Source organism: Burkholderia sp. S171 (assembly GCF_009766085.1).
GTDB lineage: Bacteria > Pseudomonadota > Gammaproteobacteria > Burkholderiales > Burkholderiaceae > Caballeronia.
The window spans coordinates 143,331-189,021 of the sequence record NZ_LMUF01000052.1 but is presented as its reverse complement, the minus strand read 5'-3'; the positions used below and the strand labels follow the sequence as shown (position 1 = coordinate 189,021).

Below are 45,691 nucleotides of genomic sequence, written 5' to 3'. Positions count from 1 at the left end.
GCCCACGTTCCGCCACGATTGGGGCGGCGTCATCGGCCGCCGACCATCTGTGCATAGTTGCGACCTGAGCATAGGGGTCGTTCAGCGACATTCGAGCAAAGAACTAGTTTTGCTCAAGCTTCTCGCCCTTCCGGACCAATAGGCGATCGACTCTCCGTTTCAACAGTGCTGTAGTACCCGGACTCATTACAGCGGACAGGTGTTGGCGTTCGAGTCTTCCTTACCCTCTGCCGTTTTTCAGATGCCATCTCGGGCGCATTCATCGCTTGTAACCCCGTTTCCTGTAACTACTCATCGCGAACGCATCGCTCCTCGCGGATCAGGCCTGCCGCCAGCCCGTCGGTCCAAATTATCCGCTGAGGCGGCCCACACGAGCACGTACCAATTTAAAGCGTGGCAGAGCGAGCGGTACAACTTCTGATGCATGAAGCGCCGCGCGGGCAACCACTTGATCCTGCGCTGCTCAGGCATTTGGGAATAAGCCCTGCGCAGACCCATTACCTGGTGAACGCTGGGTGGCTGCAGCGACTGTCAAAGGGCGCCTATCTGCTCCGAGGAGACGTGCTAACGACGGAGGGGATCCTCGCGTACCTGACCCGACATAATGCAGGTCTACACGTCGGCGGAAAGACGGCTTTCGATTGGCAAGGGGTACGCCACAACATCGCCTTCCGTCCGCGAATCACGCTATGGGGCGTTAAGGCGTATCGCTTCCCGCTGTGGGTCGAACTGCATATGCCCTATACGTATCAGACGACGCGGCTGTTCGATGATCAATTCTCGCTTTCGGAATGCCTGAAACCGCTGCCTTTGAAGAATCCTTCTGTTCTGGTTTCAATTCCCGAGCTTGCGCTTCTCGAACTCGCCAGTGACATTGGCAAGCGAGGCAAGAAGGGGCAATCGCTGGAGGAGGCGCAACATCTGGCTGACTCGATGCGTAACTTGCGCGCCGATCGCCTCAGCGAACTCCTACGGCACTGTACGCGAGTCAAGGTGGTCAAGCTTGTACGCGACCTGGGCGAGAGCGCCGGATATGAGTGGGGCCGCGACTTACAGGGAATTGTTGATCGTTTGAGTGTAGGCAGGCGCTGGTCGAGTCTGGGGGCGGACGGGCGAAGGCTCACCCTAAAGCCTTAAGTTTGTTTCCGACATTCGTGGCTATGTGTACGAATGCCAGGAAAGCGACCCAGAAGGAGACACACACGCCACGCCGATACGTCAGCCGGGAATAGCAAAACCGACCGTCAATTTCCGTTAAGCATCTGCGAGAGCGTTGCGCAGTCGGAGAGAATAAAGTCCAAGCCGGCAGACTCAACTGTTACTTATCCAGCGGGCCGTATCGAGGACAGCGCCCAGTCGCTTGCCCGTCCATAGTAGCTCTGACGCGTATTGGCTCATTGCAGCTCACATCGTGAAAGCGCGCGACAGACTTTATTCTCGCATGACAGACTTTATTGTTTCGGATCACCAGTCCGGTGAGCGTGCGGCCGTCTTTTATAAATTTACTTGACACCTAAACTATCGAAGCCTAAATTAAACCCGACTCTTCAGCCTGGAGCGCACTATGCGCATCGTTTGTATTGGTGGCGGCCCCGCGGGTCTGTACTTTGGCTTGCTGATGAAGAAGCAAAATCCCGCTAACGACGTGACGGTAGTGGAGCGAAACCGCCCCTACGACACCTTCGGCTGGGGCGTGGTGTTCTCCGACCAGACGCTTGGTAACCTGCGTCGTGCGGACGAAGCGAGTGCGGCAGCCATTCTCGATGCGTTCAATCATTGGGACGACATCGACATCCATATCAACGGCCGCACGCAGCGCTCGTCCGGACACGGTTTCTGTGGCATTGGCCGCAAGCGCCTGTTGAACATTCTCCAGGAGCGGGCGGAGGAACTTGGTGTCAAGCTGGTGTTTGAAACGCAAGTCACCAGCGACGAAACGTACGACGCCGACCTCATCATTGCGTGCGACGGCGCTAACAGCGTCGTACGCACAAAGTACGCGGCCACTTACAAACCTGACATCGATCTGCGTGATTGCCGCTTCGTCTGGCTTGGCACGGAGAAGCTGTTCGATGCCTTCACATTCGCGTTCGAGAAGACCGAGTTCGGCTGGTTCCAGGCGCATGCGTATCGTTTCGACGACCACATGTCCACGTTTATCGTAGAGGCGCCTGAGCGGGTCTGGCGTGCAGCCGGCCTCGATGAAATGAGCAAGGAAGACGGCATCGCATTTTGTGAGCGGCTCTTTGCCAAGTATCTCGACGGTCATGCGCTCAAGTCCAACGCGCAACATTTGCGCGGCTCCTCGCAGTGGATCCGCTTTCCGCGCATCGTGAACGAAACGTGGGTGCATAACCGCGCGAATAGCGATGGCAGCGTGACGCCTGTGGTGCTGATGGGCGATGCCGCGCACACCGCGCACTTCTCGATTGGCTCTGGCACCAAGCTCGCGCTCGAAGACGCGATCGAACTGACGAACAGCATCGCGGCGCATCCGGACGATTTGCCGGCTGCCCTCGATCACTACACGGACGTACGCAGCGTCGATGTCCTGCGCATCCAGAACGCCGCGCGCAACTCCACGGAGTGGTTTGAAAACGTGGATCGGTACGCGTCGTTCGAGCCTGAGCAATTTGCTTATTCGCTGCTCACGCGCTCGCAACGCATCTCCCATGAAAACCTGCGTTCACGCGACGCCGCGTATCTTGCCGAGTTTGAAAACTGGATTGCGCAGCGTTCTGGGCTGGCTATAGACAGCGGTGGCAAGCGCTCCGTACCGCCGATGTTTACACCGTTCACCGTACGAGGCGTCACGCTGAAGAACCGCGTGGTGGTGTCTCCCATGGCCCAGTACTCGGCTGTCGATGGCATCGCGGGTGACTACCACCTGATGCATCTCGGCGCCCGTGCCATGGGTGGTGCTGCGCTCGTGATGACCGAGATGACCTGCGTCTCTCCTGAAGGGCGCATCACGCCCGGATGCCCCGGTCTATGCAACGACACGCAACGCGACGCATGGCAACGCATTGTCGACTTCGTGCATCGTGAGAGCGATGCAAAGATTGGCATCCAGCTGGGTCACGCAGGCGCGAAGGCATCGACGCGCGTGAGTTGGGAGGGGATAGACAAGCCGCTTGAAGAAGGCAACTGGCCGATCGTATCGGCGTCGCGGCAGCAGTATTTGAAGGGCATCAGTCAATGGTCGCGCGCAGCCACTTCCGACGATCTGCGCGAGATCAAAGCGCAGTTCGTGCGCTCGACCGAGCTCGCCGCAGACATCGGTTTTGATTGGCTTGAGCTGCACTGCGCGCATGGTTATCTGCTGTCCGGTTTTCTCTCTCCGCTCACGAATCAACGCGACGATGAATACGGCGGTTCATCCGCGAACCGTCTGCGTTTTCCGATCGAAGTGTTCAATGCGATCCGCGCGGCGTGGCCCAAGGACAAGCCCATTTCGGTGCGCATTTCGGCGCACGATTGGGTGGATGGCGGCATCACGCCCGACGACGCCGTGCTGATCGCGCGAGCGTTCAAGGACGCAGGCGCGGACATGATCGACGTATCGTCGGGACAGGTCAGCAAGGAAGAGAAGCCGGTCTATGGCCGCATGTTCCAGACGCCCTTCTCGGATCGCGTTCGCAATGAAGCAGGCATTGCGACCATCGCGGTCGGGGCGATCTCGGAAGCCGACCACGTGAACAGCATCATTGCAGCGGGCCGGGCCGACCTCTGCGCGGTGGCGCGTCCGCATCTTGCCAATCCGTCATGGACGCTTGATCAAGCAGCGAAGCTCGGTTACGTCGATATCACCTGGCCGAAGCAATACTACGCCGCGAAGTCGCAGCTCGAGCGCGGCTATGAACGTGAGCGCGCGCAGCGTGCGGAGGGCGAAGCATGAACACGACAACGTATTCGCTCGACGGACAGCACGCAGTGGTCACAGGCGGCGGCAGTGGTATTGGCGCTGCGATAGCGCACGCGCTGGTGACAGCCGGCGCGCAGGTCACGTTGATGGGCCGGGATGCGGCGCGGCTCGCCTATCAGGCTGAAGTCCTGAGCGAAGCTGGGACCGTGCATGTGCAGAGCGTCGATGTCACGTCCGCTGAATCCGTCGCCGCGGCGTTCGCTGCTACACGCGAGCATGGTTTCATCGACATCCTCATTAATAACGCGGGCCAGGCCGAAGCCGCGCCGTTCGCGAAGACCGATCTGGCGCTGTGGAAACGCATGCTCGACGTGAATCTGACCGGCGTATTCCTCTGCACGCAAGAGGTGCTGCCAGGAATGTTTGAGCGCCGCAGCGGGCGCATTGTCAACGTAGCGAGCACCGCAGGACAGGTAGGTTACGCCTACGTAGCCGCGTATTGCGCGGCGAAGCATGGCGTCATTGGCATGACACGTTCGCTCGCGCTCGAAGTCGCGACGCGTGGCATCACGGTCAACGCGGTTTGCCCCGGTTACACCGAAACCGGACTGCTCGAACAGTCGATCGAAAAGATCGTTGCGCAGACCGGACGTAGCGAGGATGAGGCGCGCGAAGCACTGCTGCGATCCAATCCGCAACGTCGCTTCGTGACGCCGGACGAAGTTGCCAGTTCTGCGTTATGGCTCTGCTTGCCGGAGTCGCGATCAGTCACCGGCCAGACCATTTCTATTTCAGGTGGAGAAGTAATGTGAACAAGCCCGCTGCCCGCACGGTTAAACCCGCCGCGACTGAAAAGGCCAAGGCCGCCAGCAACGTTGTCGACCTCGAAATGAGCACAGGTGTCGATAGTCACATGGGACTGCGTCTATGGCTGCGCATGCTGACCACGACGAATCTTGTGCAAGCCGAGTTGCGCCGCCGCTTGCGTGCCGAATTCGACACCACGCTGCCGCGCTTTGACCTGATGGCGCAACTTGAGCGCCATCCCGACGGCCTGAAGATGAACGAGCTGTCACGCCGTTTGATGGTTACCGGCGGCAACGTAACGGGTCTCACGGACCAGTTGGAGAAGGAAGGGTTTGTCGTGCGCGATACCGATCCGAACGACCGCCGTTCGTTTGCCGTGCGGCTCACGGCGCATGGCCGCGAATCGTTCGATCGCATGGCGCGTGCGCATGAACAATGGGTCGTTGAATTGTTCGGCGGTTTGCCGCTGGCGGATAAAGCGCGCATGCACCAGAAGCTGGGCAAGCTCAAGCAACATTTGCGCGAGCGTACGGATTCGTGAAGCCTGACAAAGCACACAGATACGGAGACAGTCGATGAACGAGAACACTGCCGCGCTTTTTGCCGGTAACCGCACAACCCTTGGCGACTATCACGCAAAGCATTTTGGCTGGGCGGTGGAGCTGGGAGTTGGCACGATCACCCTTGACCGGCCCGAGCGCAAGAATCCGCTGACGTTCGAATCGTATGCGGAGTTGCGCGACCTGTTCCGCCAGCTCGCTTACGCCACCGATGTAAAGACCATTGTGATCCACGGCGCCGGAGGCAACTTTTGCTCGGGTGGCGACGTGCACGACATCATTGCGCCGCTCGTCGATCTGCCCATGCCCGAGTTGCTGATGTTCACGCGCATGACGGGAGACCTCGTGAAAGCGATGCGTCATTGCCCGCAGCCGATTATTGCTGCTGTCGATGGCATCTGCGCCGGCGCTGGAGCGATCATGGCGATGGCTTCGGATATGCGTTTAGGGACCGCGCGCAGCAAGCTCGCGTTTCTCTTTACCCGTGTGGGACTGGCGGGCTGCGACATGGGTGCGTGTGCGATCCTGCCGCGCATTATCGGTCAGGGAAGAGCGGCCGAACTGCTTTTCACCGGTCGCTCGGCGAGCGGCGATGAGGGTTTCGCGTGGGGCTTTTATAACCGGCTATGCGAACCCGACGACGTTCTGCGCGAAGCGCAATCGCTTGCCTCCGCCCTTGCATCGGGGCCGACCTTCGCGCATGGCATCACGAAGAAAATGCTCCATCAGGAGTGGAGCATGAGCATCGACGAGGCCATTGAATCCGAAGCGCAGGCGCAGGCAATCTGCATGGCGACCAACGATTTCGGCCGCGCGTATCGCGCATTCGCTGCGAAGACGCGGCCTGTGTTCGAGGGAGATTGAATTGGCCCATCCCCAAACACGATCCGACGCTTTCCACGATGCCCTCGCGTGGCCGTTCTTCGAAGCAAGGCATCGCGAACTCGGCGTGAGTATCGACACGTGGGCAGCGGAACACCTGGGCGACACGCACGCCAATCATGCGAACGTTGATGCGATGTGCCGCCGTCTCGTACGTGAACTCGGTGAGGCAGGGTGGCTGCGTTATGGCATAGGCGGCACGGCTTACGGTGGACACGGTGACACCATCGACACGCGCGCCGTTTGCCTGCTGCGCGAAACGCTTGCTCGTCACAGCGGCCTTGCGGACTTCGTGCTCGCGATGCAGGGACTCGGATCGGGCGCAATTTCTCTTGGCGGCAACGAAGCGCAAAAGCAGCGTTATCTGCCGCGCGTGGCAAGCGGCGAGGCAATCGCGGCATTCGCACTGACCGAACCCGACGCTGGATCGGATGTCGCGGCACTCGCTCTCAGCGCTCGTGAGGATGGCGAATCATACGTGCTCGATGGCGAGAAGACCTGGATCTCGAACGGCGGCATCGCGGACTTTTACGTGGTGTTCGCCCGCACCGGTGAGGCGGCGGGGGCGCGTGGCATCAGCGCGTTTATCGTCGATGCGGATACGCCGGGACTGCGTATTGCCGAGCGGCTCGACGTGATCGCGCCGCATCCGCTAGCGCGCCTTTCTTTCGAGAAAGCCCGCGTGCCGCGTACCGCTTTACTCGGCAATCGCGGCGAAGGTTTCAAGCTTGCGATGCGCACACTCGATATCTTCCGCACGTCGGTTGCGGCGGCATCGCTTGGTTTCGCGCGGCGGGCGATGAGCGAAGGGATCGAACGCGCGGCGTCGCGCAAGATGTTCGGTCAGACGCTGGGCGACTTCCAACTGACGCAGGCGAAACTCGCGCAAATGACGCTCACTATCGACAGCTCCGCGTTGCTTGTATATCGGGCGGCTTGGTTGCGCGATCAGGGCAAGTCCGTCACGCGCGAGGCCGCACTGGCGAAGTGGCATGCGAGCGAGGGCGCTCAGCAGGTTATCGACGCGGCCGTGCAATTGTGGGGCGGTAGCGGTGTGCAAAGCGGTGCGGTGGTGGAGCAATTGTATCGGGAGATTCGCGCGCTGCGCATCTATGAAGGCGCAACCGAAGTGCAGCAGTTGATCGTCGGACGAGATCTGCTCAAGGCTCATGCCGCGAGGAATGCATGACGGAATCATCGACCCATTTCGAGCGGCCGGTGCGCATTCGTTTCTCGCATTGCGATCCTGCCGGCATCGTGTTTTTTCCACAGTATCTCGTGATGACTAACGCGCTGGTAGAGGACTGGTTCAACGAAGCACTCGACATTGACTATGCCGCGATGATCAGCAAGCGCCGCGTCGGCTTGCCGATCGTGAAGCTCGATTGCACATTTTCAAAGCCGAGCCAGATGGGCGACACGCTGGTGTTAGCGCTAACACTTGAACGTATAGGCGCTCGTTCGGTTGGCATCGCAATTGACGCACAGTCGCATGGCGAAACGCGCTTTCTCGCGCGCCAGGTACTCGTGACAACGTCCCTTGAATCCGGGGTGTCGATCGATATCCCCAATGACATCCGCGCTGCGCTGACACGCTTCAACCCGGCAGCGCTTACCGAAGTAAAGGTCGACTTCAAGGAGACACGGTCGTGAAAAAAGCATTGCTCCCAGCCGGCTGGGTCAAGCCGCGCGGATATGCGAACGGCGTTGCCGCGCGCGGCACGCAGGTCTTCATAGCAGGACAGATTGGCTGGGACGCGCAATGCCAGTTCCAGAGCAGCGACTTCGCCGCGCAGGCGCATCAGGCGCTGGCCAACATAGTCGCGGTTCTCGAAGCTGCGGGTGGGCGCCCTGAACATCTCGTGCGCTTGACCTGGTACGTAACCGACAAGCGGGAATACCTCGCTGCGTTGAGGGACGTGGGCAGCGCGTTTCGAGAACTGATCGGCAACTACGACATTGCGATGAGCGCCGTGCAGGTGGCCGCGCTCATTGAAGACGAAGCCAAGGTGGAGATCGAAGCCACCGCCGTTATTCCGGATTAACAACCGCCGTATATCCCCGCCGCTTGTCTCGTCGCTTATTTTCGTTGTTCTCGGAGCTCACCATGGAACCTTCGGCTCACGTCGAAACGTTTTCTCGCGACAACCTGCCGCCGCCCGGCGAGTGGCCGCAGTTTCTGCTCGACAACCCTGACGTCTCCTATCCGGCACGCCTGAATTGCGCGGTCGAATTGCTCGACCGGATAATCGATGACCATCAGGAACGTGAGCAGGGAGCACGACCCGCGATCTGGTCGGACGTCGATGGTGTTCCGCATGCGACCACGTACAGCGAATTGCGCACGCGCGTGAACCAGGCAGCGCATGTACTGACGGGGGTGATGGGGCTGGTGCCGGGCAACCGCATTCTGCTGCGCGGGCCGAACACGTTGCACATGGCGATCGCTTGGCTTGCGTCCTTGAAGGCAGGTCTCGTCGTGGTGCCTACCATGCCGCTTCTGCGGGCAAAGGAGCTGAAGCAGATCATCGACAAGGCACAAGTTTCAGCTGCCCTATGCGACGCACGTCTGGTCGATGAACTCGCGCAATGCAGCGATCCCGCCAACGCGTACTTTTGTGAAAACCTGCTGCAAACAAGGCTCTTTCATGACGATGGCCCTGATTCCGTCGATACGATCGCCTTGCTTCAACCTGTCGACTACACGGCGGTGGACACCGCTGCCGACGACGTCTGCCTGATCGCATTTACCAGCGGCACAACGGGAATGCCGAAGGGTTGCATGCATTTTCATCGCGACGTACTAGCGATGTGCGACCTGTTTCCGCGCCATATCCTAAAGCCCACCGCCGACGATATATTCTGTGGCACGCCTCCCCTGGCGTTCACCTTCGGGCTGGGTGGCTTGCTGTGTTTTCCGTTGCGCGCAGGGGCATCGACGGTATTGATCGAGAAGTTGACGCCCGAGACGCTGCTGCAGGTGGTTGAGCGCTTTCGCGCAACGATCATGTTCACGGCGCCGACGTTCTACCGGCAAATGGCGGGGCTCGCGGCGCGTTTTGATTTGTCGGGCCTTCGAAAAAGTGTCTCGGCGGGCGAAGCGTTGCCGGATGCCACGCGCAAGCTCTGGCGGCAGGCCACGGGTTTGCAAATGATCGATGGCATTGGCAGCACTGAAATGATCCACATCTTTGTATCGAGCGCCGATGGACAGACGCGCGACCGCGCGATCGGGCGCGCTGTGCCGGGCTACGTGGTGCAGGCAGTGGACAAGAACATGCAGCCCGTTCCCGTTGGCGAGATCGGCATGCTCGCGGTTAAGGGGCCGACCGGTTGCCGCTATCTAAGCGACTCGCGGCAGCGTAGTTTCGTTCGCGACGGATGGAACCTGCCGGGCGATTCGGTTTGTATCGATGCCGATGGTTACGTCTTTTATCAGTCCCGTGCCGACGACATGATTATCTCGGCCGGCTATAACATTTCCGGCCCTGAAGTAGAAAGCGCGTTGCTGTTGCATGAAGCGGTAGCGGAGTGCGGGGTGGTTAGCGTGGCCGACGACGAGCGCGGCCAGATTGCCAAGGCGTACATTGTTCTTAGCGCAGGATTTGTACCGAGCGACGCGCTGGTGGTGCAGTTGCAAATTTTCGTGAAGGAACAGATCGCGCCGTACAAGTATCCGCGTGCGATTGAGTTTATAGAAGCTTTACCTCGCACCGAGACGGGCAAGCTGAAGCGGTTTGCGTTGCGGACATTAGCGGCGTCTTGAAGCACGGCGGGTTGCTTTTGTTTGGCACCCGCATCATTTTTGTAATCTGTTTTGTAATCGTTGTGTAAAAGGAGCTGCTTCTATCGCCTGCCGGGCGTCCGGCAGGCGGCGTTTTGTATTTGCTTTTGCGCATTCGACCTATAATCAGCTTCGATTTAAACGTGGCCTGTTCGAGTCAATATGGACCCGCCCATATCAGAATAAAAATCGGAGAGAGAAAGTCGATGCGTAGTCTTGTTTGCAAGATCATGATCGTGTTCGCCGTAGGGGGTTACGCCGTGCATGCGGCAGCTGCGGATTATCAACCGAGCACTACAGTCCTAACCGACGACATCGTCTATAACGTCAATGCCGATGGCAGCTTCATGCTGGACCAGACCCGGTCGATACGCATCGAGACGGGCGAGGGAGTCAAGAACTTCGGGCAGATACCCCAGAGGTATAGCAATGCACTGCAGTCCTTTGATGTTGTCGAGGCTTATACAACCACGCGAGACGGCAAGCGGATTGACGTCCCGCCGGACGCAATCCTGACGCAACAAAGCCCTGAAAGTGTTAATGCGCCAACGTTTGACGACGGCCGGGTAAAAACCATTGTGTTCCCCGGCGTCCAGGTCGGTGCGACAATCACGATGCACACCCGAAAAATCCAATTAAAACCGTTGTTCCCGGGGCAGTTCTCCATAACCGACACGTTTTGGGATAACAAGGTATTCAAGTCAGCCACGGTTACGGTTATCGCACCGGCTTCAATCAAGCTCTACACGGAGGCTATCGATATGCAAGGTGGGCTTGTTGCTGCAGACGACAACGGTAAGCAGAAGTTGCAGTGGTCAATTAAAGATACCCAGGCGCATCAGCCGGAACTGGGAGCGCCGAGTATTGTCGATCACAGTCCGCGTCTAACGGTTACTACCTTTCCAAACTACGAAGCGGTGGGGCAAGCGTATGTTGCCCGGGCAAACCAGCAAGCGGCTGTCACACCGGGAATACAGGCACTCGCGGACGAAGTGACCGAGGGAATGACTGATCGACGTGATCAGGCGAGTGCGATTTATCGATGGGTAAGCAATAACATTCGCTATGTCGCGATCTACCTCGGCTTTGGCGGCGTTGTCCCGCACAACGCTCAGGCAGTGCTTGATGCGCGTTATGGCGACTGCAAAGACCACACGACGCTTCTCGAAGCATTGCTCGCGGCGAAGGGGATCAAGAGCAGTGTCGTGCTGGTGAACGCCGATAATCGTTACTGGCTGCCGAAGGTTGCTGATCCGCTGGCCGTCTTCAATCATGCAATTACCTATATTCCCGAGTTCGATATTTATGTGGACTCGACTGCGGGTATGGCCAGGTTCGGCGTACTGCCTGCCACCGAAGACGGAAAATCCGCGTTGGTCACGGATAACGGCAGCGGTGCCGCCACGCTGGTGACCCTTCCGTTGAGGAGCCCGGCTACCGACCGTGTAAGCGTGCAATCAGCGGTCGTGTTTGACAGAGAGGGAACGGCCAGAGGCTCGAGCCGGATCGATACCGTGGGCGAATCCGACTGGATCGCCCGATCCGTTTTCGCCACATTACCTTCAGGGATGGAACCTGCGTTCGCCGAGCGCATGCTGACAATGACCGGCACAGACGGATCAGGCCGATACATTCATGGCGATCTTCGTAATCTTGAATATAACTTTGGATACGAGACGCGGTTCAAGCTTCCCGACTACGCTCAGTTCCCTGGGCCGGGCGCGATACGGGTGCCGCAGGGCTTGAACAGCTTTACGAATATTGCCACCACATTCGAATTAGTCGGGCCGAACCGGCGTAGATTCCCGCTGCTGTTCAGCGGTCGCCATATTAGTGAAACGACCACGATAAACCTGCCTGAGATAGTCACGGTATCCAGCCTTCCCAAGCCGGCGAATATTGCGTCGACGTTCGGAACCTACACGTCGAGCTATACCGCCTCGGGTCGCATTATTACCGTGACGCGCACGCTCGATATAACCATGCACAGCCCGTATGTCGAACCTGATCAGTGGGGTGAACTCAGGAAAATGGCGTTAGCTATCAAACACGATCTGGCGGCGCAGATAGTTTACTGATTGGGGCAAAGTCGACAGCGCGCCGTGGACGCAAACGGCGCTGCTAACCGAGGAAGGTAATTCGGCCAGTTGCGGTTGATATCAATGGGGCGCAGCAAGCGGCCCCATTTTCTTGCACGCATAGCGCAACGCGTCCTATTGGTATCTCGAACGGCCGCGGCGCATTCATTCATTGCCGCCCACACCTCTACATTAAAGCGTCCATTTATTTTTGATTTTTTGTTGACGACTTTTCGACTATTTTCGATCTACGATTAGTTATCGCGGTATTTCTCCGCAGTGGGGTACAAAACTACTACCTGACATTTTTATAAGAATGAGCCCTTTGTAAAGCATAAAGGGAACGCGGCATATGCACTCCAGAACTGCATTACCTGCAATCTATAAACTCGTCTACTAGCCGCAAACGCCGGTTTTCTTTCTCCTATACGGGCGCTGTTTAACGCCCGTTTTCAACACAATCAAGCGCCGAGCCCGTGAGAAGCCCGGCATAGGGGATTTCATTGCCCGCGCCTCTCGCCTTCACGCTAGATCACCATTCGGAGACCATCGATCATGTTAAAGAAATTCATCCAAGCCATATTTTCTGCCATTGTGCTGATCGCGATAATTACGCCAGCGTGTCAGGCGCAATACACCACTGACTGGATCGCGAACACCTATGGAACCAATTCCACTTATGTGGGTAATGGCGCTCGTTCCATGTGGGTAGCGCCCGAAGGAATTATTTATACGGCTTCCCTCTGGGACGAAAACGAAGGCGGCGTCGCCATATACGGCAACCGCCAAAACATGGGGTCCATCGGGATTCACAACGAGTTCCAGGGCAGCGCCATTACTGGCAATGCCACTTCGATCTTTGCGGCCTTGCAATATGACAGGAGTAAAGGCAGCGGCCGGGTAGGGCGATATAACCGGATCAGCAAAACCCGCGATCTCTCCATCCCCGTCAGCGCGACAACCACCCAGACGCGTGGAGACGTCATTACCGGACTCGCTACTTCCGGCTCGCTGCTCTATGCGAGCGACTTCCCTGGAAATCGCGTCCGAATCTTCACTACCGACGGCGTCTGGCAGAGTGATATCAATGTGACAGCTCCCGGGGCGCTCGCTGTGGATAGCGCCGGCAATGTTTGGGTCGCGCAGGAGAGTGCGGGCACGGTTGTCGAATTCAGTCCGGCCGGCGCGGCTTTGAACACGATCCAGATGGCAGCCACGTCCCGCCCGAGCGCGCTGTATTTCGATGCAACGGCTGGACAGCTTTTGGTCGGCGACGAGGGGCCGGACATGAACATCAAGATCTACCAGACCGCGGGCGTTTCAACTCAGCCAACGCAGCAGCCAACCCAGGTCGGCACGTTCGGCATTCAGGGCGGATATCTAGACACAACGACTGGCATCAAAGGGCAGGTGGGTGACAAGCGCTTCACCCGCGTTGCGGGCATTGGCAAGGATGCCGGCGGTACCCTGTATGTCCTCAATAACCCGTGGGGTGGAACCTGGGACCTCGGCCGCAACGGCACTACGGACATCCACGCCTATAGCAGCGCGGGCACCCTGCAATGGACGCTTCAGGCATTGAACTTTGAAGGCAACGGCGCACCGGACCCCGCGACGGACGGCGAGACCTTCTACGGAGGTTTCAACGTCTACACAGGCACCGCCGGCGGCACGTTCGTGGCGAACACAGTCGATCCGATCGACTACCCGTCCGATCCACGAATCAGCATCAGCGACACCCAGCGCGGCCAGCACTTCGCGCAAATTGCCACCGTCGGCGCAAACCGGATCCTCGTGGCAGCCGGCCAGAATCCGGGGATATTTTATTTCTTTCATTTCAACGCGGCCAATGGCTATATCGCCATACCTGACGGGTCGCTGCCTGGCACGGCGTTCAATGCAACGGCGCTGATCACGGGAGGATTCTGTCTCGATAGCAATGGAAACGTCTGGGCCGGCCCGGACCGGACGAACCGCATTTATTACTACCCGTTGAGTGGTTTTGATGCCACCGGCAAGCCAAGCTGGGGTGCGGGCATTGCGTACGCCACGCCGAGGACCGTCCTGCCGTTAACGCGGATCATCTACCTGCCGGAGAGCGACACCATGATCCTGGCGCAAGGCATAGTCGGCAGCACAGACTGGACGTCGATAGGAACGAGGGTCGAGGTGTATCACGGCTGGCTCGCAGGCAACCAGAGCTCGCCGAATCCGGTGATTAACCTCACCAGCGCCAATCCGAAATCGATCACGGCAGCCGGCAATTATCTGTTCGTCGGATACGTCAGCACCGTGCCCAACATCGACGCGTTCAATCTTGCCACAGGCAGTCTGGACACTACATTCACCAACAGCAGCCCCGCCACAGTGGACGTGGGCAATAACGTTGATTCGATATACGGCCTGCGCTCATACCTGACATCGACCGGTCAGTACGTGGTCACGAAGGACAACTATAACGAGTCGAGCATCATTGTTTATCGATGGACCCCGGGGTCGTAGCGGCTGCGTCAGACTAGATGCCGTGTTTGCTGACGAACGTCGATAGTGAGTTAGCCTTGCGAATTTGCCTGGCTCGCATTGCGGCACAAGAACCAGCGCCGCAGGGTTCTGGGCGCTTTCACGCCCTCCGCCACCTCGCGCCACCACCGCTGACCGCGGTGCGGCGCGGCCAGGTCCAGCCGTTCGCCCATACGCGGTGTCGCGAGCGGAATGCTATGCGCGCCGGCGAGCCCCGTCACGCGCTCGAACGGTTCCTGCCAGCGATGCATCGCCAGATCGAACGTGCCGTTGTGAACCGGCATCAGCCAGTGGCCGCGCAGATCGAGGTGGGCCTGCACGGTTTCATCGGGCTGCATGTGCACGTAGGGCCAATGGGCGTCGTAGGCTCCCGTTTCGAGCAGCGTTATATTGAATGGGCCGAGTCGCTCGCCAATCGTCTTGAAACCGTCGAAGTAACCGGTGTCGCCGCTGAAGAACACACGCAAATCGTCGTCGACGATAACCCACGAGGCCCACAAGGTACTGTTGCCATCGAACAGGCTGCGGCCGGAGAAATGCTGCGAAGGTGTTGCCGTGAACGTGAGACCGTCGATCTCCACACCCTGCCACCAGTCGAACTGACGAATCTTCGACGCGTCGATACCCCATTCGATCAGCCGGTCGCCCACACCCAGCGGCGTCAGAAACACACCCGTGCTATGGGCGAGTGCGAGCACCGTCTCGCGGTCCAGATGGTCGTAGTGGTCGTGGGACAGAATCACGCCACGCAGCGGCGGCAAATCAGCCAGCGCGATGGGCGGCGCATGAAAGCGTTTTGGACCAAACCGCTTGAACGGTGACGCGCGTTCGGCGAAGACCGGGTCGGTCAGCCAGAACTGACCGCGCAGCTTGAGCAGCATGGTTGAATGCCCGAGGCGATACAAACTGCGGTCAGGCGCCGCGTCAAGCTGTTCACGCGTGAGCGCGTCGACGGGCAGGGGGCTGGCGGGCACCGTGCCGCTCGGTTTCTTGAACAGTAAACTCCACACGATGCTCAGGGTCTTGCCGATTCCTTCCACGGGACGAGGCTTGACGTTACGGAAGCGCTCGCCGTCGTGCTGGACTGACGAGTCGAACGCTTCGCGGCCGCGTCGCGCTGCTGTGAGCCCCAAAGCGCGGCGGATAGAACCGGTGAACGATGTCATGTATGGCGTCCCAATTGGGAAAAGGGGAAAGCAAGGGAAAGCAAGGAAAGTAGACTGTGCAGTGTAGTTTATCGTAGAAAAAAGTAAACTGCCTGGTGTAAAATTTATTGATGAATGCCACTTCCACCCTGCTACGTCTGACCGATCGAAAACGCGCCGCCGTGATCGCTGCGGCTATTGAAGAATTCCTTGCGGCGGGTTTCGAGGCAACCAGCATGGATCGCATCGCGGCCCGCGCGGGGGTATCGAAGCGGACCGTCTACAACCATTTCCCCAGCAAGGAAGTGCTGTTCGCAGCCATCCTGCGGCAGTTATGGGATTCGAGTGACACGGGAGAGGCGCCCGCTTATTCCAACGCTCAGCCGTTGCGCGCGCAGTTGCTCCAGTTGCTGGTGAAAAAGCTGAGTCTTCTAAACAATGAGGCATTCCTGTCGCTCGCGCGCGTGGCGATCGCGGCCGGCATTCATTCGCCGGAACGTGCGCGGGACATGGTGGCTCGCATGGGTGAGCGCGAAGAAGACCTGACGGTATGGATCCGCGCAGCCACTGCCGATGGCCGGCTGAAGACATCGGACCCCGTGTTCGCCTCGCAGCAGTTGCAGGGTCTCGTCAAGGCGTTTGCTTTCTGGCCGCAGGTGACAATGGGGCAGCCTCCCCTTAACAAGCAAGCACAAAAGCAAGTAGCAGAATCCGCCGCCGATATGTTTCTCGCGCGCTATGCATGACGGATGCGCGACGAGCGTAACGCCTGCCGATTTCGTGAAGCCTGCTAGCCTGAGCGTGTCAGGACCGGGTCGATCGCTAGTGGCTAGGCGCGGAACAACGATACCTCGCGTTTAGCGATGTACCCTTCAGATACGATATATCTGCCTAGGTAATCGGCTTGTATGAATTCCCCGCAAGCATTCTCTTTTGCGGGGAGTAGTAAGGCACGCAAAACCGCAACGCCTTCAGTTCGTCACTTGTAGCCAGCGTTCTGTCTTAACGTAGCGTGGCAGCGCGAACGCAGGATGACGGGTTCACCGCTTCCCAGCTCACCCAGCCGACGCTGATTCATTCGTCGAAGACTGGGGATCGCGATCCGCGAGCGCCTCAAGCATGGAAGCCGATGGAACAAAGAACAGGCCGCCGGTGACCGCGCGGCTGTAATCGAGAAGCCGGTCGTAGTTGCCGGGAGGGCGCCCGACAAACATGTTTTCGAGCATCTGCTCGATGGGCTCCGGCGAACTGGCATAGCCGATAAAGTAGGTCCCAAACTCGCCCGCGCCTGGGCGGCCGAATGCCATGTTATGACGCAGGATTTTCACTTCCTGACCGTCCTTTTCGATCGTCGTCAGCGAACTGTGCGACGACGAGGGTTTGACGCCTTCCGCAAGCTCGACATCGGATAGCTTCTTGCGGCCGATAATGCGTTCCTGTGCCTCGACTGAGAGCGCGTCCCAGCCAACCATGTCATGCAGGTATTTCTGCACCATCACATAACTGCCGCCTGCAAATGCCGGATCCTGATCGCTGATCAGGGTGAAATCGACCGCCTCACGGCCGCTCGGGTTTTCCGTGCCGTCGACAAAACCCACCATGTCGCGCAGGTCGAAATAGCGAAAGCCATGGACTTCATCGACTACCGAGACCGCATCGCGTAATCGCTCCATCAACAGGGCAGCGAGTTCAAAGCAGAGATCCATATGGTCCGCGCGGATGTGCAGCAGGATATCGCCCGGTGTGCCAATTGCGCGGCGATTGCCCTCGCCAAACTCGCGGAACGCATGGAGGTTTGCGGGGCGCGGCGCGCCGAACAGCGTATCCCAACCGTCAGAGCCGAAACCGCAGACGCACGAGAGGTTGGCCGTAGGGGCACGCGTGCCGACCGCGCGAACCAGACCGGCGACGTCTTCGCATAACGCGCGCACCGTGCTTGCGCTTTCGGGGCCGGCTTTAAGCGTGGCGACCATAAAAATCGCGCTGCGGCTAATAGGATCGCAAACGGCTTGAGGATCTGGAATGTCGGTGGGCATCGGATGGATATTCTCGATTGGTCAGGGAGTTCGGAAATCGCGGGCGGGCGCTTTGCAGCGATGCCAAGACTCCGTTGCGGGATGTTTTGACAAGGTTAGTCAATTCTGGGAATCGGCGCGAGCCTGAAGGCAGATTTTCTATTTGGTGTTTGACGCCAATGCCCGCACGACATTGAACGGCAAGCGCGCGTATGCGTGCCGCCGATCGACTGCAACCATCCCGGAGCCCCACATCCGCATTTACCAATGCTGCCCTGACAAGCCCGTCAGCCCAGCAAGCCGCCGCCGTCGACGGGCAGAATTTGTCCCGTCGCGTAGCCGTTGGTCATGAGGTACACATAGGCCTTCGCAGCCTCCGCCGGCGACGCGGCGCGCGGCACTGGCAGGGACGCTACCATCGACTGCAGCATGGCCTCTGGCATCTGCTTCACATGGTCGGTGAGGACGAGGCCCGGGCAAACGGCGTTGACCCGCACCGGGCTGAGATCCATCGCCAGGCCGCGGGCCAGGTATTCGACCGCGCCTCCCATAGTGGTCGGCAACGGCGCGCCTTTCCTCGGCCGATGCGTGAGCATGCCGCTCGTCAACGTGATCGAGCCATCCTGAGCGATCGTTCGGCAGCCGTGCTTGACGGCCGCTAACACGCCCCAGAAGCGTACCGCCATGAGCTCCCGCGCCTGCGTGAGGTCGAGGTCCCGGATTGAAACGAGCATCGATCCGCTCCAGTCACCTGCCGTGATCGCCAGATGATCGAATGCGCCGAGTGCTTCGAAGAAGCCGGCCACGCTGGCTTCGTCACGCAGATCAACTGTCCGGCCCGTCGCGCCCGGCAGGCGCTCAACCGCCGCATTGACGTTCGCTGCGGTGCTCGAAGCAATGACCACCGCGGCGCCCTGAGCGCGCGCGAGTTCGGCAACGGCGAAGCCGATTCCCGACGCGCCGCCAATGACAACCACGCGTTTTCCATCGAGTGACAGTGCTGTGCCGGTCATCCTGATTCTCCTGTGCAGTTAAGGTCTTTGTTGCGAATGCGTGGAGGCCTTTGCCTCCACGCTAATCCTTGGCTGCGTTCCTTCGCCGAACGTCAGGGATGCGCGAAGTAGCCGGGCTGATCGATGTCGGTGAGAAGGTCCGGACCGGTTGGCGCCCAGTCCAGGATGGCGCGCGTCCGCACACTTGATGTCGGCAGGTCGGCGCCGACGAACCTGCCGAACCATCCGAAATGCGCCGCCGCCTCGTCGGGCGACTTCGCGGCCACGGGGATGCCAAGCCGGCGGCCGATCACCTCGGCAATCGCCTTGAACGGCACACCTTCCTCGGCGATCGCGTGATAGGGACCATCGATGCCGCCGCGCTCCAGCGCGAGCCGGAAGACGCGGGCAGCATCGAAGCGATGCACGGCGGGCCAGCGGTTAAGGCCGTCGCCCACATACGCCGACACGCCTTTCTCACGGGCGATGCGGATAAGGATGGGGACAAAGCCGTGATCGCCTTCACCGTGGACGGATGGCGGCAGCCGCACGGCGGTCGCACGCACGCCGCGGGCAGCGACGGTCGCCGCGGCAGTCTCGGACCCGCGAGGAAAGTCGCCGGACGGCGCGGGAGGATGATCCGCCTCGGTCGCTGTCAGGCCGTTTCGCAGGAACGCCGTGCCGGACGTGACGAGCAACGGCCGTTCGCTGCCTTCGAGCACGCTGCCGAGGACTTCGATCGCTTGCCTATCCTCCGCGGCGCTAGCCGCAAACCGGGAGAAATCGTGATTGAAGGCGGTATGGATGACACCGTCGGCGCTTGCTGCTCCGCGACGCAGGCTGTCGAAGTCGGTAAGCGACCCATGGACCGCCTCGGCGCCGGCCGAGACGAGCGCGGCCGCGCCTTCCTCCGAACGGGTGAAGCCCACGACTTGATGGCCGTTCGCGAGCAATTCGCGGACGACAGCAGAACCAACGAAGCCGGTGGCTCCCGTGACAAAGACGCGCATGTGGTGCTCTCCCAAGTGATCGAGGAAGCAATGTACGAGCTAAAATCATCCTGTTAAAGTAGTGACGTTATCCAGGTATACCTCTTAACAGGTTGCACATGCCCCACGCGAACGAGAACGAGACTGCGAACGACAATCGGCTGGGTAGCTATCTGAAGAACAGGCGGACGAAGCTCGATCCCGCGACCTTCGGTTTTTCCGGTAGCCGGCGGCGAACAGCGGGATTACGCCGGGAGGAGGTGGCGCAGCGCGCCAATATCAGCGCGGCTTGGTACACGTGGCTGGAGCAGGGGCGCGGCGGCAATCCGTCCGCAGACGTGCTGGACCGTATCGCGAGCGCACTGATGCTGACTGAAGTCGAGCGCGAACACGTATTCCTGCTTGGTCTGGGTCATCCGCCCGAAGTCCACTATCGCGGCAGTGATGTGATTACGCCGCGGCTGCAACGCCTGCTCGAGGCACTGCCCTATAGCCCGGCAATCGTCAGGACAGCGACATGGGATGTGGTTGCCTGGAATCGCGCAGCCGCGACCGTGCTCACCGACTACGGCTCCCTGCCGCCCGAACAACGCAACATCCTGCGCATGATTTTCAGCGATGCCCGCGTCCGTGCTGCGCAGTTCGATTGGGAAAGCGTAGCCCGTTTCGTGGTGAGCGCATTTCGGATCGATGCCGCGCGAGCAGGCGCTGACGCCGAGGTCGCGCCGCTCGTCGACGAACTGTGCCGGTCGAGTCCCGAGTTCGCCGCCATGTGGCGGGACAATGAGGTGCAGACCTATGGCGAAGGCGTCAAGCATCTGCGCCACCCCGTGCTCGGACCGATCTCGCTGGAATACTCCTCGTTCGCGGTCGACGGGCGGCCGGATCTTCAGATGATTGTCTACAACCCGGCGACACCGGCCGATCAGGCGCTGATCCGGTCTTTGATCGTGGGAACGCCGGCGACCGCTGCGCCGTGAACCGGTAGCGTGCGCTATCGCTGGGCCTGCGCCGCGTGTCCTACCGTTTGGGCCCTTTCATGATTTCCGATTCCATCGCGGCATTCCATTCCTCGCTCGCCTCGGTGGCATCCATCTCATCTTCAACGGAACCCATTGCGCGCTCGGCGGCCCCTTTCTCGTCTGCCGAGGCGTCGAATTCGTCAGATTCGTCGAATTCGTCGTTTTCGTCACCCGGGGGTTGCAGCATGTCCTTGAGCATCGCGCTTAGCTCCGACGTGTCCCAAGGCTGGCCGCGTTGCGTCTGCGATTTAATGTAATGCCTTACTTCCGCGTCCTGCTCCGGAGTGAGGGGCAACTTACGAAAGGTGGTATCAGGGTCAAGGTCTGTCATGGCTTTCTCCGGGGCGCGGCTTGCTCTTCAGTGTAGCCCCGTTGCGGATCCGCGATGGTCTGAAAGGGGGACGCAACGCGCCGGACTGTAGCTTTCAATGACGGGCGCGTCGTGTCGAATTTTGCGATGACAGGCACAATACGCGGCGATGTCGCCAAACTGCGCCGTGTTCGATAGCCGAACGGCCGCTACCGCATCACCGAATTCGCCTCTTCGATGCCTTCATGAACCACACTATCCTCGACCGCTCTGTCCCTCCCGCCCGCGCAACAAACTCGCCGCGCTTCCTGCTGTTCCTGATCTGCCTGTTCGCCTCCGCCGGTCAGCTTGCGATCGACATCTACGTGCCCGCGCTACCTGCGATGGCGCGCTTCTTCGCGACTTCGCCGCAGGCAATCCAGTCGAGCGTATCCGGCTACATGGTGGCCTACGCGCTAGGCCAACTCGTCCTCGGGCCTGTCGCCGATGCATACGGGCGCAAGCCCGTGCTGGCTTTCGGCCTCGTCATTTTCACGATCGGATGCCTGCTGTCGCTCGCCGCGCCGAATCTCGAGATGTTCCTCCTCGCCCGCTGTCTGCAGGGCTTCGGCATCGCCGCCACGAACCTGCTCGCGAAGGCGATCATCACCGACTCGTTCTCCGGGCAGACGTTGGTCCATGCGTTCACGTACATGGCCATTGCGTGGGGGCTTGCGCCGATCGTGGCGCCGGTGATCGGTGCCCACTTGCAGACGTGGTTTGGCTGGCAGGCCTGCCTCGTTTTCCTGCTCGTCTATTCGCTTGTGATGTGGGCGATGATCTGGCGTTATCGTGAAACGTTGCAGCGCCCGGTGCGCCTGGAGCCGCGCACGCTGATGACAAACGCGGGCAAGGTGCTGTCGAGCCCGGTGTTCCAGAGCTGCTTTCTCGCTCAGGGCCTGTGCTACAGCATCTTGCTCGTATTCAACATCGTCGGGCCGTTCATGGTGCAGAACACGCTGCACAAACCGCCGACCTTTTTCGGTTACCTCGCGCTCGGCATCGGGATGATGTATTTCCTCGGCGGCCTGTCGAACCGTTTGCACGGCCCGCGTCTGCCGACCGCGGAACAGCGGCTTTACTTCGGTGCGCGCTTGATGGCGGCCACGTCGATTGCGATGTTGTTGCTTGCGCTGACGGTCGGGCTGCGCGTATGGACGCTCGCGACACCCGTGCTCGTGATGGGATTCTGCGCAGGCGCGATGTATCCGACGTTGATGGCCAAGGGCAACTCTCTGTTCCCGCACATAGCGGGTCTGACAAGCGCGATCCTCGGCTGTGCGCTGCTGCTCGTGTCGTCGGCGATGATGGGATTCGCCGGGTTCTTGTCGGTGCAGGTCCTGACGCCGCTCGCGGTGTTCTTCGTGATCCTCGCGTTCGGCGTCGTCTGGATGGTGACAAAATTGCTGCGACATCTGGAGCAACAGCAGCCCGACGCAACCGTGTGCCGCAACGGTAAGGTGGCGTAGCGAGTAGCGCGAAACCTGCCCGTGGTCGCGCAGGCGATTCGATCAGATATCAGCGTCGAAGGAGCGCAGAAGGAGCGCGGCGCGACGGCACAGCGGTCGGGCATGCAATGTTGTCACCCCATAGCGCGCTAACCCAGTGGCCGGGCGAAGCTGAGTTCGTGCCCGTCGGGGTCCCTGACATGGAAATAGCGTTCGTTCCAAGGCGCATCGCGCGGTGCAAACTCCGGCGTGATCCCGGCTGCGAGCGCCTTGCGGTACATCGCATCGACGTCTGACACATAGATGATCACGCGGCCCCACCAGCTGACTGGACCGTGCGTCTCCACGGTCAGGTTCAAAAACGACGTGCCCGCAGCAAACGACGCAAACGGATCGTTTTCGCCACCGTGCAATAGCGGGAATCCAAGCGCCAGGTAAAAGCGCACAGCGCTCCGCATGTCGTGAGTGGACAACGTGATGGCGCTCAAGCCTTCGATCACCGGCTCGGTGTCGGCGGGAAGCAAGTTCATCGAATGTTGTCCTCTTTAATCCATGCGGTGGTTAGCCAGGATGACGATGACGCGAGACGAGCGCCATGGAGTCGCTTCGTCGGGCATAGCGTCTCCCCTCTATTTATTCGCTGCTCGATTGTCACACCACAAACGAGTGGTTCGTAACCGGGTCAACACCTGAGTGCACAGTGACGACCAAAACTTCCAACGGTGATCGTGGATCGCCGCTCGCTCACGGCGCTAGCCGGTCTTCTTGACGCGCGGCGATCAAAGCTCCTGACGCGTCGGCCGGAACAGGATCTCGTTCACATCGCCTTCCGGCGGCTGGCTGATCGCGAAGGCGACCGCCCGCGCAAATGATTCAGCAGGGATCGCGTTTTCCTCGTAGAACTTGTTGACGTTGTCCGCCACATCCGGCTCGGTGATGCTGTTCGGCAGTTGCGTGTCCACCGCGCCCGGCGAGATCACGGTCGTGCGGATGTCGTACGTCTTTACCTCTTGACGTAGCCCCTCGCACAGCATCAGCACCGCTGCTTCAATCACGGACAAATCACCCGGCGATAGCTCGACCGCGGCCGCGCCGACGTTCTCTTCCAGTCCTAAATTTACCGGCTGCGCCAGCACGTAACTAGACGGTAGAATCGGCAAAGTCATATGAGAGAGATTCATGAATGGCCCGCGAAAACCTCAACGACTTGCTGGCGTTCGTCGCCGTCGCGCGCGAGCAGAGCTTTACCAAGGCGGCGGCCAAGCTTGGCGTGTCGCAATCGGCGTTGAGCCACACTATCCGAGGGCTCGAGTCGAGGTTAGGGCTGCGGCTCCTGACTCGGACTACGCGCAGCGTCTCGCCGACGCCTGCGGGCGAGCGATTGCTTGCGACCGTGGGGCCGCGGCTTGACGAGATCGATGAGGAACTGGCGGCGTTGAGCGAGCTTCGCGACAAACCTGCCGGCACCATCCGCATCACGACCGACGAACATGCTGCGGCAACCATACTTCAGCCAAAGCTGGCGGGACTGCTGCTCGACTATCCAGATATCAAGGTCGAAATCATTGTTGACTTTGGGTTGACCGATATTGTCGCGCAACGCTTTGACGTTGGCGTTCGTCTCGGCGATCAGGTGGCGAAAGACATGATCGCTGTGCGTATTTCACCGGACATGCGCATGGCGGTCGTCGGCGCGCCTTCCTACTTCACAAGACGAACGCGGCCGAAAACGCCCCACGACCTGACAGGACATAATTGCATCAATCTACGGCTGCCGACCCATGGCGGTTTGTACGCATGGGAGTTTAAAAAGGCAGGGCACGAAGTGAAGGTGCGCGTGGACGGTCAGTGGATTTTCAACGGAACAAACCAGATGCTCAACGCGGCGCTTGCAGGCGGTGGCCTGGCCTATATTCCGGAAGATCTGTCGCAGCCGTATGTTGCCGATGGACGACTCAAGCCGGTTCTCAAGGATTGGTGTCCGGTCTTTCCAGGCTATCACCTGTATTACCCGAGCCGTCGCCAGTCTTCGCGAGCCCTTGCTGTGCTGATCGAAGCGTTACGCTACCGGTCTTAGTTCTACGATGTGAACGGCTGGTATGGAACTTGAACGCGTCCCGCTTTGTAGACGGGACCTTGTAAAAGGACAGGGCAATTGCCATGAATAAAATCGACCTCTCCAACCACTATCAAGGCTACATTGCCTGCCTGAATAAGCAGGACTGGCCGCAACTGGGACAATTCGTTCACGACGACGTGTACTACAACGGTCAGCGGATTGGCGTATCGGGTTATCGCGCGATGCTGGAGCGAGACTTCAGTGAAATTCCGGACCTGTATTTCAACATTCATCTGCTAGTTTCCGATCCGCCTTGTGTGGCCAGCCGACTCGGTTTCGTCTGTACGCCGAAGGGAATATTCCTTGGCCTCCCTGTCAACGGAAAGCGGGTCTCCTTTACAGAGAATGTGTTCTATCAATTTCACGAAGGAAAGATCGAGCAAGTATGGTCAGTTATAGATAAAGCGGCTATCGAAGCTCAGCTTTAGTGCAATAAATTACCCACTTTCGTCATCAGGTGCGGTTGCTTATCGCCAATTGTTATGGTCGGATGCTGGATCATATCAAGCGTTCGTAGCGCACCGAAGAGGTCTGCTCGGATCGACTCGATCCATGAATTTTCTCGTTGGTTGTTCAGCCATGACTATCGCCTTCGAATCACCCGGTCAACCTGACGTGGTCGCGCTCATCACCGATCTGGACGCGTACCAGGACACACTGTACCCGCCGGAGAGCAGGCACATGCTGGACCTCGTGTCGTTGATGCAACCCGATGTCCTGTTTGCCGTTGCGCGGGACAGTGAGGGCCACGCAATCGGCTGTGGGGCGATAGTCCTCTGCCCTGAATTTGGCGAACTCAAACGAATGTATGTCAGTCCTCGCGGCCGAGGGCAAGGCGTCGCCCGGAAACTCATGGCTCTGCTCGAGTCACGGGCAATCGACCTTGGCTGTAAGTTGCTCAAGCTTGAAACCGGACCCTACCAACATGAGGCGCTGGCTTTGTATGCCTCAGCCGGCTATGAGCGCCGGGGACCGTTTGGCGATTATACGAACGACCCACTGAGCGTGTTCATGCAGAAACAAATCGCAGCCTGATACATGTATCTCAAACACAAGGGCAATCTCTTTCGGAAGATCAAGCCCGCTTGCGGCCGACACCAATTTGCATCAGGTCTTCGCCAATGATGAGCTGACCGGAGAAGTTGCGCTGCGCTCGCATCAGGTTGGCACGAGGCGCATGTCCCGGGGCAATGTGAGACAGCACTAATGTCTTTGCGCCGGCAGCTTCAGCCACCTTGCCAACATCGTCGATGGATGTGTGCGAGCTGAGCAGATGCTGCTTGAACGCAACTTCCTTCTCACCGACGGGCGGAGGAAAGAGCGCGTCGACCCAAGTCGTATCGATGACCTCATGTACAAGCACGTCGGTATTGCGGGCGAGCCTGATCAGGTTGTCGCATGGCGACGTATCGCCAGAGAACGTGACGGACCCATCATCCGTGTCAAAGCGGAATGCAAATGCAGGCCAGATTGGAAAGTGATTCACCAGCGTTGCCGTCACACGGACGCGCTCGTCCTCATGAACGAGGAACGGCTCCATTTTTGGAACGGGCGTCTCGTTGGGGCTTCTGAAGCCAGGCACCGGCGGGATGACAATGTCCTGGACCTTCATCAGGGTACGCAGGTCAGGACGGTGTGCGTCGCGTAGACGGTCGTTGATGTCGAGTGCGTACGCCTGGTAGAGATAGTTGGTCATGTCGACCGTGCCGGGCGTCGGGTTTTCCGGGTTGACGACCGGTGGAGGCGCAGACGCCGCCTGTCCCGGGATGTTGAAAATTGGCTCCATCTGCCCGCGTCGACCGGGGCCATAAATCTGGACGGGCTGCTTTACACCCGTGAGACCGTCATACCAACCATACAGAAACAGGTTGAAGTAATCGATGGTGTGGTCCGAGTGAAGGTGTGTGAGGAAGATGCCGCGCAGGTTTTCCATTCCGGTCATGCCTGACACGGTATTGATAGGGCCAAGCTCGGCCTGCTTGTAGCGCTTGCCGACACCATCTCCACAGTCCACCACATACACCGCATCTCCAACGACCAATGCAGAAGAGATACCTTCCCGGTCGCAGTTTGGCCACCAGACCGGACCGCCTGCTGTGCCCAGAAGCACCAGCCGCGTGTCGTGGCCCTGCGCCTTGCTTCGGGATTGCGCTAGCGCCTGAGTGCGCTGGTCGACCTCGGCCGCGCTGGCCGGCACGCCCATGAGAAGCGGCAACCCGGCGCCCGCCATTTTCCAGCCCGCGCCGAGAAAGCCGCGTCGCGACATGCCCAGCTCAAGGGCCTTACCAATGCAATCACACATGCTGTCTGCCTCAGATCTTTGAACGAGCGCAGTCACACCGCGCAGAGCGCGGTGTGCTGGCTTTTACCTTATGGGGAAACAGCCGGGGCTCTAATTGAGGTCCCGGCGGAACTTCAGTGGGCTTCCGCGTGCATCGCCTTCTTGACGCCTTCATCCCTCATTGGCTCATTGCCACCGGTGACGTGGATGGGGCCCTCCGGGATCTTGACGTCATAGCAACTCTTGATAATCTCGCCGTCTTTCATGACAAGCGAAATTTTCGCGGGGTCCTGCAGCACCTTCAGGTTTTCAAGCGGGTTGCCGTCGACCAGAACGATATCCGCGTAATACCCCTCGGCCAGTTTTCCGATGCTATCCGGTTGCATCATCAGTTCGCCGCCAAGGCTGGTTGCCGATAGCAATGCTTCCTTCGGCGTCATGCCTATGTATTTCACGAAGTGCTCAAGGTCACGAGCGTTCGTGCCGTGCGGCATCCAGGCGAAACCGTAGTCGCCGCCCGGGAGAATCCGGATGCCTCGTTTGTGCATTTTCGTGAGCGTGTCGGCCGCAACTTCCAGCTCACGCGCATAACCCATCTTCGTTGCGACTTCTTCGGTGATGCCCCATTTCTCAGCGTGATAAAGCGTGCTGACAAGCCATCCAATGCCGGGTGCGACGAAGTGCTTGTCCTTGTTCGCTTCGAGCATGTCGAGCGCCTCTTCGTCCGCGAAGCTCGCGTGGAAAACCAGTTCCAGTCCATGACGTACGCATTGCTTGACCGATTCGCTCGATCGGGCATGAGCGGCGACGCGCTTGCCGGCACGTTTCGCCTCGGCGGCCAGCATCGCGATTTCTTCTTCCGAGAACGGAGATGCCTCTGCCGGGATGCCTGCAATATATTCACCGGACAGGTTTATTTTCAGGTGGTCTACGCCGTATTTGATGAACATGCGTGCTGCGCGACGCACTTCTTCCGGGCCGCTCACCACCTCGCCAAAGTTCAACTCATTGAATGGCAGATGGGGAAGCGTGTTGTCACCCAAACCGCCGAGCGTTGTGATTTCCTGACTGCCCGCGAGATAGCGTGGCCCGGGAAACTCTCCCGCGTTGATGGCGTTGCGCAGCACGACATCGAGTCGAGCCTTCGCGGCGGCCGCACCCAACGCGGACGTAAAGCCCATTTCCAGATAACGCTTGGCTACACGCACGCACCAGAGAATGTGCTCTTCTGGCGGCATGAACTGAATCGCCGAGAGCGAGGGCTGGTCGTTCCATGAAAAATGGGTATGTGCCTCGGTCATGCCGGGCATGATGAATCGGCCGCGACCGTCGATACTGCGCGCGTCTTCCGCGTTCACGCGATCGCCATTCCTCGATACACGGGCGATGCGATTATCTTCGACCAGGATTTCGCCGATATACGGGTCAGCGCCCGTGCCGTCGAAAATATTGACGTTGGTGAAAACGGTTCTGTTCATGTCTCCTCCGATAGGTGGGGAACTTACTGCATTGACTTGTAAAAAGCCTTGAGCTCTTCGGCGCATTCGGCGGGCTTTTCGAAGGTGGTCCAGTGACCGCAGCCAGGCAGGACCTTTACCTTGCTTCCGGCGATGCGCTCGCCCATTGCCTTCACCGCTGCTGGCTGCCCGACGCCGTCTTCATCGCCCGTGACCAGAAGCGTTGGTACGGCGATCTTGCCGATATCGGCCGCTTGAGCGCCGGCCAGTGCTTCGCAGCTTTGTGCGTAGCCTTCCGGCGACTGACGCATGACGCTTTCTCGCACGAGAGCGAGGGCGACCGGGCGCTGTGCCTTCGTTTCAGCGCTCGTCGCGCCCTTGACGATGGCATCGGCTATTTCCTGGACGCCTGCGATGCCCTTCTCGCGGGAAAGGGCTGCACGTGCCTGTATGCCCGGACGACCTTGCTCCGGTGGCGCCAGCAGCGGGCCGAACAAAGCTAGGCTCTTCACAAGTTCAGGATGCTTGATGGCAAGGTGTTGGGCAACGATAGTGCCCATCGAATGCGCGACAACATGCGCTTTCGAAATGCCCAGGTCACCCAGCACACCCGCCAAAGTCTCGACATACAGGTCGATAGATAGCGGTTGGGATGTCAGCGCCGACCGAGCACTGCCGGGCAAGTCCGGCCGGACGACTTTCATGCCTTCGAACGCTAAAAGTACCGGCGTCCAGTTGTTCGACGAACCGCCGAGGCCGTGAATACAAACCACGGCTTCTCCATCACCGTCGACTTCTACCGCGACGTTCCTGGTTACATTTGTCGTCATTCGCCCACCTCGTTTTCCAACACACCAACGTTCTCGATTTCGATGCGAATCACATCACCCTTTTGCAGGAATTTCGGCGGACTGAAGCCGATACCCACACCCGCTGGCGTGCCTGTTGCAATCACATCGCCGGGTTGCAACTCGATGCCAGCCGAGAGCGTTTCGATAAGCGTCGGAATGTCGAAAATGAGTTGCTTCGTGTTCGAGTTCTGACGCAATTCGCCATTGACCCAGCACTTCACGTCGATGTTCTGGCCGTCGACTTCATCAGCGGTGACGAGGTACGGTCCCATCGGACAAAAGCCGTCCAGGGATTTGCCGATGAACCATTGCCGGTGGAGTTTCTGGAGGTCGCGTGCAGTGAAGTCGTTGATCACCGTGTAGCCGAAGACGTAGTCCATGGCGTCGGCCTTCTTGATGCCACGCCCAGCCTTCCCGATAACCACGCCAAGTTCGGCTTCGTAGTCCAGTTGACTCGTGACATCAGCATGGCGCGGAATCTTCACGCCCGGACCAATGACCGTGCTGGCCGGCTTCGTGAAGATGACCGGGGCTTCCGGTGCGTGTTCGCCGTCCTTGGCGCTGCTGTCGAAGCCCGATTTCTGGAATTCGGCTGCGTGATCGTGATAGTTCTTTCCCACGCAAAAGATGTTGCGACGCGGCTGGTCGATCGGCGCTAGCACCGTGGCTTCGGCCAGAGGGCGACCCTCGCCGCGTGGGCGCAGATCGCTTTTGATCTGGCCGAACGACTGGACCAATTGGACCATGTCTCCATTAAAGTCCGGGACCAACGTGGACACCGGCCAGAAAACCGATTTGTCAGTATCCACGACAGCGATGAGCGCAGCGCCGTCTACGTGGAGATTTGCGAGTTTCATAAAGTAGCTCCTGAAATAGCCCAATTGGTTTGTGTATGAGCTACTGTAGAACCATATTGGACGCTTTGCAAGCGAGGGTAAACCAATATCGCTACCAATTGGTACTTCTTGTGATATGATTTTTATAAGGCAAAACCGGGGAGCATCAAGATGAGTGATATCGAGGCGAAGAGCCCTGTGCGGGCCGCCGGCGCAAAAGCGCTGGCCGCGTATCTGCACGATGAGATTGCGTCGGGCCGCATGCGGGACGGAATTAAACTCCCCGCTGAACGTCAGTTGAGCGAGCAGTTCGGTGCGTCGCGTGGCTCTGTCAGGCGTGTTTTACAGGGCCTGAAGGAGCTTGGCCTGATCACGCAGACTGTGGGTAGCGGGACTTTTGTACTTCCCGGTGCAGCCAGGGCATTGCCGGCGCCGGAGTTAGTGATTGACGAGATATCCGAGACGCAGACCAGTCCAGCCGAGCTGATGGAAGCGCGACTTCTTATTGAACCGTTGATGCCAAAGCTGATCGCGCGCAATGCCACGTCGTCCGACTTCGCGCGGATGATGGAGTGCATCGACCGCTCGGAAGCGGCGCAAACCGTCGAAGAATTCGAGCACTGGGATGGCGAGTTGCATCGCACATTCGCCATGGCAACTCACAACTCGTTCTTCCTCAAGGTGCTTGAACTGACCAATCGCGTTCGGGAACAGGGCGAATGGGGCCGACTCAAGCGCCACTCGCTCACGCCCGAGCGGCGCAAGGAATACGAAGCGCAGCACAGGGCGATAGTCGAAGCGCTACGTGATCGCGATGCCGAGCAGGCCGGCCAGGTGTTGATCGGGCACCTGCGTCAGATTCAGCACAACCTGTTCGGGATTTGATGGCCGCATGAGGGTCGCCTTCTGTCCGATGCGGACCGATCAAGGGCGGCCGACTCTGCTCGATCAACCTGTCAAACATTACAGGGTTGGTTCATCGTTAAGTGGACGCGATGCTTCCAGGCACGCTACGTCGATTCACGATGCCTTCACCACGCGCTTACGTTCAGAAATAATTTTGACCGGACCGTCGCAAACGGTTGGTGGGATTGCGCACAGTTGCCGGGCTGCTCATCAAGTAGTATCCGGAAGGTTTTTCCGGCCGGGCGGCGCAAACCTATGGATCTCGGGGGTCAACGGGACCGAATGTTCACCGCTCGCGTTTTCCTGCGCTAATCTCAAGTGTGCGGAGCAAATCCATGTTGACCAGTTCCTCCCGTGTTCCGGTTACTAAGCAATGGAGCACCGTCGATCCGCTCGCGGACTGCCGAAGTGCGCTTCATAAAGAGGCGTTCGCGGCGTACCATCCGCTCGCTGGCCATCCGTTATTTTCCATTGAGTCGCTGACCAAGGTGGCTGAGGAGGCGGCGAAGCGCAAGGACGACATATATGTCGATACCGGCGATCTCACGCTTGCTGACAAATGGGGAACAACGCCCGGCCCCGACATGACAATCTCCGAGATCATCGACCGCATTGATACTGCGGGCGCATGGCTTGTGCTGAAACATGTCGAGGCCAATCCGGCCTATAAGGCGCTGCTCGAAGAATACGAGGCCTTCGTGCGCGAGATTGCCGGGCCCGAAGGCTCAAGACTCCTGAGCAATGCTGAGATGCTGGTGTTCATCACCTCACCGGGGCGCAAGACGCCTTATCACTTCGATTCCGAGGTCAATTTCCTGGTGCAGTTACAGGGATCCAAGGATCTTTGGGTATGCGATCCCATGGACCGCAGTGTGACCACTGAGGAAGAAATCGAGCAATATTATTCGGTCTCGATTACTGCAGGTACTTATAAACCGCATGCCGAGACGGTCGCCCGGCAATTCACGCTCTATCCCGGCGATGCGGTGCATATCCCGACCCACGCTGCTCATTGGGTGCAAAACCACGACAACGTATCCATCTCGCTCAGCCTCAACATGGAATTCCCACAGCACTATGGGGATGCTTACCGCGCCAACCACCATATGCGCAAGCTTGGGCTAAACCCTCGGCCGCCGGGGACTTCGCAGTTCGTTGACCGCTCCAAGCGCGCCGCGTTAAAAGGCCTGAGGCAGGTAAAGTCTCTGATCGCCCGGTAGGCTGAAGCCCTTCATCTGTGAAATATAGTCAGCATCGCACGGGTAAAGCGCCGGCGAAAGCCGCGCTTGCCGGTTTGGCTTCTCCAGAGTAGGAAAAGTGCATACCGGCCTTGGGGCGATGACGTGTGATGCGCTGCTTATCGACGCTCCGGATCGGTCAAACGAGCGCCAACGGTTGCCGCGAGAGGGGCGTCGTAACGTCGCCACCGTTGTTCATGTTTCGCCAGGCTAAGCGCGGAATGTCTTCCCGAGTTCCTGCCCCGCGAGCCTGAAATAGTGGCGGAAGTTGTAGATGAGCGGCGACCACTTCTCAGGGTCAATATGTTTGCCTTCCGTCACGAAGGCTTTGTCTGCATGTACGCGGACTATCTCCACCTCCGCTGCAACGCCACCGCCGAGTTGCTCGAGTTGCTCTCCACCCATGCGATGGATATGACGGACCCTGGCTTCGAGATGCATGGGGCATTCAGCTACGCGAGCCGGTTCAACAAGTTCGCTGAGCATGGGCGTAAAATCACCCGCTTCAAACTTGTCTTTCTCGAAGTGAAACTGCTTCGCCTTCAAGTCCGGTACGGGATCTTTTCCCGTAAGCGGTGCGAGTTCTTCTACTTGGCGCCAAAGGTCGGGAGACGGAATATTGACTACGCACTCAGGATGGCGCGCGAGGTTTTCAGCGGTTTTCGTTTCGTCGAGCAGGCCAAGCATCATGGTCCATCCCAGCGCCCAAAATGAAGAGATAGGCGCGATGTTAGTCGACCCATCCTCGTTAAGTAAACTAACAAGCGCTACGGGCGTTCCGAAATAAAGGATCGTGGGCTGAATGGTCTGAAACGAAGAGTCGGTCATTATCTACTCCGCACTGGTTGGTCGTTTTTTGAGGCGTTCAACATAGGGTGGATTGAGTATGCTCCAACCCCCGGCGGCAACGTTTCAATGAGGCATGAACTGTCGAAGCAGCTAAGCGGTTTGAGAGTGAGAGGCCGTTGTAAGCTTGAATGCGGAACTCGACATTGCTCGCGCTCGAACGCGCTCGAACGCGCCCAACGGGGTCCGGTGACGGAAGTTCAGTTTTCAATCGATGCGCAGTCTGCGCGCACCGACCGCACTGTCGGGTTCGGCCAGAGCACTTGATGCTGACCGCTTTGGAAAACGCAAGCTTGCCCTAGTGGCCTCCGTGCTCTATACATTCAGCATAGACACCGGAGACACTCACATGGCATACAACCGCCGCCACGCCCGGGGATTGCTTACCGCATCCGAGTTGCCGTTGTTTGAGTCCAGTGTCGGCGAGGCCCTGACCGGGTGGAGCGCTGCGCAACTGCGCCAGAAATTCAAGCGCGCTTGCGACCTGCGCGACAAATATCGCGATCTTCTGCGCCGTCAGAAACTGGCCACCCGCGAGCGCACCGGGACCAAGTCGGGTGTGCAAGGCAACGACAACGCGCGCACTGAACAAAAAGTCAAACTGTTCGAAGAGGTGCAGCAGCGCCTGGCGGCCAGACAGGACAAGCTTGCAGCGGCCGAAGCCCGTAAGGCCAGCCAGGCGGAGAGCGCGCTCGCGCTAGCTGCAACACGTAAGCCGCGTGTCGAGCCCGGCAAGGTCATCGCTGCAAAAAGGCCTGCCAACAAGCGCGCAGCGGTTGCGTCGGTGGCAAGAAATCCCAAAGCAAGCCTGGGCTTGACCAGTGAGAAGGCAAGCGCAGCGGCGCAACGCTCGCAGCTCGCCGGCTCGCGTTCCAAGGTAATCCAGACACACATCGCCTCGCAAGGCCGAAGACAGCAGGCAGTTCGCGACAAGCGCTGAGTCTGCATCGGGCACCCAGCTCGAGCGATGATTGTTCGAGCGTCGGCATCGCCCAGACATTGGACCCCATTCGTGTTCAGACGACGCGCGCTGCGTCGTCGACCCAAATGAGCGGTCGCTTTTTGTGCTGGGCAACGCAATCTGTACATGTTCGCCCGCTTAGCGGGCTGATATTGTTGTCTACGAATAACACCGCACATGGCTGACCCATTTCCCGCTTTGAACAGGCACATCTCATGAAACTGCCGATCTATCAGATCGATGCATTTACGGATACGGTATTCAAGGGCAACTACGCTGCAGTAGTGCCACTCGAACGCTGGTTACCCGATAGTTTGATGCAAGCAATCGCCGCTGAGAACAACTTGTCCGAGACAGCGTTCTTCGTGAAAGATGCCGATGGCGCGTTCGACATCCGCTGGTTTTCTCCCCTTACCGAAATCGCTTTTTGTGGCCATGCCACGCTGGCAAGTGCCTATGTGATCTTCAAGCAATCCGGTGATGTGGATGTCATCGAATTTGTTGCGAAAGCGGTCGGCCGGCTTGCCGTTCGCCAGACGCATGACGGTCTGATCGAAATGAGCTTCCCGCAGCGCCGGCCTGAAAAACTGAATGAAATACCCGCAAACTTGATCCAGGGGCTTTCGATACGGCCTCAAGAAGTGCTGATAAACCAGCAAGCCTATGTTGCCGTCTACGAAACAGAACACGAGGTTCGATCCGTCGTACCCGAACTTAATCTGCTGTCGACACTGGGTCCGCTCGATGTCGTCGTGACAGCGCGCGGAGATGAGCATGATTTTGTGTCCCGCTATTTTTGGCCTGCCAATGGCGGAGATGAAGATCCGGTGACCGGATCTATTCACGCGGCGCTCGCACCATTCTGGTCTGACCGTTTAGGCAGGTCGGAACTCGTGGCCATGCAGGTGTCACGCCGCAGCGGGTTACTTCATTGCCGCGTACAAGACGACCGGGTGTTTATCTCCGGTCGCGCTGTTCAATTTCTTGAAGGGACCATCGAAGTCCCGGAGGCGTAGGGGCGAACGTTGAAAGTCGCGCTAAGTCGAAGGACGAAAGCGGCTCGACTTTTGCACGGATGCGGACCGGTCAGTGGTGGCTCACCCCGCTAGTTCAAGGTCGGACCGGGTCCGGTTGGATTCGGTCATTCCACACCCACGCGTACCTCGTTGCAGGTCGGCTAATTTGACGAGTTTCGCTGAACATTCAGGTTTGTATCGAAGAACTTCAGCGCGGCATTTCCGATGTACTGGTGCAGGCTGGTCCGGTCAACGCCCGGCGCATCTATGCAAGCTTCCGGCCACGTGTCCCTTCCATCCTGATCGCATTCGTTGGCGAAGATTTCATGGTCGACAAGGCCCGGCATCACATCCAGTTGCGCATGGGGAGCGTACTTTGCCGCGAATTCGGCATTCTCTTTAGGCGGCGCCTGTGTGTCCCTCGCACCTACGATGATATAGGCGGGCACCTTCAGTTGTGCGACCCCTTGCGCGTCCATTCCGAAGCCCGGCAGGTCACCCGGCGCCATCGCGAAGACCGCCTTGACCCGGCTGTCCGATACCTTGAGAGCGGGCCTGGCATCGAGCGGCAACTCCTTGCGCAGTGACGCCGGCACCGTATCGTTGTTCTTCCACGCGCGCTGGTACGCGAGATACTTGTCCGCGTTCACCATTGCGCCGCCAATCCAGAGCGACGTGAAGCCTCCCTGCGAATGACCGGCGACGCCAATTCGATTCGGATCGATATGCGGTCCCCAGGCTTTATCGTTCAAGAGGAACGTGATGTCCTTGCTGATGTCGACAGGGCGCTGCCAGAGCTTGCTCCTCGTGTACATGATTGTTGCGTCATACGTGTTGGCGCGGTAGTGGTACAGAGTGGCCACGATATATCCGCGCGACGCCATGAACTCGGCAAACCAGGCGTAGTAGAGCCCGTTGCTGCCATGCCCGTGCGAGAACATGATAAGCGGACGCCTTACCGTGTCGGCTATTACTTGCGCGTTCTTGTAGAGGTGCAGGTTGGTGAAGAAAATCATGCGCGCGGGCACATCGGACTTGTTCAGTACAGCTGGGTAGAACAGTGTAAGCGCCAAGTGTCGATTGCCCTGTGCCGTGTCTAAGTATTCCAGCTGTTTCATCCCGACCGGATAGGGAGCGCCAGGCTGAATGGTTTGCGCGAATGTCATGGCCGACCACGTGGCCAAGCAGCACAACAGAAACGCCATTGCAGCACGGATAAGTCGACGTTTAGCCAGCAGAGCAGGGTTCATTTTATTCGTTTTCCCGACTACCAGATTGACTTGCGTTATACGCGAAATCCGCTGGTTTAGCGGACTGTGGCAGCGTACGGCAGGCTCGGGCGAGGACAGTGTGACTGCACCGCAAGGAGGCCATACGGTATGACATAAGCCAAGTAAAGCACGAGCGGTACGGCGGAATGACTGACTAGAAGACGGTGAGACGCTACGGCTTCCCCGAAGGCCGATCTGCCGGAAACGGGCTCCCGATATCTTCACGGACCCAAGGGAAGTCTGCTAGTGCGAGCAGGACTGTCAGTGTGCGCCGAATTTGGCTTATCCGTAAGCCCTCGGCTGCAATGTAGGCCGCGCGAGTTGCCAGTCAATTAATCCTCGTTTGTCCACAATATTTCCGCGCTTGAAACGTCTTAACTTCAGGGACCTGCGGAAATGACGTAGCGCATGCCACGCCATGCTTCGCTATGCCTTGAGCGAACGCCGCGGTGATCCAGGCGAAGCGAGATGTATGCGCCGAGCCTGTCGATCTTGCAAAGGCTCCAGTTTTTCCGACATGACATTCCTTTCAATTTTCACTGGATTTACTAGAGGCCTGACTGATGGATGCCGAATCGATCGAAAAATTTCTTCGTGAAACGCGAACCGCGGGTGGCCAGACTCCCCTTAAAAATGCACAGGTCAATGCTGTGATTGATCGGGTGTGGGCTTCGCAAAGTTATCCTGACGATGGCGGTCCGCGTGCAAATCCGGACTGTGATCCCGCCGATTACGCCGACTACGGTTTTTCAGTCTTTCCCGCCCAGGGCGATCTGATCTACCTGCTTTGCCGCGCCATACGCGCGACCAGGGTGGCGGAGTTCGCGACCTCGGTCGGATTTTCGACGCTCTATTTTGCTGCAGCGATGCACGACAACGGCGGCGGCACGGTGATCGGTTCCGAACTGGTTCCGTCGAAGGTCGCGATCGCGAGGAGAAATATCGACGACGCCGGATTGAGCCGCTATGTGGACATTCGCGAAGGCGATGGGCGCCAGACGCTCAAAGATCTTGGCGGCCCCGTTGATTTCGCGCTCATCGATGGTTGGCCGTTAATGTCTGGGCCGTCGCTAGCCCGGCAGGTCATCGAGATCGTGGCGCCACAGCTCAGGGTCGGCGGGTTTCTGATGAACGATAACGGCGAGCCAGACTATATCGACTTCATTCGGGATCCTGCCAACGGCTTTCTGTCCGTCAAGTTGCCCATCAAAGGTGGCACCGAACTCTCGGTGAAAATATCCTGAGTTTTAATTGTTCATCAAATCCATCCAGTCAATTCGTTTTGCGCCGCTTTATCGCGGCCGAAGAGATGTCTACATTTGCACCAGCGCAAATCGATTGGTCCCTGAAACAGCCAGTCATTGTCCACGGTACCCAATTTCTTCAAGGAAACGATCATGAGCAAACTCACAGGTAAGGTCGCCGTTGTAACAGGCGCGTCAAAGGGTATTGGCGCCGCTATCGCCAAGGCACTCGCGGCAGAGGGCGCGTCGGTCGTCGTCAACTATGCGACCAGCAAGGCGGGCGCAGATGCCGTTGTAGCAGCGATTACGGCGGCCGACGGCCGGGCGGTTGCAGTCGGTGGTGATGTGTCGAAGGCGGCAGACGCGAAAGGCATTGTCAACGCGGCCATCGAAACGTTCGGACGCCTGGACATCCTGGTCAACAATTCGGGCGTCTACGAATTCTCGCCCATCGAAGAGATTACTGAAGAACACTTCCACAAACAGTTCAATACCAACGTGCTAGGCGTGCTGCTTACCACGCAGGCCGCCGTGGGTCATCTGGGCGAGGGCGGTAGCATCATCAATGTCAGTTCGGTCGTCAGCAGCATTACGCCGCCGGCAAGTGCCGTTTATAGCGGCACGAAAGGCGCAGTCGATGCAATTACCGGCGTGCTCGCGCGCGAACTCGGGCCGCGAAAAATTCGCGTGAATTCGATTAATCCGGGCGTGGTGGTGACGGAAGGTACGCAAAGCGCAGGGATTATCGGGTCCGATCTTGATGCGTGGGCGCTCGCGCAGACTCCGCTTGGCCGACTGGGTCAGCCGGACGACATCGCGGCGATAGCCGTGTTTCTTGCGTCGGACGACTCGCGCTGGCTGACGGGAGAACACGTTGTTGCGAGTGGCGGCATGCGCTGAGCTGGATGGGTGATTGCGCCCGGCGCGGAATCGTTGTGGCCCGTCGGGCGCTCAACGCTGCGGCTGGTCGAGTTTGATCGTCGCGCCGGTTTCCGAATCGGCGTCGTTAAGGCGTCTCTGGTGAGCCACCGCTAGCGACGGCCGCTGCGGCCCCAAACGTAGCGCACCCAACGCTGCCACCTGCTTTTCGGCGCAGTGACGGCGTTACGCGTTGCGTGCTCTTCGCGGTCGCGCTCGACGCTCTTTTGAATCTGTTCATGGATCTGGCGTAAGGTCAGGCCACCGGGGCCTTTCAGTTTGTCGGGATCGGGATTGTCTGTCATGAGAATGGCGTGTTCCTGATGAGTCGACTCGATCTTGATACAGAAGGGCAGTCGCGGCAAGCACAGAGCTAGCGGTTTTTTACTATCTAGCGCCGGCGAAATAGAATAGGCGCGCAGTCCGAGACCATACGTAAGGAACGCGCAACCACTCATGGATCAGCGCCACACTTTGACGTAGTCCGTCTTCGAATCTGCAGCACTGGCACAATCGAGGGAACCTTCGATCCACTTGGAATTCTGATGCCAGACGCTGTCCCGTCTTCACCGTCTTCACAGCCTTCGCCGGCTATCGGTCCCCTGTTTGCCCTGTTTCCTTTCCTGCGTCCTTATGCCGGACGATGGGCGCTTGCGTTCCTGGCGCTGGTCACATCGGCGGGCGCAACACTGGCGTTGCCGGTGGCGTTCAAATACCTGATCGACCGCGGCTTCGCGGGTGGCGATCGGGCACATATCGATCGATATTTCCTCGCACTGTTCTTTGTTTCGCTGGTACTGGCCGGCGCTACGGCGCTGCGCTTCTATCTCGTATCCTGGCTGGGCGAGCGGGTCACAGCTGACCTGCGGCGTGCAGTCTATGACCACGTGCTGGAGATGAGTCCGCAGTTCTTCGAGACCACGCAGACGGGAGAAGTGCTGTCGCGGCTTACCGCCGACACCACATTGATCCAGACGGTGGTGGGCACCAGTTTGTCGTTGGGATTGCGCAACTTCTTCTTGCTGACCGGCGGCGTGGCGATGCTCGCGGTGACCAGTCCGGTACTGTCGGCCTACATTATCGCGACGCTGGTTGTGGTGGTCGCGCCGATCGTTATCTTTGGCCGGCGCGTACGGAAGCTTTCGCGTGCGAGCCAGGACAAGGTAGCGAACGCGAGCGCGGTGGCGGGCGAGGTGCTCAATGCGATGCCGACCGTGCAGTCGTACACGCAAGAGCCCTTTGAAGCGCGGCGGTTTGGCGGCGCGGTAGAGTTGGCCTTTGAGACGGCGCTCAAGCGCATTCGGGCGCGCGCCTGGTTGACCGCGGTGGTGATCGTGCTGGTGTTCAGTGCCATCGTGTTCGTGCTTTGGCTCGGGGCGCAGGCAGTGCTGGCCGGACGCATGACTGCCGGCCAGTTGTCCCAGTTCATCCTCTATGCGGTGTTCACGGCCGGCGCGGTGGGAGCCGTCGCCGAAGTGTGGGGCGATCTGCAGCGGGCCGCCGGTGCCACCGAGCGGCTGCTGCAACTGCTGTCTGCACGCTCGCCAGTCGTGGAGGCTGAGACGACCGTGACGCTACCGACGCGCGGAGAGGGCATCCGCTTCGATAACGTCACGTTCTCGTATCCGTCACGTCCTGGTGTCGCTGCGCTTTCCAGCCTTTCACTCGATGTCCGCTCGGGTGAGCATGTCGCGTTGGTTGGACCGTCCGGCGCCGGCAAGACCACGCTGTTCCAACTGCTGCTGCGTTTCTACGATCCCCAGGCCGGCGCCATCCTGATCAACGGCGTTCCCACGCGGCAAGTGCCGCTCGTCGAGTTGCGCAGGGAAATCGGGGTCGTGCTGCAGGAGTCGGTGATCTTTTCTGGCAGCGTGCTCGACAACATCCGTTATGGCGCGCCCGATGCCACGCTCGCACAAGTGCAGCGGGCCGCCGAGATGGCCGCGGCGGCTGGCTTTATCGAAGAGTTGCCGCAAGGTTACGACACGTTCCTGGGCGAGCGCGGTGTGCGACTCTCCGGCGGACAGCGCCAGCGTATAGCGATTGCCCGTGCGATCCTGAAGGATCCGCCGATCCTGCTGCTGGACGAGGCCACCAGCGCGCTCGATGCAGCAAGCGAACGGCTGGTGCAAAAGGCACTCGACAATGCCGCGCAGAACCGCACCACGCTGGTCATCGCGCATCGCTTGGCTACCGTGCAGCAAGCGGACCGCATAGTCGTAATGGAACAAGGCCGCATTGTGGCGCAAGGCCGTCACGCCGAGCTTCTTCTGAGCTCGCCGCTTTATGCGCAGCTTGCTGCCCTGCAATTCGGCGAGCATCAAGGGCAGATGGGGCAGAGCGGCGTTGTGCGCGATCGTGTCGACTCTGTGTGAAGAAGTGGACCACCATCGCCGGCAAACACCGGCCAGCCGCCGACAAATGCTTCGCAAAACGAAACGTTCACGGTGACCGGACGGGGAAGCGTCTAGCGTCGCGGCTGAATGGTCTAAACCCCGGTTGACCTGACCGGTTAATTTGCGGGTTGATTATTGGCGAAGAAATCAACCAGGCTCTGGGGCGCGTCGGGTCCGAGACACACCTTAAGTACGCCTTCCGCCTCCGCTGCTTCGGATGCGCTGCGGGGGAAGAGGTCCTTTTCATACGCGATAAGCGCAGCTTCAACGTCATCAGGATGAGCGGCGATGGCCTTGCCGAGTTCGGCGCCGTCGAACATGGCGAGATTGGCCCCTTCGCCGGACGGGATCATCAAGTGCGCTGCGTCGCCGAGCAGAGTCACTCCGGGTACGCGAGGCCATCGGTGATCGACCGGGAGCGCATGAATAGCGCGAGGCACAGGGTCCGTCTCGCCGTCGGTGATAAGCGCTGTCAGCGCCGGCGCCCAACCGTCGAACTCCTTGGCAACCTGCGCTTTGACCGCTACCGGATCAGAGAAGTCGATGCCGTCAATCCAGTCCTTTGGCTTGTTCAACTGCACATACGTGTGCAGCACGCCATCGGGCTCACGGTGCGCGAAGATGCCTTTTCCCGGTGCTGGCGCAAACAGCGCGCCAGCACCCACCGCTTCCGCGCTCGCCTTGTGACGGGTGTCGCTGTCGAATAGATATGTCTCGATGAACGACGTGCCCACATATGCCGGCGTCGCATCAGAAAGAAGGGGACGCACTCTTGACCAGGCGCCGTCGGCACCCACGAGCAGGCCGGTTGTCACCGTTGAGCCGTCAGCAAAGGTCAACCTATGCCGTCCGTCGCCAAGCGGAGATACCGCTGTGACTTTGTGTCCCCAGCGGACCGTGCCGGCAGGAAGTGAGTCAAGCAAAATCCGGCGAAGTTCTCCTCGAGGTACCTCGGGTCGACCGCCCGTGCCATCGTCGGCATCTTCAAACAGGACATGGCCGTTTTTGTCGAGAACCCGCGTTGCCTGCCCGCCGGCGTGGATGATTTCGATGAATTTATCGAAGAGATCTGCCGCCTTGAGTGCGAGCTGCCCGTTGTTTTCATGGATATCGAGCATGCCCCCCTGCGTTCGCGCATTCGCCGAGGCTTCCGCTTCGTAGATTGTCGCGGCGATGCCGTGAACGTGAAGGACTCGGGCAAGTGTCAGTCCGCCCAGCCCCGCCCCGATGATTGCAACTGAAGTAGTCATCCTGATTCCCTGGTGGTCGGAGCTCGCCATCAGACCTGATGCAGGCTCGCTCTGGAACGTCGTTCCATGATAATGTTGGAACAACATTCCATTGGTGTCAAGAAGCAGCATGGTGAAAAAAGCACGCAGCACTCAACGACGGGAGGAATCGCTCTCGCGGGATCGGATTATTGAGGCGTCAATCGCGCTCCTGGACAGTAGCGGAGAGAGCGGCCTGACGTTCCGCGCGCTGTCCGATCGGCTTGCGACCGGTCCTGGCGCTATTTATTGGCACATCGACAGCAAGAGCGATCTGCTGACCGCCGCCTGCGACGCCATCATCGCTCGCACGATGAGCGCGCCGCTGCCCGGCGAGACGCCCAAAGCAGCCATTCGCGCGCTCGCGCTGGGCATGTTCGATGCTATCGATGCTCATCCGTGGGTTGGCTCGGCGCTCACGCGTGCCCCGGGGCAGTTGCCCATGGTGCGCATTCTCGAACGCATAGGCCAGCAGGTTTGCGCGCTTGGCGTACCCGATGGCACACAGTGGGCAGCGGTGTCCGCGTTATTGAGCTACATCCTGGGCGTCAGCGGGCAGAACGCGGCGAACGCGCATATCGCTCGGGAGCAGGGCCTCGACAGGTCCAACTTTCTAGACGAGGTGTCGACCATGTGGTCTGAACTCGATCCGGATGAGTACCCTTTCACCCGCAGCGTAGCCGGCCAATTGCGCGCTCACGGCGACCGCCTGGATTTTCTCGCCGGAATCGATTTCATCCTTCGCGGGATCGAGTCAGCGTCGGCTCACTGAGCTGAAGTATCGCTCGCTCGTTGCCGGGCGAAACTCAGCAGCTGACCGTTCGAGGTCGCATTGAGTGAGAACGAGATGAGAAACGAGCCGCACATCACAATGCGTTCCGCCCCGGCACGCTTACAAGAAATCGTCCAGTGCGTTGGCCGCCACGAAGAGGGCGATTGTCTGCTTCACGTGCGAGCGGATGTCGCCGCGGACCTCATCAAGGTTTTCGCCCATCAAGGCTCTCATGAGCATCGGCGAGACGATCGCGTCGAGGATCTGGGTCGCGAGAGTCCGCGAGTGCCGCTTGTTTGCAGCGCGCGCCTGGGGCTCGAATGTGCGCCCGGCGTGGTCGGCGATAATCGTCGCCACGGCTTCTATTGCGCGTGACCTGCCGGCGTCGCTCGTCAGTTTCGCCAGCGTTGGAAACCGCGGCGCATCCGCGACCACCATTCTGATCAGTGCAATCACTTCGTCGCTGAGCAATCGCGTGACAAGCGTCTGCGTCACCAATGTCAGCCGTTGCGCAAGCGCCGCTGATTGCGGCGTTTCAAACACAAGGCGCAGGCTTCGCTCGCAGTTTCGTCTGACTACCTCTGAAAACAACGCTTCCTTGCCGCTGTAGCGGCTGTAGAGCGTCGCCTTGCCCGCGCCGGCCGCCTCGGCAATGCGTTCGAGCGACGCTCCGCCAAAGCCGTGTTGCAGGAACATAGCTGTGGCGGCATCGAGGATCCGCTCTTCGACGTCTCCGGCCATCGCGTTCGACGGACGGCCTTTCTTGCGCGAGAAAATTGACTTGATGGGGCAGAAATTTTTCTCTGCATCAACATTTTTTGTCCGGCTCACCACGGGTCCTTGCATCAAATTACATGGCGGAATTATCGCAGGCTTTTTTAATAGAACGGTACCGTTCCGTTCTATTGTTGAATACATCTCAATATTATTTTGGAGATTGCAATGGCCGGCAGTGAAAGCGAAAACAGCACGCCCTCCGGCGAAGATAAAGCCGATGGCGATCGCGATCGCACCGAATCAGGGAAAGAGCAGGAACAGGAAGCTTCCAAGCCGATGAGCCCGGGGCGCAAGCGCTTGAACGCTGTCATCGGCGGGACGGTGCTGCTGGTCTGCGTGGTGGCGGGCGTGGCCTACTGGCTGCATAGCCGACACTACGAAAGCACGGACGACGCATTCATCGATAGCAATCAGAGCCAGATTGCGTCGCAAGTGAGCGGGCGTGTCGTCGAACTGCTGGTGGCCGATAACCAGCACGTCGAGAAAGACCAGCCACTGCTGCGGATTGATCGGCGCGACTTTGAAGTGAAGCTTGAACAGGCCGAAGCGCAGGAAGCGAATGCAGTCGCGCAGGTCGCTCAGGCGCGTGCCGACCTGCTTTACCAGATAGCCAGCCTCGCGCAGCAGACATCGCAAGTGCGGGTCGCGGAAGCAGACCTGACGCAGGCCAAACAGGATCTGGCCCGGTTCACGGGAACCGATCCTGCCGCCATCACGCGCCAGCAGCTGGAACAAAGCCAGGCGACGACCAAGAGCGCGTTCGCCAAGCTCGATAGCGCGAAACAGGCGGTGCAGGCGGGCGAGGCGCAGGTTGCGTCGCAGAAGACGAAGATCGATGCTGCGGAGGCGTCGGTGCGCCAGAACCATGCCGATGTCGACAATGCGAAGCTGCAGCTGAGCTACACCGACGTGCTCGCACCGCAAGCAGGGAAGGTGACGCGCCGTACTGTGAACCTTGGCAACTACGTCACACCGGGGCAGGCGCTGGTCGCGGTCGTTCCCGACGAAATGTGGGTCACCGCGAACTTCAAGGAAACGCAGCTCGTTCACATGAACGTGGGACAACCGGTCGATGTGACCGTCGACGCCTATCCGGACAAGGTCCTTCATGCGCACATAGAGAGTCTGCAGCGCGGCACCGGATCGGTCTTCAGCAGCCTGCCCGCGGAAAACGCAACGGGTAACTATGTGAAGGTGGTGCAGCGCCTGCCCGTGAAGATTGTCTTCGATGGCGACGACTGGCGCCACCTGCCGCTCGCGCCCGGCCTCTCGGTCAACCCGCGCGTGACGGTGCGGTAACCATGGCCACACCCTACGCAGGCCATGCACCCCTACCCAGGTCAGCGGCGGGGTCGTTCAACCCTTGGCTGATCGCGGTCATCGTGTCGATTGCGACCTTCATGGAGGTGCTCGACACGACCATCGCGAACGTGGCGCTCCGGCATATTGCCGGCGGCCTTGGGGCGAGTCTCGATCAGAGCACGTACATCACGACCAGCTATCTCGTGAGCAACGCGATCGTCCTGCCGATCAGCGGATGGCTCGCGAACGTGATCGGCCGCAAGCGCTTTTACATGCTCTGTGTGCTCCTGTTCACAATCAGTTCGGTGGCCTGCGGGTTCGCGACATCGCTGCCGATGATGATCGTCTTTCGCGTGCTCCAGGGCTTGGGCGGCGGCGGCCTGGCTCCGGTCGAGCAAAGCATCTTCGCCGATACGTTCACGCCCGAGAAACGCGCGATGGCGTTCGCGCTGTACGGCTTTACAGTTGTCACCGCGCCCGCCATTGGACCCATGCTGGGCGGCTGGATCACCGAGAACTATTCGTGGCACTGGGTGTTCCTGATCAACCTGCCCGTCGGCATCGTGTCACTGGTGCTGACATGGATGTTCGTGAGCGACAGCAAGCTGGTGCAGCAGGAACGGCGTGCCCTGCTCGATAAAGGGCTACGGATCGACTACCTGGGCTTTTTCCTTGTTGCGGTCGGGTTCGGTTGCCTGCAGATCGTGCTCGACAAGTTTGAGCGCGAGGATGGGTTTTCATCGAATTTCATTTGCTTGTTCACGGTGATATCGGGC

At 59.3% G+C, this 45,691-nt stretch carries 43 protein-coding genes (1 of these 43 running past the window's edge); 27 read left to right on the top strand and 16 right to left on the bottom strand.

The features are described 5' to 3' along the window. Positions 1-420: 420 nt before the first annotated feature. The 11 genes from GSQ93_RS29825 to GSQ93_RS29775 all read left to right on the top strand — a co-directional run bounded on the left by GSQ93_RS29825 (position 421) and on the right by GSQ93_RS29775 (position 14,478). Positions 421-1,137, top strand: coding sequence for a type IV toxin-antitoxin system AbiEi family antitoxin domain-containing protein (locus tag GSQ93_RS29825; RefSeq protein WP_254074129.1), 717 nt, complete (start codon positions 421-423; stop codon positions 1,135-1,137). Between the two features lie 427 nt (positions 1,138-1,564). Beyond that, positions 1,565-3,898, top strand: coding sequence for a bifunctional salicylyl-CoA 5-hydroxylase/oxidoreductase (locus GSQ93_RS29820; protein WP_158939333.1), 2,334 nt, complete (start codon positions 1,565-1,567; stop codon positions 3,896-3,898). Further along, positions 3,895-4,677, top strand: coding sequence for an SDR family NAD(P)-dependent oxidoreductase (locus GSQ93_RS29815; RefSeq protein ID WP_158939331.1), 783 nt, complete (start codon positions 3,895-3,897; stop codon positions 4,675-4,677). Before GSQ93_RS29820 ends, GSQ93_RS29815 begins: the two co-directional genes overlap by 4 nt. Next, on the top strand, positions 4,674-5,213 hold the full coding sequence (locus GSQ93_RS29810; RefSeq protein WP_254074128.1) for a MarR family winged helix-turn-helix transcriptional regulator: 540 nt from the start codon (positions 4,674-4,676) through the stop codon (positions 5,211-5,213). The genes GSQ93_RS29815 and GSQ93_RS29810 overlap by 4 nt, the downstream gene beginning before the upstream one ends. Before the next feature lie 34 nt (positions 5,214-5,247). Beyond that, positions 5,248-6,096, top strand: a complete 849-nt coding sequence (locus GSQ93_RS29805; protein ID WP_158939327.1) for an enoyl-CoA hydratase family protein — start codon at positions 5,248-5,250, stop codon at positions 6,094-6,096. 1 nt (position 6,097) lies between these two features. After that, on the top strand, positions 6,098-7,303 hold the full coding sequence (locus GSQ93_RS29800) for an acyl-CoA dehydrogenase family protein (protein ID WP_158939326.1): 1,206 nt from the start codon (positions 6,098-6,100) through the stop codon (positions 7,301-7,303). After that, on the top strand, positions 7,300-7,767 hold the full coding sequence (locus GSQ93_RS29795) for a thioesterase family protein (RefSeq protein WP_158939324.1): 468 nt from the start codon (positions 7,300-7,302) through the stop codon (positions 7,765-7,767). The genes GSQ93_RS29800 and GSQ93_RS29795 overlap by 4 nt, the downstream gene beginning before the upstream one ends. Beyond that, entirely contained in the window at positions 7,764-8,159 is a 396-nt protein-coding gene (locus GSQ93_RS29790; protein WP_158939322.1) for a RidA family protein, read from the top strand. Before GSQ93_RS29795 ends, GSQ93_RS29790 begins: the two co-directional genes overlap by 4 nt. Positions 8,160-8,221: 62 nt before the next feature. Next, the gene (locus GSQ93_RS29785; RefSeq protein ID WP_158939320.1) at positions 8,222-9,880 is read left to right on the top strand and encodes an AMP-binding protein; all 1,659 of its coding nucleotides are present in this window, start codon (positions 8,222-8,224) and stop codon (positions 9,878-9,880) included. Between the two features lie 248 nt (positions 9,881-10,128). After that, entirely contained in the window at positions 10,129-11,976 is a 1,848-nt protein-coding gene (locus GSQ93_RS29780) for a DUF3857 and transglutaminase domain-containing protein (protein WP_158939318.1), read from the top strand. 555 nt (positions 11,977-12,531) lie between these two features. Then, a complete protein-coding gene (locus GSQ93_RS29775; protein ID WP_158939316.1) occupies positions 12,532-14,478 on the top strand; it encodes an SMP-30/gluconolactonase/LRE family protein in 1,947 nt (648 codons plus the stop codon). Between the two features lie 50 nt (positions 14,479-14,528). Here GSQ93_RS29775 and GSQ93_RS29770 read toward each other — a convergent pair whose 3' ends face one another. After that, positions 14,529-15,662, bottom strand: a complete 1,134-nt coding sequence (locus GSQ93_RS29770) for an MBL fold metallo-hydrolase (protein ID WP_158939314.1) — start codon at positions 15,660-15,662, stop codon at positions 14,529-14,531. Between the two features lie 110 nt (positions 15,663-15,772). Here GSQ93_RS29770 and GSQ93_RS29765 point away from each other — a divergent pair, with 110 nt between their 5' ends. After that, the gene (locus GSQ93_RS29765) at positions 15,773-16,387 is read left to right on the top strand and encodes a TetR/AcrR family transcriptional regulator (protein WP_158939312.1); all 615 of its coding nucleotides are present in this window, start codon (positions 15,773-15,775) and stop codon (positions 16,385-16,387) included. Positions 16,388-16,696: 309 nt separating this feature from the next. Here the strand turns inward: GSQ93_RS29765 and GSQ93_RS29760 are convergent, their stop codons facing one another. From GSQ93_RS29760 to GSQ93_RS29750, 3 genes are all read right to left on the bottom strand, one after another. Continuing rightward, positions 16,697-17,677, bottom strand: a complete 981-nt coding sequence (locus GSQ93_RS29760) for a Dyp-type peroxidase (RefSeq protein ID WP_158939310.1) — start codon at positions 17,675-17,677, stop codon at positions 16,697-16,699. 266 nt (positions 17,678-17,943) lie between these two features. Continuing rightward, positions 17,944-18,669 (bottom strand): SDR family oxidoreductase, encoded by a 726-nt coding sequence (locus GSQ93_RS29755; protein WP_216857699.1) that lies wholly within the window; start codon positions 18,667-18,669, stop codon positions 17,944-17,946. Between the two features lie 92 nt (positions 18,670-18,761). Next, a complete protein-coding gene (locus GSQ93_RS29750; RefSeq protein WP_158939309.1) occupies positions 18,762-19,658 on the bottom strand; it encodes an SDR family oxidoreductase in 897 nt (298 codons plus the stop codon). Between the two features lie 98 nt (positions 19,659-19,756). On the opposite strand from GSQ93_RS29750, the gene GSQ93_RS29745 reads away from it, so the two are divergent. Next, positions 19,757-20,617 (top strand): helix-turn-helix transcriptional regulator, encoded by an 861-nt coding sequence (locus GSQ93_RS29745; protein ID WP_158939307.1) that lies wholly within the window; start codon positions 19,757-19,759, stop codon positions 20,615-20,617. A 40-nt stretch (positions 20,618-20,657) separates the two neighbouring features. Here GSQ93_RS29745 and GSQ93_RS29740 read toward each other — a convergent pair whose 3' ends face one another. Beyond that, on the bottom strand, positions 20,658-20,990 hold the full coding sequence (locus tag GSQ93_RS29740; RefSeq protein WP_158939306.1) for a hypothetical protein: 333 nt from the start codon (positions 20,988-20,990) through the stop codon (positions 20,658-20,660). Positions 20,991-21,214: 224 nt separating this feature from the next. Between GSQ93_RS29740 and GSQ93_RS29735 the strand changes: the two genes are divergently transcribed. Beyond that, a complete protein-coding gene (locus tag GSQ93_RS29735; RefSeq protein WP_158939305.1) occupies positions 21,215-22,477 on the top strand; it encodes a multidrug effflux MFS transporter in 1,263 nt (420 codons plus the stop codon). Positions 22,478-22,605: 128 nt separating this feature from the next. Here GSQ93_RS29735 and GSQ93_RS29730 read toward each other — a convergent pair whose 3' ends face one another. After that, on the bottom strand, positions 22,606-22,986 hold the full coding sequence (locus GSQ93_RS29730; protein ID WP_158939304.1) for a VOC family protein: 381 nt from the start codon (positions 22,984-22,986) through the stop codon (positions 22,606-22,608). A gap of 249 nt (positions 22,987-23,235) precedes the next feature. Next, positions 23,236-23,622: an SDR family oxidoreductase gene (locus GSQ93_RS29725; RefSeq protein WP_367889789.1), complete on the bottom strand. Its 387-nt coding sequence runs from the start codon at positions 23,620-23,622 to the stop codon at positions 23,236-23,238. 17 nt (positions 23,623-23,639) lie between these two features. Here GSQ93_RS29725 and GSQ93_RS29720 point away from each other — a divergent pair, with 17 nt between their 5' ends. The 3 genes from GSQ93_RS29720 (at position 23,640) to GSQ93_RS29710 (ending at position 25,610) form a co-directional block, all read left to right on the top strand. After that, positions 23,640-24,533, top strand: coding sequence for a LysR family transcriptional regulator (locus tag GSQ93_RS29720; protein WP_158939303.1), 894 nt, complete (start codon positions 23,640-23,642; stop codon positions 24,531-24,533). Between the two features lie 83 nt (positions 24,534-24,616). Next, entirely contained in the window at positions 24,617-25,003 is a 387-nt protein-coding gene (locus tag GSQ93_RS29715; protein WP_158939302.1) for an ester cyclase, read from the top strand. A 151-nt stretch (positions 25,004-25,154) separates the two neighbouring features. Next, the gene (locus tag GSQ93_RS29710; protein ID WP_158939850.1) at positions 25,155-25,610 is read left to right on the top strand and encodes a GNAT family N-acetyltransferase; all 456 of its coding nucleotides are present in this window, start codon (positions 25,155-25,157) and stop codon (positions 25,608-25,610) included. A gap of 40 nt (positions 25,611-25,650) precedes the next feature. Here GSQ93_RS29710 and GSQ93_RS29705 read toward each other — a convergent pair whose 3' ends face one another. The 4 genes from GSQ93_RS29705 to GSQ93_RS29690 form a co-directional block, all read right to left on the bottom strand. Continuing rightward, entirely contained in the window at positions 25,651-26,841 is a 1,191-nt protein-coding gene (locus tag GSQ93_RS29705; protein WP_254074127.1) for an MBL fold metallo-hydrolase, read from the bottom strand. A gap of 149 nt (positions 26,842-26,990) precedes the next feature. Next, positions 26,991-28,334, bottom strand: coding sequence for an amidohydrolase family protein (locus GSQ93_RS29700; RefSeq protein ID WP_158939300.1), 1,344 nt, complete (start codon positions 28,332-28,334; stop codon positions 26,991-26,993). A 23-nt stretch (positions 28,335-28,357) separates the two neighbouring features. After that, the gene (locus tag GSQ93_RS29695) at positions 28,358-29,143 is read right to left on the bottom strand and encodes an alpha/beta fold hydrolase (RefSeq protein ID WP_158939298.1); all 786 of its coding nucleotides are present in this window, start codon (positions 29,141-29,143) and stop codon (positions 28,358-28,360) included. Further along, positions 29,140-30,021 (bottom strand): fumarylacetoacetate hydrolase family protein, encoded by an 882-nt coding sequence (locus tag GSQ93_RS29690; RefSeq protein ID WP_158939297.1) that lies wholly within the window; start codon positions 30,019-30,021, stop codon positions 29,140-29,142. The genes GSQ93_RS29695 and GSQ93_RS29690 overlap by 4 nt, the downstream gene beginning before the upstream one ends. A 150-nt stretch (positions 30,022-30,171) precedes the next feature. On the opposite strand from GSQ93_RS29690, the gene GSQ93_RS29685 reads away from it, so the two are divergent. Together GSQ93_RS29685 and GSQ93_RS29680 are read left to right on the top strand one after the other, a co-directional pair. After that, positions 30,172-30,885, top strand: a complete 714-nt coding sequence (locus tag GSQ93_RS29685; RefSeq protein ID WP_158939295.1) for a FadR/GntR family transcriptional regulator — start codon at positions 30,172-30,174, stop codon at positions 30,883-30,885. 356 nt (positions 30,886-31,241) lie between these two features. Then, a complete protein-coding gene (locus tag GSQ93_RS29680) occupies positions 31,242-32,126 on the top strand; it encodes a cupin-like domain-containing protein (RefSeq protein WP_158939292.1) in 885 nt (294 codons plus the stop codon). 228 nt (positions 32,127-32,354) lie between these two features. Here GSQ93_RS29680 and GSQ93_RS29675 read toward each other — a convergent pair whose 3' ends face one another. Next, positions 32,355-32,972, bottom strand: a complete 618-nt coding sequence (locus GSQ93_RS29675; protein ID WP_158939291.1) for a flavin reductase family protein — start codon at positions 32,970-32,972, stop codon at positions 32,355-32,357. A gap of 232 nt (positions 32,973-33,204) precedes the next feature. Here GSQ93_RS29675 and GSQ93_RS29670 point away from each other — a divergent pair, with 232 nt between their 5' ends. Beyond that, positions 33,205-33,930 (top strand): hypothetical protein, encoded by a 726-nt coding sequence (locus GSQ93_RS29670; protein ID WP_158939289.1) that lies wholly within the window; start codon positions 33,205-33,207, stop codon positions 33,928-33,930. A gap of 236 nt (positions 33,931-34,166) precedes the next feature. After that, complete coding sequence (locus tag GSQ93_RS29665) at positions 34,167-34,967, top strand: PhzF family phenazine biosynthesis protein (protein WP_158939287.1); 801 nt, start codon at positions 34,167-34,169, stop codon at positions 34,965-34,967. 161 nt (positions 34,968-35,128) lie between these two features. On the opposite strand, the gene GSQ93_RS29660 is transcribed toward GSQ93_RS29665, so the two are convergent. Then, positions 35,129-36,133 carry a lipoprotein signal peptide gene (locus GSQ93_RS29660; RefSeq protein WP_254074126.1) on the bottom strand — a complete coding sequence of 335 codons (1,005 nt, stop codon included), beginning with the start codon at positions 36,131-36,133 and terminating at the stop codon, positions 35,129-35,131. Positions 36,134-36,801: 668 nt separating this feature from the next. On the opposite strand from GSQ93_RS29660, the gene GSQ93_RS29655 reads away from it, so the two are divergent. Together GSQ93_RS29655 and GSQ93_RS29650 are read left to right on the top strand one after the other, a co-directional pair. Next, entirely contained in the window at positions 36,802-37,482 is a 681-nt protein-coding gene (locus tag GSQ93_RS29655) for an O-methyltransferase (RefSeq protein ID WP_158939286.1), read from the top strand. A gap of 153 nt (positions 37,483-37,635) precedes the next feature. Next, positions 37,636-38,382, top strand: a complete 747-nt coding sequence (locus GSQ93_RS29650; RefSeq protein ID WP_158939284.1) for a glucose 1-dehydrogenase — start codon at positions 37,636-37,638, stop codon at positions 38,380-38,382. 131 nt (positions 38,383-38,513) lie between these two features. Here the strand turns inward: GSQ93_RS29650 and GSQ93_RS29645 are convergent, their stop codons facing one another. Further along, the gene (locus GSQ93_RS29645; RefSeq protein WP_158939282.1) at positions 38,514-38,705 is read right to left on the bottom strand and encodes a hypothetical protein; all 192 of its coding nucleotides are present in this window, start codon (positions 38,703-38,705) and stop codon (positions 38,514-38,516) included. A 240-nt stretch (positions 38,706-38,945) separates the two neighbouring features. Here GSQ93_RS29645 and GSQ93_RS29640 point away from each other — a divergent pair, with 240 nt between their 5' ends. Beyond that, positions 38,946-40,775, top strand: coding sequence for an ABC transporter transmembrane domain-containing protein (locus GSQ93_RS29640; RefSeq protein WP_158939281.1), 1,830 nt, complete (start codon positions 38,946-38,948; stop codon positions 40,773-40,775). Positions 40,776-40,912: 137 nt separating this feature from the next. Here GSQ93_RS29640 and GSQ93_RS29635 read toward each other — a convergent pair whose 3' ends face one another. Next, positions 40,913-42,046: an NAD(P)/FAD-dependent oxidoreductase gene (locus GSQ93_RS29635; RefSeq protein WP_158939279.1), complete on the bottom strand. Its 1,134-nt coding sequence runs from the start codon at positions 42,044-42,046 to the stop codon at positions 40,913-40,915. 109 nt (positions 42,047-42,155) lie between these two features. On the opposite strand from GSQ93_RS29635, the gene GSQ93_RS29630 reads away from it, so the two are divergent. Continuing rightward, positions 42,156-42,836 (top strand): TetR/AcrR family transcriptional regulator, encoded by a 681-nt coding sequence (locus GSQ93_RS29630; protein WP_158939277.1) that lies wholly within the window; start codon positions 42,156-42,158, stop codon positions 42,834-42,836. A 120-nt stretch (positions 42,837-42,956) separates the two neighbouring features. Here the strand turns inward: GSQ93_RS29630 and GSQ93_RS29625 are convergent, their stop codons facing one another. Further along, positions 42,957-43,667 carry a TetR/AcrR family transcriptional regulator gene (locus GSQ93_RS29625; protein ID WP_158939275.1) on the bottom strand — a complete coding sequence of 237 codons (711 nt, stop codon included), beginning with the start codon at positions 43,665-43,667 and terminating at the stop codon, positions 42,957-42,959. Positions 43,668-43,778: 111 nt separating this feature from the next. Here GSQ93_RS29625 and GSQ93_RS29620 point away from each other — a divergent pair, with 111 nt between their 5' ends. Continuing rightward, the gene (locus GSQ93_RS29620) at positions 43,779-44,912 is read left to right on the top strand and encodes an HlyD family secretion protein (RefSeq protein WP_158939273.1); all 1,134 of its coding nucleotides are present in this window, start codon (positions 43,779-43,781) and stop codon (positions 44,910-44,912) included. Positions 44,913-44,914: 2 nt separating this feature from the next. Beyond that, positions 44,915-45,691 carry the 5' portion of a DHA2 family efflux MFS transporter permease subunit gene (locus tag GSQ93_RS29615; RefSeq protein WP_158939272.1) on the top strand. It continues 762 nt past the right edge of the window, so only the first 777 of its 1,539 coding nucleotides appear in the window; it begins with the start codon at positions 44,915-44,917; the stop codon falls past the right edge of the window.

What these genes read in the sequence shown, in the direction of transcription:
- GSQ93_RS29825 (WP_254074129.1), top strand. Translation starts at nt 421, where the DNA reads ATGCATGAAGCGCCGCGCGGGCAACCACTTGATCCTGCGCTGCTCAGG.
- GSQ93_RS29820 (WP_158939333.1), top strand. Translation starts at nt 1,565, where the DNA reads ATGCGCATCGTTTGTATTGGTGGCGGCCCCGCGGGTCTGTACTTTGGC.
- GSQ93_RS29815 (WP_158939331.1), top strand. Translation starts at nt 3,895, where the DNA reads ATGAACACGACAACGTATTCGCTCGACGGACAGCACGCAGTGGTCACA.
- GSQ93_RS29805 (WP_158939327.1), top strand. Translation starts at nt 5,248, where the DNA reads ATGAACGAGAACACTGCCGCGCTTTTTGCCGGTAACCGCACAACCCTT.
- GSQ93_RS29795 (WP_158939324.1), top strand. Translation starts at nt 7,300, where the DNA reads ATGACGGAATCATCGACCCATTTCGAGCGGCCGGTGCGCATTCGTTTC.
- GSQ93_RS29785 (WP_158939320.1), top strand. Translation starts at nt 8,222, where the DNA reads ATGGAACCTTCGGCTCACGTCGAAACGTTTTCTCGCGACAACCTGCCG.
- GSQ93_RS29780 (WP_158939318.1), top strand. Translation starts at nt 10,129, where the DNA reads ATGATCGTGTTCGCCGTAGGGGGTTACGCCGTGCATGCGGCAGCTGCG.
- GSQ93_RS29775 (WP_158939316.1), top strand. Translation starts at nt 12,532, where the DNA reads ATGTTAAAGAAATTCATCCAAGCCATATTTTCTGCCATTGTGCTGATC.
- GSQ93_RS29770 (WP_158939314.1), bottom strand. Translation starts at nt 15,662, where the DNA reads ATGACATCGTTCACCGGTTCTATCCGCCGCGCTTTGGGGCTCACAGCA.
- GSQ93_RS29765 (WP_158939312.1), top strand. Translation starts at nt 15,773, where the DNA reads ATGAATGCCACTTCCACCCTGCTACGTCTGACCGATCGAAAACGCGCC.
- GSQ93_RS29760 (WP_158939310.1), bottom strand. Translation starts at nt 17,677, where the DNA reads ATGCCCACCGACATTCCAGATCCTCAAGCCGTTTGCGATCCTATTAGC.
- GSQ93_RS29755 (WP_216857699.1), bottom strand. Translation starts at nt 18,669, where the DNA reads ATGACCGGCACAGCACTGTCACTCGATGGAAAACGCGTGGTTGTCATT.
- GSQ93_RS29750 (WP_158939309.1), bottom strand. Translation starts at nt 19,658, where the DNA reads ATGCGCGTCTTTGTCACGGGAGCCACCGGCTTCGTTGGTTCTGCTGTC.
- GSQ93_RS29745 (WP_158939307.1), top strand. Translation starts at nt 19,757, where the DNA reads ATGCCCCACGCGAACGAGAACGAGACTGCGAACGACAATCGGCTGGGT.
- GSQ93_RS29740 (WP_158939306.1), bottom strand. Translation starts at nt 20,990, where the DNA reads ATGACAGACCTTGACCCTGATACCACCTTTCGTAAGTTGCCCCTCACT.
- GSQ93_RS29735 (WP_158939305.1), top strand. Translation starts at nt 21,215, where the DNA reads ATGAACCACACTATCCTCGACCGCTCTGTCCCTCCCGCCCGCGCAACA.
- GSQ93_RS29730 (WP_158939304.1), bottom strand. Translation starts at nt 22,986, where the DNA reads ATGAACTTGCTTCCCGCCGACACCGAGCCGGTGATCGAAGGCTTGAGC.
- GSQ93_RS29725 (WP_367889789.1), bottom strand. Translation starts at nt 23,622, where the DNA reads ATGACTTTGCCGATTCTACCGTCTAGTTACGTGCTGGCGCAGCCGGTA.
- GSQ93_RS29720 (WP_158939303.1), top strand. Translation starts at nt 23,640, where the DNA reads ATGGCCCGCGAAAACCTCAACGACTTGCTGGCGTTCGTCGCCGTCGCG.
- GSQ93_RS29715 (WP_158939302.1), top strand. Translation starts at nt 24,617, where the DNA reads ATGAATAAAATCGACCTCTCCAACCACTATCAAGGCTACATTGCCTGC.
- GSQ93_RS29710 (WP_158939850.1), top strand. Translation starts at nt 25,155, where the DNA reads ATGACTATCGCCTTCGAATCACCCGGTCAACCTGACGTGGTCGCGCTC.
- GSQ93_RS29705 (WP_254074127.1), bottom strand. Translation starts at nt 26,841, where the DNA reads ATGTCGCGACGCGGCTTTCTCGGCGCGGGCTGGAAAATGGCGGGCGCC.
- GSQ93_RS29700 (WP_158939300.1), bottom strand. Translation starts at nt 28,334, where the DNA reads ATGAACAGAACCGTTTTCACCAACGTCAATATTTTCGACGGCACGGGC.
- GSQ93_RS29695 (WP_158939298.1), bottom strand. Translation starts at nt 29,143, where the DNA reads ATGACGACAAATGTAACCAGGAACGTCGCGGTAGAAGTCGACGGTGAT.
- GSQ93_RS29690 (WP_158939297.1), bottom strand. Translation starts at nt 30,021, where the DNA reads ATGAAACTCGCAAATCTCCACGTAGACGGCGCTGCGCTCATCGCTGTC.
- GSQ93_RS29685 (WP_158939295.1), top strand. Translation starts at nt 30,172, where the DNA reads ATGAGTGATATCGAGGCGAAGAGCCCTGTGCGGGCCGCCGGCGCAAAA.
- GSQ93_RS29680 (WP_158939292.1), top strand. Translation starts at nt 31,242, where the DNA reads ATGTTGACCAGTTCCTCCCGTGTTCCGGTTACTAAGCAATGGAGCACC.
- GSQ93_RS29675 (WP_158939291.1), bottom strand. Translation starts at nt 32,972, where the DNA reads ATGACCGACTCTTCGTTTCAGACCATTCAGCCCACGATCCTTTATTTC.
- GSQ93_RS29670 (WP_158939289.1), top strand. Translation starts at nt 33,205, where the DNA reads ATGCGCAGTCTGCGCGCACCGACCGCACTGTCGGGTTCGGCCAGAGCA.
- GSQ93_RS29665 (WP_158939287.1), top strand. Translation starts at nt 34,167, where the DNA reads ATGAAACTGCCGATCTATCAGATCGATGCATTTACGGATACGGTATTC.
- GSQ93_RS29660 (WP_254074126.1), bottom strand. Translation starts at nt 36,133, where the DNA reads ATGACATTCGCGCAAACCATTCAGCCTGGCGCTCCCTATCCGGTCGGG.
- GSQ93_RS29655 (WP_158939286.1), top strand. Translation starts at nt 36,802, where the DNA reads ATGGATGCCGAATCGATCGAAAAATTTCTTCGTGAAACGCGAACCGCG.
- GSQ93_RS29650 (WP_158939284.1), top strand. Translation starts at nt 37,636, where the DNA reads ATGAGCAAACTCACAGGTAAGGTCGCCGTTGTAACAGGCGCGTCAAAG.
- GSQ93_RS29645 (WP_158939282.1), bottom strand. Translation starts at nt 38,705, where the DNA reads ATGACAGACAATCCCGATCCCGACAAACTGAAAGGCCCCGGTGGCCTG.
- GSQ93_RS29640 (WP_158939281.1), top strand. Translation starts at nt 38,946, where the DNA reads ATGCCAGACGCTGTCCCGTCTTCACCGTCTTCACAGCCTTCGCCGGCT.
- GSQ93_RS29635 (WP_158939279.1), bottom strand. Translation starts at nt 42,046, where the DNA reads ATGACTACTTCAGTTGCAATCATCGGGGCGGGGCTGGGCGGACTGACA.
- GSQ93_RS29630 (WP_158939277.1), top strand. Translation starts at nt 42,156, where the DNA reads ATGGTGAAAAAAGCACGCAGCACTCAACGACGGGAGGAATCGCTCTCG.
- GSQ93_RS29620 (WP_158939273.1), top strand. Translation starts at nt 43,779, where the DNA reads ATGGCCGGCAGTGAAAGCGAAAACAGCACGCCCTCCGGCGAAGATAAA.